At 72.7% G+C, this 56,619-nt stretch carries 48 protein-coding genes and 1 pseudogene (2 of these 49 only partly in view); 23 read left to right on the top strand and 26 right to left on the bottom strand.

The genetic code is table 11. From position 1 onward, the window contains the following. Positions 1–620: the 5' portion of a DMT family transporter gene (locus ACZ597_RS16470; RefSeq protein WP_471329934.1), read on the bottom strand. The gene continues 295 nt to the left of window position 1, outside the view; only the first 620 of its 915 coding nucleotides appear in the window; it begins with the start codon at positions 618–620; its stop codon lies beyond the left edge, outside the window. A gap of 132 nt (positions 621–752) precedes the next feature. Continuing rightward, entirely contained in the window at positions 753–1,370 is a 618-nt protein-coding gene (locus ACZ597_RS16475) for a dihydrofolate reductase family protein (protein WP_471329936.1), read from the bottom strand. Between the two features lie 183 nt (positions 1,371–1,553). On the opposite strand from ACZ597_RS16475, the gene ACZ597_RS16480 reads away from it, so the two are divergent. After that, complete coding sequence (locus tag ACZ597_RS16480; RefSeq protein WP_471329939.1) at positions 1,554–2,288, top strand: SDR family NAD(P)-dependent oxidoreductase; 735 nt, start codon at positions 1,554–1,556, stop codon at positions 2,286–2,288. Positions 2,289–2,455: 167 nt separating this feature from the next. On the opposite strand, the gene alc is transcribed toward ACZ597_RS16480, so the two are convergent. Together alc and allB are read right to left on the bottom strand one after the other, a co-directional pair. Then, positions 2,456–3,583 (bottom strand): allantoicase, encoded by a 1,128-nt coding sequence (gene alc / locus ACZ597_RS16485; protein WP_471329942.1) that lies wholly within the window; start codon positions 3,581–3,583, stop codon positions 2,456–2,458. A gap of 2 nt (positions 3,584–3,585) precedes the next feature. After that, positions 3,586–4,920, bottom strand: a complete 1,335-nt coding sequence (gene allB, locus ACZ597_RS16490; RefSeq protein ID WP_471330139.1) for an allantoinase AllB — start codon at positions 4,918–4,920, stop codon at positions 3,586–3,588. A 336-nt stretch (positions 4,921–5,256) separates the two neighbouring features. Between allB and ACZ597_RS16495 the strand changes: the two genes are divergently transcribed. Beyond that, positions 5,257–6,060 (top strand): IclR family transcriptional regulator, encoded by an 804-nt coding sequence (locus tag ACZ597_RS16495; protein WP_007267406.1) that lies wholly within the window; start codon positions 5,257–5,259, stop codon positions 6,058–6,060. 103 nt (positions 6,061–6,163) lie between these two features. Here the strand turns inward: ACZ597_RS16495 and ACZ597_RS16500 are convergent, their stop codons facing one another. Further along, the gene (locus tag ACZ597_RS16500; protein WP_471329945.1) at positions 6,164–6,892 is read right to left on the bottom strand and encodes an ABC transporter ATP-binding protein; all 729 of its coding nucleotides are present in this window, start codon (positions 6,890–6,892) and stop codon (positions 6,164–6,166) included. Next, positions 6,889–7,977 (bottom strand): ABC transporter permease, encoded by a 1,089-nt coding sequence (locus ACZ597_RS16505; RefSeq protein WP_471329948.1) that lies wholly within the window; start codon positions 7,975–7,977, stop codon positions 6,889–6,891. The genes ACZ597_RS16500 and ACZ597_RS16505 overlap by 4 nt, the downstream gene beginning before the upstream one ends. 134 nt (positions 7,978–8,111) lie before the next feature. On the opposite strand from ACZ597_RS16505, the gene ACZ597_RS16510 reads away from it, so the two are divergent. The 3 genes from ACZ597_RS16510 to ACZ597_RS16520 all read left to right on the top strand — a co-directional run bounded on the left by ACZ597_RS16510 (position 8,112) and on the right by ACZ597_RS16520 (position 10,650). Further along, complete coding sequence (locus tag ACZ597_RS16510; protein ID WP_471329951.1) at positions 8,112–9,359, top strand: sensor histidine kinase; 1,248 nt, start codon at positions 8,112–8,114, stop codon at positions 9,357–9,359. Positions 9,360–9,361: 2 nt separating this feature from the next. Further along, positions 9,362–9,991 carry a response regulator gene (locus ACZ597_RS16515; RefSeq protein WP_471329953.1) on the top strand — a complete coding sequence of 210 codons (630 nt, stop codon included), beginning with the start codon at positions 9,362–9,364 and terminating at the stop codon, positions 9,989–9,991. 119 nt (positions 9,992–10,110) lie between these two features. Then, positions 10,111–10,650, top strand: coding sequence for a hypothetical protein (locus tag ACZ597_RS16520; RefSeq protein ID WP_471329956.1), 540 nt, complete (start codon positions 10,111–10,113; stop codon positions 10,648–10,650). Positions 10,651–10,664: 14 nt separating this feature from the next. Here ACZ597_RS16520 and yczR read toward each other — a convergent pair whose 3' ends face one another. Next, on the bottom strand, positions 10,665–12,152 hold the full coding sequence (gene yczR / locus ACZ597_RS16525; RefSeq protein ID WP_471329958.1) for a MocR-like transcription factor YczR: 1,488 nt from the start codon (positions 12,150–12,152) through the stop codon (positions 10,665–10,667). A 382-nt stretch (positions 12,153–12,534) separates the two neighbouring features. Here yczR and ACZ597_RS16530 point away from each other — a divergent pair, with 382 nt between their 5' ends. From ACZ597_RS16530 to ACZ597_RS16545, 4 genes are all read left to right on the top strand, one after another. After that, positions 12,535–13,116 carry a nucleotidyltransferase family protein gene (locus ACZ597_RS16530; RefSeq protein WP_471330141.1) on the top strand — a complete coding sequence of 194 codons (582 nt, stop codon included), beginning with the start codon at positions 12,535–12,537 and terminating at the stop codon, positions 13,114–13,116. Between the two features lie 250 nt (positions 13,117–13,366). Continuing rightward, entirely contained in the window at positions 13,367–14,986 is a 1,620-nt protein-coding gene (gene aceB / locus ACZ597_RS16535; RefSeq protein ID WP_471329961.1) for a malate synthase A, read from the top strand. A 349-nt stretch (positions 14,987–15,335) separates the two neighbouring features. Next, positions 15,336–16,526: a GDSL-type esterase/lipase family protein gene (locus ACZ597_RS16540; protein WP_471329964.1), complete on the top strand. Its 1,191-nt coding sequence runs from the start codon at positions 15,336–15,338 to the stop codon at positions 16,524–16,526. 40 nt (positions 16,527–16,566) lie between these two features. Beyond that, the gene (locus ACZ597_RS16545) at positions 16,567–17,178 is read left to right on the top strand and encodes a 3'-5' exonuclease (protein ID WP_471329966.1); all 612 of its coding nucleotides are present in this window, start codon (positions 16,567–16,569) and stop codon (positions 17,176–17,178) included. Here ACZ597_RS16545 and ACZ597_RS16550 read toward each other — a convergent pair. After that, a complete protein-coding gene (locus ACZ597_RS16550; RefSeq protein ID WP_471329969.1) occupies positions 17,175–18,245 on the bottom strand; it encodes a saccharopine dehydrogenase in 1,071 nt (356 codons plus the stop codon). The genes ACZ597_RS16545 and ACZ597_RS16550 overlap by 4 nt on opposite strands. 132 nt (positions 18,246–18,377) lie before the next feature. Then, a complete protein-coding gene (locus ACZ597_RS16555) occupies positions 18,378–20,414 on the bottom strand; it encodes an ATP-binding protein (protein WP_471329972.1) in 2,037 nt (678 codons plus the stop codon). 128 nt (positions 20,415–20,542) lie between these two features. Here ACZ597_RS16555 and ACZ597_RS16560 point away from each other — a divergent pair, with 128 nt between their 5' ends. After that, positions 20,543–21,640, top strand: a complete 1,098-nt coding sequence (locus ACZ597_RS16560; protein WP_471329975.1) for an Lrp/AsnC family transcriptional regulator — start codon at positions 20,543–20,545, stop codon at positions 21,638–21,640. Positions 21,641–21,779: 139 nt separating this feature from the next. Here ACZ597_RS16560 and ACZ597_RS16565 read toward each other — a convergent pair whose 3' ends face one another. The 7 genes from ACZ597_RS16565 to ACZ597_RS16595 all read right to left on the bottom strand — a co-directional run bounded on the left by ACZ597_RS16565 (position 21,780) and on the right by ACZ597_RS16595 (position 27,738). After that, positions 21,780–23,171 carry a nucleobase:cation symporter-2 family protein gene (locus ACZ597_RS16565; protein ID WP_471329978.1) on the bottom strand — a complete coding sequence of 464 codons (1,392 nt, stop codon included), beginning with the start codon at positions 23,169–23,171 and terminating at the stop codon, positions 21,780–21,782. A gap of 346 nt (positions 23,172–23,517) precedes the next feature. Next, positions 23,518–24,921: an 8-oxoguanine deaminase gene (locus ACZ597_RS16570; RefSeq protein ID WP_401247900.1), complete on the bottom strand. Its 1,404-nt coding sequence runs from the start codon at positions 24,919–24,921 to the stop codon at positions 23,518–23,520. Positions 24,922–25,108: 187 nt separating this feature from the next. Continuing rightward, a complete protein-coding gene (gene pucL / locus ACZ597_RS16575; protein WP_385770578.1) occupies positions 25,109–26,032 on the bottom strand; it encodes a factor-independent urate hydroxylase in 924 nt (307 codons plus the stop codon). Position 26,033: 1 nt separating this feature from the next. Further along, entirely contained in the window at positions 26,034–26,423 is a 390-nt protein-coding gene (uraH, locus tag ACZ597_RS16580) for a hydroxyisourate hydrolase (RefSeq protein ID WP_007267387.1), read from the bottom strand. Between the two features lie 2 nt (positions 26,424–26,425). Further along, on the bottom strand, positions 26,426–26,941 hold the full coding sequence (gene uraD / locus ACZ597_RS16585) for a 2-oxo-4-hydroxy-4-carboxy-5-ureidoimidazoline decarboxylase (RefSeq protein ID WP_471329982.1): 516 nt from the start codon (positions 26,939–26,941) through the stop codon (positions 26,426–26,428). Positions 26,942–27,088: 147 nt separating this feature from the next. Next, complete coding sequence (locus ACZ597_RS16590) at positions 27,089–27,490, bottom strand: helix-turn-helix domain-containing protein (protein ID WP_471329985.1); 402 nt, start codon at positions 27,488–27,490, stop codon at positions 27,089–27,091. After that, on the bottom strand, positions 27,487–27,738 hold the full coding sequence (locus tag ACZ597_RS16595; protein WP_471329988.1) for a thiamine-binding protein: 252 nt from the start codon (positions 27,736–27,738) through the stop codon (positions 27,487–27,489). Before ACZ597_RS16595 ends, ACZ597_RS16590 begins: the two co-directional genes overlap by 4 nt. A 125-nt stretch (positions 27,739–27,863) precedes the next feature. On the opposite strand from ACZ597_RS16595, the gene ACZ597_RS16600 reads away from it, so the two are divergent. From ACZ597_RS16600 to ACZ597_RS16610, 3 genes are all read left to right on the top strand, one after another. Beyond that, positions 27,864–28,697, top strand: coding sequence for a TIM barrel protein (locus ACZ597_RS16600; protein WP_471329991.1), 834 nt, complete (start codon positions 27,864–27,866; stop codon positions 28,695–28,697). Between the two features lie 75 nt (positions 28,698–28,772). After that, a complete protein-coding gene (locus tag ACZ597_RS16605; protein WP_471329993.1) occupies positions 28,773–29,663 on the top strand; it encodes a 2-hydroxy-3-oxopropionate reductase in 891 nt (296 codons plus the stop codon). Between the two features lie 239 nt (positions 29,664–29,902). Further along, positions 29,903–31,360, top strand: a complete 1,458-nt coding sequence (locus ACZ597_RS16610; protein WP_401248197.1) for a catalase — start codon at positions 29,903–29,905, stop codon at positions 31,358–31,360. 425 nt (positions 31,361–31,785) lie between these two features. On the opposite strand, the pseudogene ACZ597_RS16615 reads toward ACZ597_RS16610, so the two are convergent. Next, positions 31,786–31,977: pseudogene (locus ACZ597_RS16615) on the bottom strand (hypothetical protein); the annotation flags it as partial. 606 nt (positions 31,978–32,583) lie between these two features. Continuing rightward, a complete protein-coding gene (gene gcl, locus ACZ597_RS16620; RefSeq protein WP_471329996.1) occupies positions 32,584–34,371 on the bottom strand; it encodes a glyoxylate carboligase in 1,788 nt (595 codons plus the stop codon). A gap of 267 nt (positions 34,372–34,638) precedes the next feature. Between gcl and ACZ597_RS16625 the strand changes: the two genes are divergently transcribed. Beyond that, the gene (locus ACZ597_RS16625; protein ID WP_471329999.1) at positions 34,639–35,490 is read left to right on the top strand and encodes a hypothetical protein; all 852 of its coding nucleotides are present in this window, start codon (positions 34,639–34,641) and stop codon (positions 35,488–35,490) included. A gap of 65 nt (positions 35,491–35,555) precedes the next feature. Further along, positions 35,556–36,044, top strand: a complete 489-nt coding sequence (locus ACZ597_RS16630; RefSeq protein WP_471330002.1) for a glutathione peroxidase — start codon at positions 35,556–35,558, stop codon at positions 36,042–36,044. Between the two features lie 16 nt (positions 36,045–36,060). Here the strand turns inward: ACZ597_RS16630 and ACZ597_RS16635 are convergent, their stop codons facing one another. Then, a complete protein-coding gene (locus ACZ597_RS16635; RefSeq protein ID WP_471330005.1) occupies positions 36,061–37,740 on the bottom strand; it encodes an AMP-binding protein in 1,680 nt (559 codons plus the stop codon). 45 nt (positions 37,741–37,785) lie between these two features. Further along, positions 37,786–38,898, bottom strand: coding sequence for a winged helix DNA-binding domain-containing protein (locus tag ACZ597_RS16640; protein ID WP_471330008.1), 1,113 nt, complete (start codon positions 38,896–38,898; stop codon positions 37,786–37,788). A 77-nt stretch (positions 38,899–38,975) separates the two neighbouring features. On the opposite strand from ACZ597_RS16640, the gene ACZ597_RS16645 reads away from it, so the two are divergent. From ACZ597_RS16645 to ACZ597_RS16655, 3 genes are all read left to right on the top strand, one after another. Further along, a complete protein-coding gene (locus ACZ597_RS16645) occupies positions 38,976–40,115 on the top strand; it encodes a magnesium and cobalt transport protein CorA (RefSeq protein WP_471330010.1) in 1,140 nt (379 codons plus the stop codon). Between the two features lie 778 nt (positions 40,116–40,893). Continuing rightward, positions 40,894–41,121, top strand: coding sequence for a hypothetical protein (locus tag ACZ597_RS16650; RefSeq protein WP_471330013.1), 228 nt, complete (start codon positions 40,894–40,896; stop codon positions 41,119–41,121). A gap of 246 nt (positions 41,122–41,367) precedes the next feature. Then, complete coding sequence (locus ACZ597_RS16655) at positions 41,368–41,583, top strand: DUF6243 family protein (RefSeq protein WP_471330014.1); 216 nt, start codon at positions 41,368–41,370, stop codon at positions 41,581–41,583. A 317-nt stretch (positions 41,584–41,900) separates the two neighbouring features. Here the strand turns inward: ACZ597_RS16655 and ACZ597_RS16660 are convergent, their stop codons facing one another. Next, a complete protein-coding gene (locus ACZ597_RS16660) occupies positions 41,901–43,166 on the bottom strand; it encodes an alpha/beta fold hydrolase (protein ID WP_471330017.1) in 1,266 nt (421 codons plus the stop codon). 222 nt (positions 43,167–43,388) lie between these two features. Between ACZ597_RS16660 and ACZ597_RS16665 the strand changes: the two genes are divergently transcribed. Beyond that, on the top strand, positions 43,389–45,143 hold the full coding sequence (locus ACZ597_RS16665; RefSeq protein WP_471330020.1) for an ABC transporter substrate-binding protein: 1,755 nt from the start codon (positions 43,389–43,391) through the stop codon (positions 45,141–45,143). 66 nt (positions 45,144–45,209) lie between these two features. Here the strand turns inward: ACZ597_RS16665 and ACZ597_RS16670 are convergent, their stop codons facing one another. Further along, a complete protein-coding gene (locus ACZ597_RS16670) occupies positions 45,210–46,397 on the bottom strand; it encodes a M6 family metalloprotease domain-containing protein (RefSeq protein ID WP_471330022.1) in 1,188 nt (395 codons plus the stop codon). A 99-nt stretch (positions 46,398–46,496) separates the two neighbouring features. On the opposite strand from ACZ597_RS16670, the gene ACZ597_RS16675 reads away from it, so the two are divergent. Continuing rightward, a complete protein-coding gene (locus tag ACZ597_RS16675; protein ID WP_471330025.1) occupies positions 46,497–47,531 on the top strand; it encodes a LysR family transcriptional regulator in 1,035 nt (344 codons plus the stop codon). 16 nt (positions 47,532–47,547) lie between these two features. Here ACZ597_RS16675 and ACZ597_RS16680 read toward each other — a convergent pair whose 3' ends face one another. Genes ACZ597_RS16680 through ACZ597_RS16690 form a run of 3 tightly spaced genes read right to left on the bottom strand, consistent with a single transcriptional unit; the run spans position 47,548 to position 51,625 of the window. Continuing rightward, positions 47,548–48,792, bottom strand: a complete 1,245-nt coding sequence (locus tag ACZ597_RS16680) for an NAD(P)/FAD-dependent oxidoreductase (protein ID WP_471330028.1) — start codon at positions 48,790–48,792, stop codon at positions 47,548–47,550. Next, positions 48,789–50,192, bottom strand: coding sequence for an FAD-dependent oxidoreductase (locus tag ACZ597_RS16685; protein ID WP_471330031.1), 1,404 nt, complete (start codon positions 50,190–50,192; stop codon positions 48,789–48,791). Before ACZ597_RS16685 ends, ACZ597_RS16680 begins: the two co-directional genes overlap by 4 nt. Then, entirely contained in the window at positions 50,189–51,625 is a 1,437-nt protein-coding gene (locus tag ACZ597_RS16690; protein ID WP_471330033.1) for an FGGY family carbohydrate kinase, read from the bottom strand. Before ACZ597_RS16690 ends, ACZ597_RS16685 begins: the two co-directional genes overlap by 4 nt. A gap of 456 nt (positions 51,626–52,081) precedes the next feature. Here ACZ597_RS16690 and ACZ597_RS16695 point away from each other — a divergent pair, with 456 nt between their 5' ends. Beyond that, on the top strand, positions 52,082–53,068 hold the full coding sequence (locus ACZ597_RS16695) for a hypothetical protein (protein WP_471330034.1): 987 nt from the start codon (positions 52,082–52,084) through the stop codon (positions 53,066–53,068). 174 nt (positions 53,069–53,242) lie between these two features. Further along, positions 53,243–54,667, top strand: coding sequence for an amino acid permease (locus ACZ597_RS16700; protein WP_471330145.1), 1,425 nt, complete (start codon positions 53,243–53,245; stop codon positions 54,665–54,667). Positions 54,668–54,708: 41 nt separating this feature from the next. Here ACZ597_RS16700 and ACZ597_RS16705 read toward each other — a convergent pair whose 3' ends face one another. After that, entirely contained in the window at positions 54,709–55,995 is a 1,287-nt protein-coding gene (locus tag ACZ597_RS16705) for an NAD(P)/FAD-dependent oxidoreductase (RefSeq protein WP_471330036.1), read from the bottom strand. A gap of 164 nt (positions 55,996–56,159) precedes the next feature. Between ACZ597_RS16705 and ACZ597_RS16710 the strand changes: the two genes are divergently transcribed. After that, positions 56,160–56,619, top strand: partial view of an alpha/beta hydrolase gene (locus ACZ597_RS16710; protein ID WP_471330039.1) — the 5' portion only. It continues 566 nt past the right edge of the window; only the first 460 of its 1,026 coding nucleotides appear in the window; its start codon is at positions 56,160–56,162; the stop codon falls past the right edge of the window.

Consider the following 56,619-nt stretch of genomic DNA (forward strand, 5'->3'; position numbering starts at 1 on the left):
GCCAGCACGGCGAAGACCAGTACGGCGCTGCCGAGCTGGACCGTGGTCAGCGAGAGCGAGTCGGCGTCCTGGACGGCCTTGATCCGCGCCATCAGCAGCACGTGCAGGGTGCGGGCCAGGGCGGCGCCGAGGATCAGCAGGTCCCCCGGACCGGGCACGGTGAACCCGGCGCCCTGCGTCAGGAGCACCACCCCGGCGACGGAGACGGCGGCGGCCCCGAGGAAGGCGGCCGACGGCCGCCTGCGGCGCACGGCGGACTCGGCGAGCGGCGTGAAGATCATGGTCAGGCTGATGATCAGACCGGCGTTGGTGGCGGAGGTGTGCACCACCCCGTAGGTCTCCAGCAGGAAGATCCCGCCGAGTACGAGCCCCAGCGCCGCGGCGCCCCGCAGCTGGGCGGGGCTCAGGGCGCGCAGCCGCCGCCGTCCGGCGAGGACGAGCACGGGGAGCACGAGCGCGAAGCGCAGTACGAGGACCGCGATCACGGTGTGCGTGGCGGTGATCCCCTTGGCCGCGAGGTAGCTGCCGCCCCAGACGACGGCGACGAGCAGCACGGGCAGGTCGGCGAGCCAGGCACGGCGGGGGGCGAGGGCGGGGGCGGGGGCGGCGAGGGTGGACACCGGGCGGCTCCGACGGCGGGAAGGGTGTGGAGACGGCGGCGGCTCGCACGGGTGCGGGGCCACCGTAGCCGAGTGGATCTTCCCGGTCGACCGGTTATCCCGCGCCGTCCCGCCCCCGCGGAGCCCGCGGCCTCAGTCCTCGAAGGTGCCGAAGGAGGCGCGGCCGGTGGGGCGGTAGGTGTGGATGGCGGTCCCGCTGCCGGTGGTGCGGGAGGCGGTCAGCTCGAAGGCCGTGGGCAGGCCGCCGGTGGGGAACAGCCGCCGGCCCCCGCCGAGGAAGACGGGGAAGACCAGGAGGTTCAGCTCCTCGACGAGGTCGCGCGCCAGCAGCCACTGGGCCAGCTGTCCGCTGCCGTGCACCTGGAGCTCGCCGTCCATGGCGTCCTTGATCCGGACGATCTCCGACTGGAGCTGCTCCCCGTCCACGACGGTGGCCGGGCCCCAGGCGGGGTCCTCGAGGGTGGTGGAGGCGACGTACTTCGGCAGCCGGTTGAGCTTGTTCGGGACCGGGTCGGCCGGGTCGTCGTGCTGCGGCCAGTAGGAGGCGAAGATCTCGTACGTCCGGCGTCCGAGGAGGAAGGCCCCGGCCCGGCCGAAGAGCTCGTTCACGAACTCCCCCATGCCCTCGTCGGCGAAGGGCACGAGCCAGCCGCCGTACTCGAACCCGCCGCTGCGGTCCTCGTCGGGGCCGCCGGGGGCCTGCATCACTCCGTCGAGGGTCAGGAAGGTGGTGAGGGTCAGCTTGCCCATGGCGCGGCGCTCCTTGTGTCGTGTCCTGCCGGTCTCTTCTCCTCCTCAGACTCCCGTCGGCGCCGGAACTCATCGGTGCGGCGCGCGTGAGCGCGAGGTCGGATTCCCGCCAGCGCCGTCCGCCTCCCGAAGATTTCATTGAACTCGCAACCAAATGGACGGTACGGATCGGGGAGGAACGACATGAACGGCAACACGGTGGCCCTGGTGACGGGCGGCAGCCGGGGCATCGGAGCGGCCACCGCGCTGCGGCTGGCCGAGGACGGCTTCGACGTGGCGCTCACCTACGTCAACGGCGCCGGCGCAGCGGCGGAGGTCGTGGGCAAGATCGAGGCCCTGGGCCGCAGGGGCCTGGCGGTACGGGCCGACGCCGCCAGCGCGGACGGCCCCCGGACGGCGGTGGAGGAGACCGTACGGGCGCTGGGGCGGCTCGACGTCCTGGTCAACAACGCCGGCGCGGGGGTGATCGGGCCGATCGGCACGCTCGGCATCGCCGAGGTGGACCTGGTCCTCGGCGTCAACGTCCGGGGCGCCTTCCTGGCCGCACAGGCCGCGGCCGGGCACATGGGTCCCGGCGGACGGATCGTCACCGTCGGCAGCTGCATGGTGGGCCGGGTCCCCGGCCCCGGCGGCACGCTGTACGCGATGAGCAAGGCGGCCATGACGGGCCTGACGAAGTCCCTCGCCCGGGAGCTCGGCGGCCGCGGCATCACCGCCAACCTGGTCCACCCGGGCCCCACGGACACGGACATGAACCCGGCCGACGGACCGTACGCGGACCCGCAGCGCTCGATGACGGCGCTCGGGCGCTACGGCACCCCCGAGGAGGTGGCGGCGATGGTGTCCTTCCTCGCCGGGCCGGACTCCGCGTACGTCACCGGGGCGGAGTTCTCGGTGGACGGCGGCCACGCCGCGTAGCCCTCGGGGCCGGGCGCGCGGCGGGACCAGGAGCCCGGCGCGGGGCCCGGCCCCCGTGCGGCCCGGGCCGGCGAGCGCGACGGGGCGCACCACGGAAGTGGTGCGCCCCGTCGGTGCGTTCCCGGCCCCGGGGGTGTCGGCCCCCGGGGCGGGTCATGAAGAGCGGATCAGCCGCCCAGCTCCTGGTGACGGGCGGCGTGCGCGGCCGCGCCGCCCTCCGTCAGCGAACCGAACAGGCGCAGGCGGGAGAAGCCGCCGTCCGGGAAGATGTCGATCCGTACGTGGGTGCCGACCGCCGGGGCGTCCAGCACGAAGCGGTGGTTGGTGTCGGGCTGCAGGCGGGTGCGCGGCAGGAACTCCGTCCACTCGCCCTCCTCGCCGGTCTTGATCGACAGCGAGGCCCAGCCGGCCGAGTTGCCCTTGAGGTAGGCGGTGTCGATCTCCACGGCGCGGATCTCGGACTCGGCGACGAGCTGGTAGCGGATCCAGTCGTTGCCGTTGTCGCGGCGGCGGGCGGTCTCCCAGCCGTCGTCCATCTTGCGGGAGCGGCCCGGGTTGATGGTGTTGGTCGGCGGGGAGTAGAAGCGGTTGGAGGCGTCCTCGACGGAGCCGCCGTTCTCCAGGGCGACGACGTCGAAGGTGCCCAGCACGGCGAGCCACTTCGGGTCGGGGCGGACCTCGCCGTAGACGCGCAGGCGGGCGATGCCGCCGTCCGGGTGCTGGTTCAGGCGCAGGTGCGTGAAGCGCTGCTCGACGTTGACCTCGAAGCCGTTGGCCGCGTGGCCGCCGACCGGGGTGCGCTCGACGAGGGTCGTCCACTTGACGTCGTCGGAGAGCAGCTCCGCCTCGGTCGGGGAGCCCTCGACGGAGGCGCCCTGGATGGACACGGCCTGCGGCATGTTGCCGCGGAAGTGGGCGGTGTCGACGACGATGCCCCGGATGACGCCGGGGGCGCCGAGGCGGATCAGGGCGTAGTCGTGGTCCTCGGCGGTCGGCCAGGGCTGCTCGGCGGACACGCCGCGGCGGCGGCGGGTCTCCCAGCCGTCCATGACCTTGCCCTTGTGCCCGAAGTGCTCGGGGTCGAAGTGGCCGGCCTCGGCGATCAGCAGGTTCTCGCGCTGGGCGAAGAACTCGTCGTTGGCGGCGATGACACCGGCGCCCAGCTCCCGGGCGGCGAGGTTCGCGTACTGGGTGAAGGGGAACTCCGCGGTGCGGTAGTCCGCGTACGGGTCGCCGCCCCCGTACGGGTTCGCGTTACCGGTGAAGGAAGCCGATCCAGTCGAACGCTGTGCCACTGTCAGTTCTGCCTTTCAAGGAGGAGGCCCGTGGGCTCGGTCGGGGTGCCGTGGTCGGCGATCTGCGTGCCGCGCAGCCAGGTGGACTTCACGACGCCGTGCAGGGTCTTGCCCGCGTACGCCGTGACCTGGTTGCGGTGGTGCAGCTCGGCCGGGTCCACGGTGAAGGTCTCTTCGGGTGCCAGGACGGCGAAGTCGGCGTCACGGCCGGCCTCGATGGCGCCCTTCTGCGCCAGGCCGGCCAGCGCGGCCGGGGCGGTGGACATCCAGCGCGCGACCTCTTCGAGGGTGCGGCCGCGCCTGCGCGCCTCGGTCCAGATCGCGGGCAGGCCCAGCTGGAGGGAGGAGATGCCGCCCCACGCGGTGGCGAAGTCGCCGGTCTTCAGGTCCGCGGTGGAGGGCGAGTGGTCGGAGACGATGCAGTCGATGGTGCCGTCGGCGAGGGCGTCCCACAGGACGTCCTGGTTCGCGGCCTCGCGGATCGGCGGGCAGCACTTGAACTCGGTGGCGCCGTCCGGGACTTCCTCGGCGGTGAGGGTGAGGAAGTGCGGGCAGGACTCGACAGTGATCTGCACGCCCTCGGCCTTGGCCGCGGCGATCAGCGGCAGCGCGGAGGCGGAGGACAGGTGCAGGACGTGCACGCGGGCGTTGAGCCGCTTCGCCTGGGCGATCAGGTTCTGGATCGCGGTGTTCTCGGCGTCCTGGGGGCGGGAGGCGAGGAAGTCGGCGTACTTGGGGCCCGGGTTCTGCGGGGCGGACTCCAGGTGGTGCGGGTCCTCGGCGTGCACGATGAGCAGGCCGCCGAAGCCGGTGATCTCGGCGAGGGACGTGGCCAGCTGCTCCTGGTCCAGCAGCGGGAACTCGTCCACGCCGGAGGGCGACAGGAAGCACTTGAAGCCGTAGACGCCGGCGTCGTGCAGCGGGCGCAGGTCCTTGACGTTGTCCGGCAGGGCGCCGCCCCAGAAGCCGACGTCCACGTGCGCCTTGGTCCGGGCGACCTCCTGCTTGACGCGGAGGTTGTCGACCGTGGTGGTCGGCGGCAGGGAGTTGAGCGGCATGTCGAGGATGGTGGTGATGCCGCCGGCCGCGGCGGCGCGGGTGGCCGTCCAGAAGCCCTCCCACTCCGTGCGGCCCGGGTCGTTCACGTGGACGTGGGTGTCCACCAGGCCGGGAAGCAGGACGTCGTCGCCGAAGTCCTCCAGCCGGGCTCCGGCCGGCACCTCGGCGTCGTGCGCCAGCACGGCCGTGATCTTCCCGCCGGCGACGGCGACCGAAGCGGCGCGCGTCCCCTCGGGGGTGATGACGCGCGTCGAGCGCAGTACCAGTTCCACCGCCACGTCGGCCACCGGAACCTCCCCATCTACTTCCACAGAGCGAAATTCAACGTTCTGTTGACGGAGTCTTCACCCCGATCCGGGGCCAGTCAAGAGCGCCCGGACGGACTGCTGACGCGCTGACACCGCAATTGGATGTTTCCACAGGATGGAATTAAGATTTCACTATCCAGAATGTAGCTACCACCACCGGGGATCGGGCGGGTAACTTCCCGAGGACGTCCACCACCAGGACAAACCACCTCTGACCGGCGAGGACGGCGAGGGCCCGGCTCTAGGGCCGACGCCGACCGACCGGTAGGCTGCTTCCTTGCCTGCCAGCACCGAAAGGACCGCGCCGTGCCGACGTCCAGCGCCAGCACCACCGACGCTTCCGCCAAGCCCACCGCCGGCGGCGGTGGCGTCCAGTCCCTTGAGCGCGCCTTCGATCTGCTCGAACGCATGGCCGATGCCGGTGGCGAGGTCGGCCTCAGCGAGCTCTCGGCCGCCAGCGGCCTGCCGCTCCCGACCATCCACCGCCTGATGCGCACCCTCGTCGCGTGCGGGTACGTCCGGCAGCAGCCCAACCGACGGTACTCCCTCGGCCCCCGCCTCATCCGCCTGGGCGAGTCCGCGTCGCGGCTGCTGGGCACCTGGGCCCGCCCCTACCTGGCCCGCCTGGTCGAGGAGACCGGGGAGACGGCGAACATGGCCCTGCTCGACGGCGACGAGATCGTCTACGTCGCCCAGGTGCCGTCCAAGCACTCCATGCGCATGTTCACCGAGGTCGGCCGCCGCGTCCTGCCGCACTCCACCGGCGTGGGCAAGGCGCTGCTCGCGCACACCCCGGCCGACGAGGTCCGCGCCCTGCTGGCGCGCACCGGGATGCCCGCAGCGACCGAGAAGACCATCACCACCCCCGAGGGCTTCCTGGAGGCCCTGGAGCAGGTCCGCAGGGTCGGCTACGCGGTCGACGACAACGAGCAGGAAATAGGAGTCCGCTGCCTGGCCGTGTCGGTGCCCGACTCGCCGACCGCCGCCGCGATCTCCATCTCCGGTCCGGCCGGCCGCGTGACGCAGGCGGTGGCCGAGTCCTTCGTGCCGATCCTCCAGGGCGTCGCCGCGGAGCTGTCCGTGGCCCTGCAGAGCCAGACCCCCGCGTAGGACCGCGTACGACGAGAGCCCCGGCACCCTCCCCCTGTGGGGGTGCCGGGGCTCTCGCGTGTGCGGGCCCGCGCGCCGGCCGCGTACGGCCTCGTACGCGTGCTCAGGCCGCCGGGACGGACGCGGACCGCGGTCCGTCGGGCGCGGCGGGGGCGGCGGGGGCGGCGGAGGTGAGGCGGCCGTCGGCCATGGTCGCCGTACGGTCCATCCGGTCCAGGTGGGCGCGGTCGTGCGTGACCAGCACCGTGGCCGTGGCGCGCTCCCGGGTGAGGGCGACCAGCAGGTCCAGGACCGCCGCGCCGCGCTCGTGGTCGAGGGCGCTGGTCGGCTCGTCCACCAGCAGCACGGCCGGCTCGTTCATCAGGGCCCGGGCGATGTTCACGCGCTGGCGCTGGCCCCCGGACAGCTGGTGCGGGCGCTTGCCGGCCTTGTCGGCCAGGCCCACCGCGTCCAGCAGCTCCAGGGCGCGGCGGCGCAGCTGCCCGGAGGGGCGGCCCGAGACGTGGGCCATCACCTGGAGCTGCTCGGCGGCCGTCAGCGAGGCCAGCAGGTTCGGCTGCTGGAAGACGATGCCGATGTGCTCCCGGCGCAGCGCCGACTTCTCGGCGGGCCCGAGCCGGGTGGTGTCCCGGCCCGCGACGACGACCCGGCCGGAGTCCGGGGTGACCAGGGTGGCCGCCACGGCCAGCAGGCTGGACTTGCCGGAGCCGGAGGGCCCCACGATCGCGGTCAGGGAGCCCGCGGGCACCTCCAGGGAGACGGCGTCGAGCGCGGTGAGGCGGCCGTCCCCGTCCGGGTAGGTGAGCGTGACGTCGTCAACGAGCAGGGTCATCGGGCGCTCCCCAGGGCGGTCAGCGGGTCGACGGAGGTGATCCGCCGGATGGACAGGGCCGCGCCCAGCGCGCCGAGCACGATCATGATCGCGGCGGGGGCCAGCACGGTGGCGGCGTCCAGGACGAAGGGCACGTCGCCGCCGCTGATCAGGGCGCCGATGCCGGCCGCGAGCGCGGTCCCGGCGCCGGTGCCGATCGCGAGCATCACCACGGCCTGGCCGAGGGCGTCCTTGAGCAGGTACGGGGTGGAGGCGCCCAGCGCCTTCAGCACCGCGACGTCACCGCTGCGCTGGATCGTCCAGACGGTGAAGAAGGCCCCTATGACCAGGGCGGAGATGGCGAAGAGGAAGCCGCGCATCAGCTGGAGCGAGCCGTTCTCGGCCTGGTAGGACCCTATGGCTCCGAGGGCCTCGTCGACCGTCTGCGTCTTCGTGCCCGCCGCCTGGTCGCCTGCGGCCCAGTCCGCGTCAGCGGAGCCCCGGAGGGCGATGACGGTGGCGACGGTGTCCGGGGAGGCGCCGGGGTTGCCGACGCGCTGCCAGTCGTCCAGGTCCATCCAGACGACCGGCGTGTGGCTGTAGGCCGCCGTGCCGGAGACGGCGGCGACGGTCAGCTCGAGCGTCCCGATCCTGACCCGGCCCCCGGCGGTGAGCCCGCCGAGCTCCTTCGCCGCCTTCTCGGTGAGGACCACCCGGCCCTGGCCGAGCCCCGCCCCGGCGGGTGCGAGCCGGCCGGCCGGCTCGACGCCGAAGACGGAGACGGCGGCGGTGCGCCCGCCCGCGACGGCGTTGGTGGTGCGGATGCCGAGCGGCTGGGCGGCCTCGACCCCGGGCCGCCCCCGCCAGGCCTTCCAGGCGCCCTCGGGCAGCTGGGACTGGGTGAAGGAGACCTTCTGGTCCCCGGCGGGCGCCGCGAAGGCCAGGTGCGAGGCGGGCAGCCCGGTGACGGCCGAGATGTTCTCCCGGGCCAGTCCGGAGGTGAGCCCCGACAGCAGGCCGACCAGCAGCGTGATCAGCAGTACGACCGAGCCCATGAGGGCGAAGCGGCCCTTGGCGAACCGTAGATCTCTCCATGCGACGAACATGTCCCCCACCTTGGTCGCGCACGCGGGCCCCGGGCATCGCGCCACGGTCGGCATCCTGCTATCGAAGGTGGCATCCGGACATCAAACTTTCGGTTGACCGGCGCCCCGGACCGCCCGCTTACGCTGGTCGGACGATGTCTGCCGCACCGCCCTCCCGCCCCCTGACCCCCGTCACCCGCGTACTGCGGCTGTGCCTGCACGCGCTCCTCCTCGGGCTGCTCGCGCTGGCCTCCGCGCGGGCCGTCGCCGACTCCGCGCCGCGCGCCGGGTGGGTGACCGGCGTCTGCGTGCTGCTGGCCGCCGTCTACGCGGCGGGCGTACGGGCCCGCGCCGTGCACCGCTCGGCACGGGCCGCCGGACTGTGGCTGGCCGGGGTGGGCGCGGTGTGGGGCGCCCTGCTGGTCCTCTCCCCCGACGGGGTGTGGATCGCCTTCCCGCTGTACTTCCTGGAGCTGCACCTGCTGCGGCTGCGCTGGGCCCTGGCGGCCGTCGGCACCACCGCCTGCGCCGCCATCGGCGGCTTCGTGGCGCACACCGGCTCCGTCAACCCCGGGGCCTTCCTCGGGCCGCTGCTGGGCGGGGCGGTCGCCGTCGCCACGGTGCTGGGCTACCAGGCCCTGTACCGCGAGAGCGAACGCCGCCGCGAGCTGATCGAGGAGCTCATCGCCACCCGGGCCGAGCTGGCGGCCGCCGAGCGGGGCGCGGGGATCCTCGCGGAGCGCGAACGGCTCGCGCGGGAGATCCACGACACCCTGGCCCAGGGCCTGTCGTCCATCCAGCTGCTGCTGCGGGCCGCCGAGCGGGCGCTGTCGGAGGACCTGGCGGCCCCGGACGCTCCGGCCGGCCGGGGGGCTCCGGGGGCCGGCGTCTGCGTCACCCCCGCAGCGGCCGCGCTCGCGCACATCGCCCGGGCCCGCGAGGCCGCGCAGGACAACCTCGCCGAGGCGCGCCGCTTCGTACGGGCCCTGACTCCCCCGGACCTGGAGCACGGCTCGCTGGCGGCGGCGCTGGAGCGGCTGTGCTCGGGGGCACCGGGCCCGCGCGTGCGCTTCTCCGTCAGCGGCACCCCCCGGGCGCTGCCCACCCCGTACGAGGTGGCCCTGCTCCGGATCGCCCAGTCGGCGCTGGCCAACGTGGTGCGGCACGCGGGGGCCGGCCGGGCGGAGATCACCCTGACCTTCATGGACAGCTCGGTCACCCTGGACGTGGTCGACGACGGCCGGGGCTTCGACCCCGCAGGGGCCGCCTCCGGCGACGGCGGCTTCGGCCTGCCCGCGATGCGGGCGCGGGCCGAGTCGCTGGGCGGGCTGTTCACCGTCGAGTCCGACCCGGGCCAGGGCACCGCCGTGGCCGTCACCCTGCCGCTGCCCGTGGAGGCCTGACCATGACCATCCGGCTCCTGCTCGCCGACGACCACCCCGTGGTCCGCGCCGGACTGCGCGCGGTGCTGGACACCGAGCCGGACTTCGCGGTGGTCGCGGAGGCGGCGACGGCGGAGCGGGCGGTGGAACTGGCCGCCTCCGAGCCGGTGGACGTCGTCCTGATGGACCTCCAGTTCGGGTCCGGGATGCACGGCTCGGCGGCCACGGCGGCGATCACGGCGCGGCCCGGCGCGCCCCGGGTGCTGGTGCTGACCACCTACGACACGGACGCCGACATCCTCGCGGCGGTGGAGGCCGGCGCCTCGGGCTACCTGCTGAAGGACGCCCCGCCCGAGGAGCTGGCCGCGGCGGTCCGCACGGCGGCGGCCGGCCAGTCGGCGCTGGCGCCGGCGGTGGCGCTGCGGCTGATGGACCGGATGCGGACCCCGGCGGAGGCGCTGACGAAGCGGGAGCTGGAGGTGCTCCAGCTGGTCGCGGACGGGCTGTCGAACCAGCAGATCTCGAAGCGGCTCTTCCTCAGCCAGGCCACGGTCAAGTCCCACCTGGTGCACGTCTACGCCAAGCTCGGCGTCGACTCGCGCACCTCCGCCGTCGCGGCGGCCGCCACCCGCCGGCTGATCCGGACGCCATAGGAGCCTCGGGCCTTACGGGGGTTGTCCCCCGGGCGGACAGGCCGGGAGGCAGGCGGGCGGCGGGGGCCGCCGGCCGGAAGCATTCGGGGGACGATCCCCGTCCACGAGAGCGAGCCCCGATGTCCGCGATCCCGAGCACGACCGCGCAGCACCGCCGTCCGGCCCCCGCCGCTCCCCCGCCGCCCGTCCGCGCCGCGTACGTCCTGTGGCTGGCGGCCGTCGCCGCCGGGGCCTTCGAGACCGTGCTCGCGGTCGGCCGGATGGCCGGCGACGGCACCGGCTCCGCCGGGGAGATCGGCACGGGCCTCGCCGTCCGGCTCACGGTCTTCACCCTCGCCGTGCTCGTCGCCCGGCGGATGCGGGACGGGGCCCCGTGGGCGCGCGTCACGCTGGCGCTGGGCCTGGGGGTGCTGGGCACCGCCTCGATGGTGCTCCAGCCCCTCGGCCACCTCGCCGGCGGAGGCTCGGCCGCCGACGCCCTGTCCCGGGCGGGCGCCCTGGACCTCGTCTTCGGGGCGAGCCGGGCCGTGCACGTCGCGGCCCTGCTGGGGGCCGTGGCGCTGATGTTCCGGCCGGCGGCGAACGCGTACTTCGGGCGGGCCCGGCAGGGGTCCGGGCCCGGCGCCCCCGCCGCGGATCCGGCGGCCGGGCAGGCCTGACCGGCCCGGCCGGCTCAGGCCACCCAGTACGGCCGCTCGACCCCCGGAGCCAGCGGGACGCCGTCGTGGAAGGCCGCCGCGAGACGGCGTACGCCCTCCTCCAGGCGCTCGGCCGGCAGGGTGTACGGGATGCGCAGGCGGTGCTCGAAGGTGCCCGGGTCGACACCGAAGCGGGCCCCGCGCCCGATGTGCACCCCGGCGGCCGCGGCGCGTTCCGAGAGGGCGGAGCCGACCGGCTCGCCGAGGTCCACCCAGAGCGAGAGGCCGCCCGGCGGCAGCTGCCAGGACCACTCGGGGGTGTGCCGCTGGAGCGCGGAGACCAGGGCCGCCCGCCGGGAGCGCAGCTGCGCCAGCCGGTCGGGCAGGGACCGGTCCAGGCCCTCCAGCAGCGGCAGCGCCACGGCCTGGTCGAGCACGGAGCCGGTCATGTCCGCGGAGACCCGTACGGCGGTCAGCTCGGCGATCATCTTCGCGGTGGCCCGGACCCAGCCCACCCGCAGGCCGCCCCAGTGCGTCTTGCTCAGCGAGCCGATGGTGATCACGTGGTCGGCGCCCGAGCGGGGGGCGAGCGAGGCCAGCGGCGCGGGGGCGGGCACGTCGAGGGCGATGTCGGCGATGGTCTCGTCGACCACCAGCCAGGTACCGGTGGCCCGGGTCGCCGCCAGCAGCCGCAGCCGCTGCTCCTGCGGCATCAGGGCGCCCGTCGGGTTGTGGAAGTCCGGGATCACGTACGCCAGCCGGGGCACGGTCTGGCGCAGCGTGGACTCGGCGATCTCCATGTCCCAGCCGGTGTCGGAGACGGCGATGGACCCGGTGCGCAGGCGGGCGTGGCGCAGGGCGTCGAGGGCGTTGGCGTAGGTGGGGTTCTCGGTGACGACCCGGTCCCCCGGCCGGCAGAGCAGGCTGACCACGAGGGCGAAGGCCTGCTGGGCCCCGGCGGTGACCAGGATCTGCTCGGGGCGGGTGGGCAGCCCGCGGCGGGTGAAGCGGTCCGCGACGGCGGCGCGCAGGTCGGGCAGCCCGAAGGGGTGGTAGCCGGGGGTGCGGGTGAGTCCGGGCAGCATCGGGGCGACCCGGGCGAGGGCATCGGCGAGGCTGCCGTCCGGGGCCCCCATCGCGGCGATGGCGAGGTCGATCCCGGGGTCCCCGTCGGCGCTGTAGCCGCCGGCGCCGAGGAGGTTGTGGGCGCCGACGGGCCCGTGGCCGTCGGGGAGCTCGGTCCAGGTGCCGGAGCCGCGCCGGCTGCGTACGTAGCCGCTCTCGCGGAGCAGGTCGTAGGCGCCGGTGACGGTGGCGCGGCTGGCGCCGACCGCCTCGGCGAGCTCGCGCTCGGCGGGCAGCCGGACGTGCAGGGCGATCCGGCCGTCGAGGATCAGGGTGCGGACGGCGTCGGCGAGGGCCCGGTACCCGGGGCGGGCCAGTACCTCGGGCGGGAGCAGTGCCGCGAGCTGGCGGCTCCCGATCGTCCTGTCCGCCGTATGGACCACTCGCCCGTTTGCCATGCCAACCTCCCCTGATTGGCTCTGCCGGCCAGGCCAATCCGGGTCCAGACTCGCGGTATTGGCCCTCGATTGGCAAGGAGTGCTCCACGATGCCGTACGAAGTCTTCACCGGCGGATCCACCGGCGGACTCACCGATCGTGACGAACGGGCCCTGGCGGCCGCCGTCGGGAACCGGATCTCCGAACCGCTGCGGGTCGGGGCCGCGCTCGCCTCCGTACGGCGGCTGCTGGCGGGGCTCCCACCCGTTCGGGGGAAGGGGCGGCGAGAATCGCCGGCATGTCAGCAGTCGAACACTCCCGCGAAGCCGTCACCGGCCGGCCCCCTGCCCCTGTGACCTCCCCGTCCGGGTCCGCGTCCGGCGCCGGGGCCCCGCCCCCGCCCCTGATCGCCGGCCTGCTCCTGGCCGCCGGCGGCGGGCGCCGGCTGGGCGGGCGCCCCAAGGCCCTGCTCCCCTACCGCGGGCGCCCGCTGGTCGAGAACGCCGTGCGCGTGCTGCGCGAGGCCGGCTGCGGCCCGGTGCACGTGGTGCTCGGGGCCTCGGCCGCGGAGGTGCGCGAACGCGCCGACCTGGCGGGCTGCGTGGTCGTGGACAACCCGGACTGGGCCGAGGGGATGGGCTCCTCGCTGCGGGTCGGCCTCGCCTCCCTGGCCGGCACGGGGGCCCGCGCGGCCCTGGTGTCGCTGGTGGACCAGCCGGGCATCGGGCCGGCGGCGGTGGCCCGGGTGCGGGAGGCGTACCGCTCGCCGTCGAGCCTGGTGGCGGCGGCGTACGACGGGGAGCGCGGGCATCCCGTGCTGTTCGGGGCGGACCGCTGGGCGGACATCGCGGCGACCGCGACCGGGGACCAGGGTGCGCGTGTCCACCTGAAGAACCACGCCGCCGAGGTCATGCTGGTGGAGTGCGGGGACGTCGCGGCCGCTTTCGACATCGACACCCCGGCCGACCTGGCACATCTGGACTGAGCGGGGCGTGACCGCGATGGCACTGAGGGCCACCGGCAACCGGAATCTGTCGACTCAGAGAATCTCGACATCAACAAACCATTGAACTTCCACCATGAGGAAATTACTATCCACTGGTCAGAAGCGCCCTGAACCCCAGACGGCGCCCGCGACCGTTACCCGGAACTCTCCACACCCGACGGCACTGCGTGCCGTCTCGCGCGAGCATTCCCCGCGGCCGCCAGGCACCGCCGCTGAAGGAGTGACAGTTATGTCCGCACCAGCGCCGTCCCCGCTGGCCATCGTCGACGCCGAGCCCCTGCCCCGGCAGGACGAAGTCCTCACCGAAGCGGCTCTCGCCTTCGTGGCCGAGCTCCACCGGCGGTTCGCCCCCCGCCGCGCCGAGCTCCTCGCCCGACGCGGCGAGCGGCGCGCCGAGATCGCCCGCACCTCCACGCTCGACTTCCTCCCGGACACCGCACAGGTCCGCGAGGGCGACTGGAAGGTCGCGCCGGCCCCGGCCGCCCTGAACGACCGCCGCGTGGAGATCACCGGTCCGACCGACCGCAAGATGACCATCAACGCCCTGAACTCGGGCGCCAAGGTCTGGCTCGCCGACTTCGAGGACGCCTCGGCTCCCACCTGGGAGAACGTGGTCCTCGGCCAGCTCAACCTCATCGACGCCTACGAGCGCCGCATCGACTTCACCGACGCGCGCACCGGCAAGGCGTACGCCCTCAAGCCCGCCGACCAGCTCGCGACCGTGGTCATGCGCCCGCGCGGCTGGCACCTGGAGGAGCGCCACCTCAGCTTCGAGGGCGGCCCGGCCTCCGGCTCCCTCGTGGACTTCGGCCTCTACTTCTTCCACAACGCCCAGCGCCTGATCGGCCTCGGCAAGGGCCCGTACTTCTACCTCCCGAAGACGGAGTCGCACCTGGAGGCCCGCCTCTGGAACGACATCTTCGTCTTCGCCCAGGACTACGTGGGCATCCCGCAGGGCACCGTCCGCGCGACCGTCCTCATCGAGACCATCACCGCGGCCTACGAGATGGAAGAGATCCTCTTCGAGCTCAAGGACCACGCGGCGGGCCTGAACGCGGGCCGCTGGGACTACCTGTTCTCCATCGTCAAGAACTTCCGGGACGGCGGCGAGAAGTTCGTCCTCCCGGACCGCAACGCGGTGACGATGACGGCCCCCTTCATGCGCGCCTACACCGAACTGCTCGTCCGCACCTGCCACAAGCGCGGCGCGCACGCGATCGGCGGCATGGCCGCCTTCATCCCGTCCCGCAAGGACGCCGAGGTCAACCGGATCGCGTTCGAGAAGGTCCGGGCCGACAAGGACCGCGAGGCCGCCGACGGCTTCGACGGCTCCTGGGTCGCCCACCCCGACCTGGTCCCGATCGCCATGGCCTCCTTCGACGCCGTCCTCGGCGAGAAGCCCAACCAGAAGGACCGCCTCCGCGAGGACGTCTCGGTGGCCCCCGGCGACCTGATCGCGATCGACTCCCTGGACGCCCGGCCCACCTACGAGGGTCTGCGCAACGCGGTCCAGGTCGGCACCCGCTACATCGAGGCCTGGCTGCGCGGCCTCGGCGCCGTCGGCATCTTCGGCCTCATGGAGGACGCCGCCACCGCCGAGATCTCGCGCTCCCAGATCTGGCAGTGGATCAACGCCGGAGTCGTGTTCGAGAACGGCGAGCTCGCCACCGCCGAACTGACCCGCAAGATCGCCGCCGAGGAGCTCGACGCGATCCGCGCCGAGATCGGCGACGAGGCCTTCGCGGCCGGGAAGTGGCAGCAGGCCCACGACCTCCTGCTCCAGGTCTCCCTGGACGCCGACTACGCGGACTTCCTGACCCTCCCCGCGTACGACCAGCTGGTCGGCTGACCGGCCGTCACGACCCGCACCACCCACTTCGGCTGAATCGCACAGCAGTCGAGCACATCTCCGCCCCCGCCGCCCCCGAGGCGCCGGGGGCGGAGCCGTTTCCGCACGCGGTCTGCGCATCCGCGAATCCGGACGGCGGCCTTCACCCCCCGCCGCAACGGCCCCACACGGCCTCGACGCCCGACCGACCGGTCGGACGTTACTGCATCGTAACGTGACTGTACCTAGCGGTAACAAGTGGGCGCGTGCCACCTTTCCGATGCCACCGGCGCCGGCGGTACCCCCACTTTCCAAGCCACGCACCGAAGTTGTCGGCAACTTCGGCGTGGCCGACCGCAGGAGTTCCGCAGTGATCGGATTCCGAAAGTCCGGCGAGGGCCGGGCGGCCCCGCGTCGCGTGCGACGGCTGGCCGGCGCAGGGATGGTACTGCCGCTCGCGGCCGCGCTGCTCGCCGGCGGGGCCGGGACGGCCGTGGCCGGCCCCGGGACGGGACCCACCGCCGTGGTGTCCATGGGCGACAGCTACATCTCCGGCGAGGCCGGACGCTGGAAGGGCAACAGCCTGACCAACAGCGGGAGCAGGAACGGCACCGACCGGGCGTGGGTCAGTGGCAGTTCCTACGATCCCGCGAAGGTATACGGCGCCACCGCGGGCGGGTGCCACCGCTCCGACTCGGCCGAGGTGCTGAGCGCCGGCGCGATCGCCGAGACGGCGGTGAACCTGGCCTGCTCCGGGGCGGTTTCGCAGAACGTCTTCCGCGCCTCCAACGGCGGCGTGGCCTACAAGGGCGAGGCCCCGCAGGCCGACCAGCTCGCGGCGGTGGCCGCGAGCCGCAACGTGAAGGTCATCGCGCTGTCCATCGGCGGGAACGACCTCGGCTTCGCCGACATCATCAAGGACTGCGCGCTCGACTTCGTCCTGTGGGGCTCGTACTGCTACGACGACCAGCAGGCCGGGGTCGACCAGAAGATCGACGGCGTGATGGAGAACGTCGGCAAGTCGGTCGACGAGATCCGGGCCGTGATGCGCCAGGCCGGGTACGCGGACTCCTCGTACCGGATCGTGCTGCAGTCCTACCCGTCCCCGATCCCGCGGGGCGCGGAGAACCGGTACACCCAGAGCGACTGGAGCCGGCTCAACACCGGCGGCTGCCCGTTCTGGAACCGGGACTCCGACTGGGCCCGGGACTCGCTCGTGCCGCAGATCGCCAACCGCATCAAGGGGGTCGCGGCGGCCAAGGGCGTGCAGTTCCTGGACCTGCGGGACATGCTCCAGGGCCGTGAGGTCTGCGCGAAGGCCAGCAAGCAGGTCAGCTCCACCGTCCCCGCCTCGGGGAAGACGAGCGAATGGGCGCGCTGGATCGACAACAACGAGTCGCAGGGCCTGATCCAGGAGTCCATGCACCCGAACTACTACGGGCAGCTGGCCGTCGGCCGCTGCCTGGCCCTGGCCGTGGCCCAGTCCGCGGGCTCGGCGTCCAGCTGCAAGAACACCGCCGGGGGCGACCACACCGGCATGTTCCTGACGGCCGCTCCGTAATTCGGAGGAGGACCGCGGGACGGGCTGTCATGATCAGGCCATGGCAGTCCGTCCCGCGCGTCCCAGTCTCTACATCTCCGTCGACATCGAGGCCGACGGCCCGATCCCCGGCCCCTATTCGATGATCAGCTTCGGCGCGGCCGTCGCCGGCCGCCAGGACGGGGCCGTGTACACGGCCGCCGACCCGGAGCGCCAGACCTTCTACCGGGAGCTGCGCCCCATCAGCGACCGGTACGTGGACGCCGCCCTCGCCGTCAGCGGCCTGGACCGCGAACGCCTGCTCCGCGAGGGCACCGACCCGGCCGCGGCGATGGCGGAGTTCCGGGCGTGGGTGCGGGAGGTCTCCGCCGGGGCGCAGCCGGTCATGTGCGGCTACCCGGCCTCCTTCGACTGGACCTTCCTGTACTGGTACCTGATCGAGTTCGGCGACGACAGCCCCTTCGGCCACTCCGGCTGCCTGGACATGAAGACCCTGTACGCGGCCAAGGCCCGCGTCCCGCTGCGCGCCGCCGTGAAGGGCCGGATGCCCCGCGAACTGCGCTCTCAGCGCCGGCACACCCACCACGCCCTGGACGACGCGGTCGAGCAGGCCGAGCTGATGAGCAACCTGATGCTCTGGCAGCCGGACGCGGACCTCCCCCGGCAGGCCTAGGCGGCGCGGTCCGGGCCCGTCAGGGCCGCCAGGGCCGAGGTGAAGGCCGCGCGGCAGCGGAGCCAGTCCGGGTCCGGGGACGGCGCGTGCAGGGCGAGGAGCTTGGGGAGGAGGTCCGCCGAGAAGGCGCGGGCCGCCTCCGCCGGGAGCAGGGACGGGAGGTTGTCGATGGCGATCACGTCCACCGGCGGACCCCCGGCCGGCAGCCGCCGCGCCGGGGCCGTCCAGTCGGTCAGCCGGTCGTAGACCGGGAGCAGGTGCAGCTCCGATCCGGTGTCACAGGTGATGTCGGCGATCACCGAGAGCCGCCGGGCACCGCCGGTCTCCAGGTCGGCCGGGGTCAGGAAGGGCGGTACCGGACGGGTGGTCAGCACCGCGTTGACCAGGATGTCGTGGCCGAGCAGCGCGGCACGGTCCAGGCTGCGGGTCGCGGTGCGGTCCCAGCGGGTGACCGGGATCCCGGCGGCGGCGAGGGCGTCGCAGGCGCCGCGCCCGCTGCGGCCGCCCGCACCGATGACCAGCGCCCGCAGCCCGTCGGGGGCCCCGGCGCGCAGTCGGGCGTCCAGCTCGGGCCGGGGCAGCGGGACCAGCGGGGCCCTGAGGGCGCCGCGGGCGTGCAGCGCCGCCAGGGCGGCGCCCGCGTACCCCGCCCAGTAGCCGAAGGCGGCCAGCCTGCGGCCCTGCGCGTCGGCGAGGTACTCCAGGTCGAGCAGGGTCCCGCCGCCCGCCGCGAACCGGCGCAGCAGGCCGGGGGCCTGCGCCTGGCCCTTGTAGGCGTGCCCGAAGTAGACGTGCCGGTGGTGCAGGAGCTCGGGCGTCGGCGGGAGCTCCTTGAGGCCGAGGACGTACGCGGACCCGGGCGCGGCCCGCGACCAGGAGCCGGCCGGCGCGGTACGGCAGCCGGCGGCCTCGTAGGCGTCGAGCGGGAAGACCCGGTGCCCGGACTCCTCCACCGTGATCCGTAAGCCCTGCCCGACGAGCCGCGCGGCGTCCTCGGGGGTCAGGGGGGCGCGCCGTTCGGTGGGCCGGGTCTCGCTGCGCATCCAGAGCTGCGGGGTTTCGGGCATCGCTGTACCACCTGTCCGGTCGGAAGGGGTGGGCTCATGCGATGTCTTTCCGCGTCCTTGACGCGGTACGCCGGACCGGCGCCGGAACTCCGGGCCCGGGAGCACCTCGCGCACCAGCCGGTGACCTGCGGCTCAGAGTTCCGGCAGCAGGTCCCTCAGCGTGCGGCGGGAGCCCTCCGCCCGCGCCGCCCTGAAGGCCTCCGGGGTCATGCGGGCCCGCAGGGTCCGCTCGGCGCGCGGGGGGCAGGCTGCGGCCGGGCGGTTGCCGGAGACCGCGCCGAGCAGCTTCGCGGACTCCTCGTAGTGGCCGAGGCCGGCCTCCAGTTCCGCCAGCAGCTCCGCCGAGAAGGCCTGCCCGAGCCGGTCCCCGAGGGACAGCTGTACCTCCAGGGCGGCCACCAGCCGGGTCCGGGCCAGCGCGGGGCGGCCCTCGCGCCGCTGCACGATCGCGTGGGCGTAGTCGGACCAGGACCGCGCCCACAGGTCCGCGGGCGAGCCGGGTCCGTCGTCCCCGACGGGTACGGCCTCCGGCCCGGTGTGCGCGAGCGCCATCGCGAGGGCGGCCCGCAGCACCTCCCGGCCCGGTCCGAACTCCGGCTCCTGCGGCAGCTGTTCCAGGGCGTCCCGGAACTCGTCGGCGGCCTCGCCGGGCCGGTCCTGCCACAGGGCCGCGGTGCCCCGGGCGTGTGCCAGGTAGGCCAGCGCGGCGTCCTCCCCCTCCAGTACGGCCGCGCTCCAGGCCTCCGCCAGCAGCGGATCGGCGGCACCCGCCCGGCCGAAGGCGGCGGCCAGCCAGGCCGCCAGGCACAGCGCGCGGGCCGGCCGGGGCTCCGGGTGCAGGGCGAGGGCCCGCTCCAGGTGCCGGCGCCCCTCCGCCTCCAGCCCGCAGGCCGACCAGAGGAACCAGAGCGACCCGGCGACCTCCAGTGCCCCCGCCGGTCCGGCCTCGGACAGCGGGTCCATCGCGCGGCGCAGCTCGGGCAGCTCCCGCAGGGCCAGGGCGCGCGCCTGCGGCTGCGCCCCCGACCGCCACAGCCAGGCCGCCCGTTCGGCGATGACCCGGCACCGCTCGTGGTGGCGGCGCTCGGCCAGGGCCGCGTCGGCGCCGGGGGCGTGCGCGAGCCGCCGGGCCTCGTAGGCCCGTACGGGCAGGGGCAGTCGGTAGCGTCCCGGTTCCCCGGGCTCCGCGAGCAGCGCGGGCGCGAGCCGCCGCAGGGTCTCGGCGGCGTCCTCGGGGCCGAGCTCGCCGAAGCCGCACACCTGCGCGACGGCGGCCTCGTCGAAGGAGCCCGCGAAGACGGACAGCCGCGTCCACAGCAGCCGCTCCCCCGGCGAGGACAGCCGGTGCGTGCGCAGGACGTCGGCCCCGCCCGCCCGGCCCGCTCCCTCGGCGAGGAAGCCGAGCGGGTCGGCGGTCAGCCGGCGCAGCGCCTCGGCCGGGCTGTGGCGGCCGGCGCGCCCGGCGGCCAGCTCCAGCGCGCCGGGGATCCCGTCGAGGGCGCGGCACAGGGCGGCGACGGCGGCGGCGTTGCGGTCGGTGAGCTCGAAGGAGGGGTCGGCCCCGCGCGCCCGCTGCGCGTAGAGGCGTACGGAGGCGTAGCCGGAGACCTCGGTTGCGTCGCCGCCCGCGTCACCGCCCCCGTCGGCGGCGTCCGCACCGGCGCCGTCGGCGATGTCACCCGCAGGCTCCCGACTGGCCGGATCCTGCGGTTCCGGCGGCACCGGAAGCGGGCCCACAACGACCTGCGCCCCTTTCCGGAACCCAAGAATCCGCTGTGAAGTGGCCAGAATTCGCACCCGGGGCAATCGCGCCAGCAACCGGTCGGCCAGGGCCCCCGCATACTCCCCGAACTGCTCGCAGCCGTCGAGCACCAGCAGCGCCTCGCGGCCTTCGAGCCGCCGCTCCAGCTCCTGCGCCAGGGTGCCCCGCAGGCGTCCGGGCAGGCTCGCGAGATCGGCCCACACCACGTCCGCGCCCTCGGTGCGGCCCAGGGCCCGGACGGTCCGCACGGCCAGCCGCGTCTTGCCTATTCCCGCTGGTCCGACCAGGATGACCAGACGTTCCGTACCGAGCAGGGCAGCAGTCCGCGCGAGCTCGCGCTCCCGCCCCACGAAGCTCGACAGTTCGGCCGGCACCGCGTGGCGCAGGCTCGCCCCGAGGTCCCCCACACGTCCTCCTCCTGCTCTCCTCAAGGCCCACTAGACAGCCTGGTGGCATGCCCGGGCCCACGAAGAGAGATGATCAGCCGAAAGCAGGGTTGACCGGCCGATGGCCGGGAGAACCACCAGGGGAAGGTATGAACTCGGCCATTTCCGCCATCGACGACACCGACCGGGCGCTCGTCCACGCGCTCCAGCTCGCCCCGCGCGCCAGCTGGGAGCGCCTGGCGCAGGTCCTCGGCGCGCGTCCCGAGACCCTCGCGCGACGCTGGGAGCGGCTGACCTCCGCCGGCGACGCCTGGGTCTCCGGCATCGGGCTGCGCACGGGCAATCGGGCGCCCTGTATGGCGTGGGTCGAGGTGACGTGCGCGGCGGGCGCCGCTCGGGCGGTGGGCGCGGCCCTGACCGGCGACGCCCACACCATGGGCGTGGAGCACACCACGGGCGGCCGCGACCTGCTGGTATTCGTCGCCGTACCGGACCTGCACATGATGTACCAGTACCTCTCCTTCCGGGTGGAGCGGATTCCGGGGGTGGTCGGCACCCGCTCCTCCGTGGTCACGGCGGTGCACGCCTCCCCCGACCGCTGGCGCCTGGACCAGCTGACGCCCGCCCAGGCCGACCGGCTGACCGGGCGCGGCAGCCGCAAGGGAGCCCCGGCGTCCCCCGCGCCGGTCGCCGCGATGCCCGAGGAGGACCGGCCGCTGGTGCTGGCGCTGGCCTCGGACGCGCGGCGCAGCGTGGCCTCGCTGGCCCGGGAGTCGGGGATGAGCGAGTCGACCGTACGGCGCCGCCTGGGCCGGCTGGAGACGGGGCAGAGCCTGCGCTACAGCTGCGCGATGGCCTCGGGGCTGACCGGCTGGCCGGTGTCCGCGACGGTCTGGGCGGAGGTGCCCGAGCACGAGGTGGCCGACTGCGCGGCGGTGGCCGCGGGGCTCCGCGAGACCCGGACCTGCATGTCCGTCAGCGGCCGCTGGAACTTCATGATCGGCGCCCGGCTGCGCACCGTGGAGGAGCTGTCCCGCTACACCGCCGACCTGACGCGCAGGATGCCGGGGCTGCGCGTGACGGACACGTCGGTGGCCCTGCACGTGCGCAAGTCGGAGGCGCAGGAGCTGGACCGGACGGGCCGTCGGGTACGGACGGTCCGGCCGGACATCTGGACGGACACGGCACCGGTGGCCTGGGACGAGGCCCTGCCGTACGGGACGGGCCGGCCGTTCGGGGCCGCGTAGGGGCGACGGGCCGGCGCGCGGGGGCCTGCGGCGGGGGGCACGCCGACGCGCGGCGGCGCGCACGCCACACCCGCAGTGGGTGACGTACGCGCCGCCGGGCGCGGCGCCCGGTGCCGGCCCGGCGGCCGGGGCGCCGGGGTCAGTGGACGAAGGCGGGTTCCGCCGCGGCCTCCGCCGCCGCGTTCCGCTTCGCGCCGAGGTGGTTGAAGGCCAGGTTGAGCAGGATCGCCACCACGCACCCGGTGCTGATGCCGGAGTCGAGGACGACCAGCAGGTCCTTGGGGAAGGCGTGGTAGAACTCCGGCGCGGCGATCGGGATCAGGCCGATGCCCACCGAGGCGGCGACGATCAGGGCGTTCTCCCCCTTCTCCATGGCCGCGCCCGCCAGGGTCTGGATGCCGCTGGCCGCGACCGAGCCGAAGAGGACCACGCCGGCGCCGCCGAGGACGGGCAGCGGGACGACCCCGATCACGGAGGCGGCCATCGGACACAGGCCGAGCAGGATCAGGATGCCGCCGCCGGCCGCGACCACGAAGCGGCTGCGCACCTTGGTCATCGCGACGAGCCCGATGTTCTGGGCGAAGGCGCTGCACATGAAGCCGTTGAACAGCGGGCTGAGCGCGCTGCCGAGGGTGTCGGCGCGCAGGCCTCCCTCGATGGTCCTCGCGTCCGCGGGCCGGCCGACGATCTTGCCGAGGGCCAGGATGTCGGCGGTGGACTCGGTCATGCAGACCAGCATCACGATGCACATCGAGACGATGGCGGCGACCTGGAACTGCGGGGCGCCGAAGTGGAAGGGGGTCGGGAAGCCGACGACCGAGGCGTTCTTGACGGCGTCGAAGCTGGTCATGCCGAGCGGGAGGGCGATGAGCGTGCCCGCGACCAGGCCCAGCAGGATGGAGATCTGCTGGAGGAAGCCGCGCAGGAACTTCCGCATCACCAGGACGATCGCCAGGGTGAGGGCCGCCATGCCGATGTTCTCCATCGAGCCGTAGTCGGCGGCGGCGCGGTTGCCGCCCTGTGACCAGTTGAAGGCCACCGGGAGCAGCGACACGCCGATCAGGGTGATGACGGTGCCGGTGACGACGGGCGGGAAGAAGCGGACGAGCTTGCCGAAGTAGGGGGCGGCTATGAAGCCGACCAGTCCGGCGACGATGATCGCGCCGAAGATGATGGGGATGGCGTTGTCCCCCTCCCCCTTGCCGATGGCGATCATCGGGGTCACGCCGGCGAAGGAGACACCGTTGACGAAGGGGAGCTTGGCGCCGATCTTCCAGAACCCGAGGGTCTGGAGGAGGGTGGCGAGCCCTGCGGTGAAGAGCGAGGCGCCCATCAGGAAGGCGGTCTCGGTGGCGGAGAGGCCGACCGCCGGACCGACGATCATGGGCGGGGCTACGACACCCGCGTACATGGCGGCCACGTGCTGGAGACCGCTCGTGAACATCTTCAGCGGGGGCAAGGTCTCGTCGACCGGGTGCTTCTCCTCCGGTACTGCGACTGCATCTTTGCGAAACCTGGGCGTTGCGGCCACGGCTTCCTCCGGTCGGTTAAACACGTCGGCAGGGACGTGGGTGTCTTGGAGGTGGTGCGAAAGCGTGCTGGTCCAGCCTTTATGGAGTTGTGGGTACTGCTACTTCTTGTCCCAAGGGGTGCGGAATCGATTCGCCCAAAATCTGCTCCGCGCGGTGGCTCCACCCCCGTACGGGGCCGGTGGTGCCGTGGCGAGCGGTGACCGCTCCCGGGGGCGCCCTCGGATCTCTCCTCGGGCGCTTCCCGGGAACGGCTGCCGCGGACCCCGCTCGGGTCCGCGGCCGCCGGCCGGGGGCCGTCCCCCCCTGCCGGACTTCTGGGGTTCCCCCCAGCGGTCGCTGGGGAGATCAGCCCTGGGCGGAGATCCGCGCCAGGCGCTGGGCCTCCTCGCGGGTGGACACCGCGATGGCGTCCTCGTCCGCGAAGAGCAGCCGGTTGTTCTCGACGATCTGCTTGCCGTTGACGAACGAGGCGGTGACCGGGGCGGCAGCGCCGAAGACGAGCGCGGTGACCGGGTCGGCGATCGAGGAGTGCAGGAAGGTGTTCAGGTTCCACAGGACCAGGTCGGCGTTCTTGCCGACCTCCAGCGAACCGATGTTGTCGGCGCGGCCGAGGACCTGGGCGCCGCCGTAGGTGCCGAGGCGCAGCGACTGGCGGGCGTTGAGCGCGGCCTCGCGGTGCACCGGGTTCAGGCGGTTGATCAGCAGCGCGTTGCGCAGCTCGGTGTGCAGCTCACCGGACTCGTTGGAGGCGGTGCCGTCCACGCCGAGGCCGACCGGGACGCCGGCGGCCAGCATGTCCGGGACGCGGGCGATGCCGGCGGCCAGACGGGCGTTGGAGGACGGGCAGTGCGCGACACCGGTCTTGGTGCGGGCGAACGCGGCGATGTCGGAGTCGTTCATGTGGACGCTGTGCGCCATCCACACGTCCTCGCCGAGCCAGCCGGTCGACTCGAAGTAGTCGGTCGGGCCCATGCCGAAGAGCTCGTGGCAGAACTTCTCCTCCTCGACCGTCTCCGAGCCGTGCGTGTGCATGCGCACACCCAGGCGGCGGGCCAGCTCGGCACCCTGCTTCAGCAGCTCGGTGGAGACCGAGAAGGGGGAGCACGGGGCGACCGCGACCTGCGTCATCGAGTCGGCGGAGGCGTCGTGGAACTTCTTGATGGTCGCCTCGGTGTCGGCCAGGGCGCCCTCAAGGGTCTCGACGGCGTGGTCCGGCGGCAGGCCGCCGTCCTTCTCGCTGCGGTCCATCGAGCCGCGGGCGAGGGTGAAGCGGACGCCCATCTCGGACGCGGCGCGGATGATCGCGCCGGAGAGGTCGCCGGAGTTCTTGGGGTAGACGTAGTGGTGGTCCATCGCGGTGGTGACACCGCCGCGGGCCATCGCGGCCAGCGAGCCCTGGGCCGCCGTGTACGCCATCTGCTCGTCGATGCGCGCCCAGGTCGGGTACAGGGCGACGAGCCAGTTGAAGAGGTTGTGGTCGGTGGCCAGGCCACGCGTGATCCACTGGTAGAAGTGGTGGTGCGTGTTGACCAGACCGGGAGTCACGAGGTGCCCGGTGCCGTCGATGCGGCGGACGACGTTGTCGAGGTTCTCGGGGGCTTTGCCCGCGCCGATGGACTCGATCTTGTTGCCGGCGATGACGATGTGACCCGAGGCGTACTCGGTGTCGTTCGCGTCGACGGTCGCGATCGCACAGTTTTCGATGACGATGCGCTCTACGGCGCTGTCATGGGCTGCCGATGCTGCCATGGGACTTCCTCGTGCTTTCAGTGGCGGTGCGGGCACGGCAAAACCCAGGGGATTTGAGTGCCGGAGCCGGGGGCCTGACAGCTGACAGTACTGCCGCCCCGTGTGCTGGTCCGGGTGCCGATTCAGGAAGTTGTGGGGGTGTCGCGCCCCGGGGCCACTGCGGAGCCCCGGGACGCGCGCGCCGTGCTCAGAGGTTGGTCATGTCCACGGGAATACGGGCGTCAGCGCCGTCGCGGAGGACCGTCGCCTCGATGAGACCGTACGGGCGGTCCGCGGCGAAGTAGACCTCGTTGTCGTTCTTGAGGCCGAACGGCTCGAGGTCGACGAGGAAGTGGTGCTTGTTCGGGAGCGAGAAGCGGACCTCGTCGATCTCCGAACGGTGGTTGATGATGCGCGAGCCCATCTGGTACAGGGTCTGCTGCAGCGACAGGGAGTAGGTCTCCGCGAAGGCCTGGAGCATGTGCTTCCTGGTCTCGGCGTAGGACTTCTCCCAGTTGGGCATCCGCTGCTCGTCGTCGGTCCAGTTGAAGCGCCAGCGACCCGACACCTGGGTGGCCAGGATGCGGTCGTACGCCTCCTGAAGGGTCGTGTACTTGTCCTTCACGTAACCCCAGAACTCCGAGTTCGTGGAGTTCATGACGATCAGGTCCTTGAGGCCGGAGACGACCTCCCAGTTCTGGCCGTCGTACGTGATCTGGGTGACGCGGGTCTCCATGCCCTTGCGGACGAAGGAGTGGTTCACCTCGTCGGCGCCGATGAACTTGGAGTTGGCGTCCGAGGTCGCGATGCGGTCCCAGGCGTACTCTTCGATCCGGATGCGCGCGCGCTGGATCGGCTCCTGGCTGTTGACGAACCAACGGGCCAGGTGGATGCCGAACTGCTCGGCGGACTCGATGCCGTACTCCTTGGCGAACGCGTACACCGTGTTCTTGGTGGTGTCCGTCGGGAGGACGTTGGCGTTCGAGCCGGAGTAGTGGACGTCGTCCATGTCGCCGGAGAGGGCGACCGAGACGTTCAGGTCCTTGATGTGGTGGGTGTCGCCGTCCCGCGTGATCTTGACGACGCGGTTCTCTGCCTTGCCGTACTGGTTCTGGCCCAGAATCGTGGCCATGCTAGCTCCCTCGGTAAACGGAGTAGCCGAACGGGTTGAGCAGCAGCGGTACGTGGTAGTGCTCGCCCGGGTTCACCGCGAAGGTGATGGTTACCTCGGGGAAGAACGCACCGCTGTCCCTTACGCGGGGGGCGTCCTGCTGCGCCTCGGCTTGCTTCTTCGAAAAGTACGTCTCGGTCTCGAAGTCGAGACGCACGTGTGTGGTGCCCTCCGGCAGGGCCGGCAGGTCCTTGCAGCGCCCGTCGGCGTCGGTGGCGCTGCCGCCCAGGGCCGCCCACTCGCCGTCGAGGCCCGCGCGGGCCGACAGGGAGATGGCGACGCCCTCGGCGGGGCGGCCGATGCTGGTGTCCAGGATGTGGGTGGACACCGACGCGGTGGTCTCGGTGCTCATGGTCACTCTCCTTCTGCGAGTTCGGCGAGGCGGGTCAGGCGGATCCGGTTGATCTTCACCAGCTCGCCGCGGGCGATCTCTCGCTCCTGCTCGGCGGAGTTGGCGATCCGGACCTTGACCGCGTCCCGCATGAACTCACCGGTCGCACCGGTGGCGCAGATGAGGAAGACGTGGCCGAACTTCTCCTGGTAGGCCAGGTTCAGTTCCAGGAGCTCGTTCTTGAGCTCCTCCGAGGCACCGGCCATGCCACGCTGCTCGCGGGCGGAGGTCGGGTCTCCCGGCTTCGGCCGGCCGATCGGCGCGTGGCCTCCCATCGCCTCGCCCAGGTCGTCCGCGGTGAGCTCCGCCATGGCGGACTCGTTGGCGGAGAACAGGGCGTCGACGGTGGCGAAGGGGCGCTGGGCGAGCATCTTGCTCCCCCACGCCGAACTGGCGCACACCTCGTGCAGCTCGGCCGTGGCCGCGCTGTCGTCCAAGGCGTTGAACCGGGTGAGACCCGGGGTCGGACTCGAAGTCACGGTAGGCCTCCGTGGCCTGTTGTTGCTTTGACGGGCTGCGCATAGCTAACGCCCTCGACAACACGGCGTCAACACTTTGTTGAAACTTCCCGTACACAAAAGCCGCCGCCCGGGTGAATTGGGCGGCGGCTCGTCACGATCGGTGAATCAGCCCTCACTCTTGGCCGTCTTATTCGGCTTTTGAGAGGCGGCATCCCGGTTCAAGTAGTTGTAGACCGTGAAGCGGCTTACGCCCAGGGCGCCGGCGACCGTTTCCACGCCGTGGCGTACCGAGAAGGCGCCCCGCGCCTCCAGTATGCGCACCACGTCCTGCTTGGCCTTGCGGTCCAGCCGCGCCAACGGTACGCCGTGCCGCCGCTCCAGCGCCGCAAGGATGTGGTCCAGCGAGTCGGACAGCTGGGGCAGCCGCACGGCCAGCAGCTCCTGACCCTCCCACGCGAGCACGACGTCGTCGGGCTCGGCCTGGGCGGGGTCCATCATCTCGCCGCCCATCGCGTCGACCAGCGGCTTGACCGCGGCGACGAAGGGGTGGTCGCGGGGCTCGGTCATGCGCCGCCCTCCCCGATCACATTCACCTGGAGGGAGACGCGCGTCGCGCCGGCCTCCAGGGAGTCGCGCAGCAGCGCGGCCACGGCGGTCAGCACCCGGTCGGACTCGCCCTCGGCCGTGTTGCCGAACGGGCCGACGTCGACCGCGTCCAGCTCGGCCTTCTGGATGACCTCGCGGGCGGCCACGGCGTGGGCGGGAGCCTCTTCGAGGTCGAAGGGCTCGGTCGTGAACTCAACTCTCAATCGCACGTCGCCAAGCTACCGGGCAGTCGTGAGATTCCGGGAGTCCGCACTTGACAAGTGCGAGCCTCGGCTTGCAGTCTTCCATCAAGCAGAAAATAACTTCCGCAATACGGAAGGAGCGCATACCCCTCATGGGATACACGGACCAGCGCTTCGATGTGAACCTGTCGATCCTCTTCACGGAACTCCCGCTCCTGGAGCGCCCCGCGGCCGCCGCCGCGGCGGGCTTCACCGCGGTCGAGCTGTGGTGGCCCTGGATCGAGACCCCCACCCCCGCTCAGGAGGAGCTGGACGCCCTCAAGAAGGCTCTTGAGGACGCCGGCACCCAGCTGGTGGGCCTGAACTTCTACGCCGGCCGGCTGCCGGGCCCGGACCGCGGTGCGGTATCGGTACCCGGCGAGGAGTCGGACCGCTTCAACGCCAACATCAACGTGGCGGCGGACTTCGCCGCCTCGGTCGGCTGCAAGGCGCTCAACGCCCTGTACGGCAACCGCGTCGAAGGCGTGGACCCGGCCGTCCAGGACGAGCTGGCCCTGAAGAACCTGGTCGTCGCGGCCCAGGCCGCGGACCGCGTGGGTGCGATCCTCCTGATCGAGACCCTCAACAAGCCCGAGTCGCCGCTCTACCCCCTGGTGAGCGCTCCGGCCGGCATCGAGGTAGTGGACAAGGTCAACGAGGCCACCGGCCTCGGGAACGCCAAGTTCCTGCTCGACCTGTACCACCTGGCGATGAACGATGAGGACCTCTCCGAGGTCATCGAAAAGTACGCCGCCAAGACCGGCCACGTCCAGATCGCGGACAAGCCGGGACGCGGTGCCCCCGGCACCGGCGAGCTGCCCCTCGAGGCACTCCTGGACCAGCTGAAGAAGGCCGGATACGAGGGCTACGTAGGCCTCGAGTACAAGGCGGCCGACGCCGCCGCGTCCTTCGAGTGGCTGCCGGCCGAGGCCCGCGCCGCCAAGTAGGCGGACAAAGTCCAGGCGATCAGCCAGGCACCTCACGCACTTTTCGTACGAAGCATTAAGAGAAGGACCCTCATCATGAGCAACCTCCCCAAGATCGCCTGGATCGGTCTCGGAATCATGGGCTCCCCCATGGCCGAGAACCTGCTGAAGGCCGGCTACTCGGTCACCGGCTTCACCCTGGAGCAGGACAAGCTGGAGCGCCTGGCCGCCGCCGGCGGTACGGCCGCCGGCTCGATCGCCGAGGCCGTCGCCGGCGCCGACGTCATCATCACGATGGTGCCCGCCTCCCCGCAGGTCGAGGCCATCTCCTACGGCGAGAACGGCATCCTGGAGAACGCCAAGTCCGGCGCGCTGATCATCGACATGTCGTCGATCACCCCGCAGACCTCCATCGACCTGGCGAAGAACGCCGCCGAGAAGGGCATCCGCGTCATCGACGCCCCGGTGTCCGGCGGCGAGGCCGGCGCCATCGAGGCCGTCCTGTCGATCATGGTGGGTGGCGAGCAGGCCGACTTCGACGAGGCCCTGCCGATCCTCGAGGCCCTCGGCAAGGTCATCGTCCTGTGCGGTCCGCACGGCTCCGGCCAGACGGTGAAGGCAGCCAACCAGCTCATCGTGGCGGTGAACATCCAGGCGTGCGCCGAGGCCGTCGTCTTCCTCGAGAAGTCCGGCGTGAACCTCCAGGCCGCCCTGGACGTCCTCAACGGCGGTCTGGCCGGCTCCACGGTCCTGACCCGCAAGAAGGACAACTTCCTGAACCGCGACTTCAAGCCCGGCTTCCGGATCGACCTGCACCACAAGGACATGGGCATCGTCACCGACGCCGCCCGCAACGTCGGTGCGGCCCTGCCGGTCGGCGCGGTCGTCGCCCAGCTGGTCGCCTCGCTGCGCGCCCAGGGTGACGGCGGCCTGGACCACTCCGCCCTGCTCCGCGCGGTCGAGCGCCTCTCCGGCGCCCAGATCTGATCCCGCCGGCGGCCCCATCCCCCGGGTCGCCCTCCCCCCGCCCTGACGGGGGCCTGAGTTTCCGGATGGTGCCGGTGCTGACACCTGTCCTGTCGCGCCCAAGCGCCGGCACCGTCCGGATCACCTCTCCTCTCTCTTTCTTTTAAACAAACTGTTGACGTCGCGTTCACGCCGAAATTAGGCTGTTCCGCATGACGGAAGATGCATTCCGTCAGCAGTTACCCGTACGGAAGGTCACCATGTCGAAGCGCACGCTGACGACCGAGTCCGGCGCCCCGGTCGCCGACAACCAGAACTCCGCCACCGCCGGCGTCGGTGGCCCGCTCCTGATCCAGGACCAGCAGCTCCTTGAGAAGCTCGCCCGCTTCAACCGCGAGCGCATCCCGGAGCGCGTGGTGCACGCCCGCGGCTCGGCCGCGTACGGCTACTTCGAGGTGACCGACGACGTCACCGCGTACACCAGCGCGGCGTTCCTGAACACGGTCGGCAAGAAGACCGAGACCTTCCTGCGCTTCTCCACCGTCGCCGACTCCCTCGGTGGCGCGGACGCCGTCCGCGACCCGCGCGGCTTCGCGCTGAAGTTCTACACCGAAGAGGGCAACTACGACCTCGTCGGCAACAACACCCCGGTGTTCTTCATCAAGGACCCGATCAAGTTCCCCGACTTCATCCACTCCCAGAAGCGCGACCCCTTCACGGGCAAGCAGGAGCCGGACAACGTCTGGGACTTCTGGGCGCACGCCCCCGAGGCCACGCACCAGATCACCTGGCTGATGGGTGACCGCGGCATCCCGGCGTCCTACCGCCACATGAACGGCTACGGCTCCCACACCTACCAGTGGACCAACGCCCAGGGCGAGGCCTTCTTCGTCAAGTACCACTTCAAGACGAACCAGGGCATCCGCTGCCTCTCGGGCGAGCAGGCCGCCGAGCTCGTCGGCCAGGACGCCAACTCGCACCAGACCGACCTGCTCCAGGCGATCGAGCGCGGCGTGAACCCGAGCTGGACCCTCTACGTCCAGATCATGCCGGCCGCCGAGGCCGCGGACTACCGATTCAACCCGTTCGACCTCACCAAGGTGTGGCCGCACAGCGACTACCCGCTGCAGCGCGTGGGCCGCCTGGTCCTCGACCGCAACCCGGACAACGTCTTCGCCGAGGTCGAGCAGTCCGCCTTCTCCCCGAACAACTTCGTCCCGGGCATCACCGCCTCGCCGGACAAGATGCTCCAGGGCCGCCTGTTCGCGTACGCCGACGCCCAGCGCTACCGCCTCGGTGTGAACCACACCGTTCTGCCGGTCAACGCCCCGAAGGCGACGAAGGCCGACAACTACGGCCGCGACGGCGTCATGGCGCTGCGCAACGGTTCGCGCACCGACAAGAACTACGAGCCCAACTCGTACCAGGGCCCCGCCGAGACCGGCATAGCCCTCGGTGCCCCGAAGGCCGTCTCCGGCTACACGGGCACCCACGAGGCCCCGGCCCACACCAAGGACGACGACTTCTTCCAGGCCGGTGAGCTCTACCGCCTGATGTCGGAGGCCGAGAAGCAGCGTCTGGTGGCGAACATCGCCGGCGGCCTGTCTCAGGTCACCCTCGAGGACGTCATCGAAAAGAACCTGGCTCACTTCCACGCCGCGGACGCCGACTACGGCAAGCGCGTCGAGGAGGCCGTCCGCGCCCTGCGCGACGCCTGAGCCGAAAAGCTGCACCGGGGGCCTGACGGGAGGTCAGGCTCCGGGTGCCGAGCCCGCACCGCGGACCCGGATGAGGGGTGGTACGCGGTGGGGGCAGGACGAGGACCGTGGCGGGCGAGCGAGCCAGTGCGGTGGTAATGGGTTCCGAGGCCCGTCTCTTGACCTGAGGGAGACGACGCCGAAGTTCTCGTCGCCCGACCGCCACGGTCCCAGCCACTCCTCTGTATAGAGGGGCCACGCACAGGGCCCCCTCTATACAGAGGAGAACCTTCCAACTCCGCCCGGCGGTGCGAACGTCCTGTCGCGCCAGCCTCGCTCCGTCGGGCGGTAACAACCAGAGAGCCGAGTCACGGACGGTCCCGTGACTCGGCTCTTTGTCGTTGCCGGTACACGGCTTGCGGCGCGGGGCGTGGGCGGGGCAAGAGTCACCTACCCGCCCACGGGGTGCGGGTCCGGGTGCCGGGGGTCCGTACCCCCTGGGGCGGACTCACAGCCGGTTTGGGGGTTTCCCGGCAGTCACGGCCGGAGGCGTTGCGGATGTAGGCGAGCTCCATCCAGCGCTCGATACCGGTGTCGGAGACGTTCTCGTTGATCACGGCCACCAGCACGCCCTCGACGAGCGCTTGCCGTGTCGTGTGTCAACGAGGCCGCTGGCGCGGATCTCCGGCCTCTCGTGCGGGTAGCCGCGCCCCTGGCCCGGGATCTCGGCTCTTGAGGGCCCGGGTGCCTGGCCGGCCAGGTCCCGGCCCCGTCGCCTCATCGCTGAGAGACCCGCCCCTTGCCCTTGGACCGTGCCGTTCTTTTGGGGGTTTCCCGGCAGTCTTTCGGCTTTCCGGGGCGGGACGGTCGGTCAAGGGTCGCCGAAGGCGATCACGAAGTGACGCGACCGAAGGGAGCGCCCTTGAGGGACCGGCACGACACGGAAGGACGATGGGACTGACGGGAAACCCCCAAACCCTCCCTGAACCGGTCCGGGCAGGACACCGCCCCCCACCCCCGCCCCCACAGCCGGATCCCGCCCCCGCTCAGGCCCGCAGGGCGTGCCCCCACCGTGGTGGCGCCAGGGGCCCACCCCCCGGCCCGCAGGCGGCTGGTGCCGCCCGGGGTTCACCCCGCCGGGGTGTCGACGACCGCGGCACGGAGCCGCGTACGCAGGGAAACGCGGAGCGGCCCCCGCCCCTCCCGGAGGAGGAACGGGGGCCGGTGCGTGCGTGCGGGGCCGATCAGACCTGGAGGGCCTTGATCGCGGTCGGGGCGTGGCCCGGCTCCGTCGCGAGCTCTTCGAACTCGGTGACGTCGCTCATGTCGACCGTCTTGCTCATCGCGATGTTGGTGACGCGCTCCAGGATGGCCTCGACGACGACCGGGACCTGGAACTCCTGCGCCAGCTTCTTGGCCTCCTCGAAGGCCTCGCCCAGCTTGTCCGGGTCGGTGACGCGGATGGCCTTGACGCCCAGGCCCTCGGCGACCTTGACGTGGTCGACGCCGTAGACGCCGAGCTCCGGGGTGTTGATGTTCTCGAACTCGAGGTTGACCTCGAAGTTGATGCCCAGGTTGCTCTGCGCCTGGCGGATCAGGCCCAGGTAGGCGTTGTTCACGAGGACGTGGACGTAGGGGACCTTGTGCTGCGCGGCGACGGCCAGCTCTTCGATCATGAACTGGAAGTCGTAGTCGCCGGAGAGGGCGACGACCGGGGTCTCGGGCTGCGCGGTGGCGGCACCGATGGCGGCCGGGATGGTCCAGCCGAGCGGGCCGGCCTGGCCGCAGTTGACCCAGTGGCGCGGCTTGTAGACGTGCAGGAACTGCGCGGCCGCGATCTGGGAGAGGCCGATGGTGGTGACGTAGCGGGTCTCCGGGCCGAAGGCCTTGTTCATCTCCTCGTAGACGCGCTGCGGCTTCAGGGGGATGTTGTCGAAGTGCGTACGGCGCTGCAGGGTGGCCTTGCGCTCCTGGGCGGAGGCGGTCCAGGCGGAGAAGTCGGGGAGCTTGCCCCCGGCCTTGAGCTCCTTGGCGACCTCGATGAAGAGCTCCAGGGCGACCTTGGCGTCGGAGGCGATGCCGAAGTCCGGGGCGAAGATCTTGCCGATCTGCGTGGGCTCGATGTCGACGTGGACGAACTTGCGGCCCTTGGTGTAGGCGTCCATGTTGTAACCGGTGTGACGGTTGGCCCAGCGGTTGCCGATGCCCAGGACGAAGTCCGACTCCAGGAACGTCGCGTTGCCGTAGCGGTGGGCGGTCTGGACGCCGACCATGCCCGCGGCCAGCTCGTGGTCGTCCGGGATGGTGCCCCAGCCCATCAGGGTGGAGATGACGGGGACGTTGATCAGCTCGGCGAACTCGACCAGCAGGTCGGAGGCGTCGGCGTTGATGATGCCGCCGCCGGCGACGATCAGCGGGCGCTCGGACTCCAGCAGGAACTGGATGGCCTTCTCGGCCTGGGCGCGGCTGGCCTGCGGCTTGTAGACCGGCAGCGGGGTGTAGGTCTCGGGGTCGAACTCGATCTCGGTCAGCTGGACGTCGATCGGCAGGTCGATCAGGACCGGGCCCGGACGGCCGGACCGCATCAGGTGGAAGGCCTGCTGGAAGACGCCGGGGACCTGCGCGGCCTCCAGGACCGTGGTGGCGGCCTTGGTGACGGGCTTGGCGATCGAGGCGATGTCGACGGCCTGGAAGTCCTCCTTGTGGAGCTTCGAGACCGGAGCCTGACCGGTGATGCACAGGATCGGGATCGAGTCCGCGATGGCGGAGTACAGGCCGGTGATCATGTCGGTGCCGGCCGGGCCCGAGGTACCGATGCAGACGCCGATGTTGCCCGCCTTGGCACGGGTGTAGCCCTCGGCCATGTGCGAGGCGCCCTCGACGTGGCGGGCCAGCGTGTGCGCGATGCCGCCCACGTTCTTGAGCTCGCGGTAGAACGGGTTGATCGCAGCACCGGGCACGCCGAACGCTTGTTCGACACCCTCGAGCTTGAGGATCTCAACTGCGGCAGCGGCGGCTGTCATACGAGGCATCAGGTTCTCCTGCGGGTCTGGCGGTCAGACTTTTCCGTCATCCGGAATTCTTGTTCTGCTATACGGAACAAGCTAAGGCGCGACTTCGCGCACGTCAAGGCGGTAAGGCACCCCGGAACCCACCAAAAGCCGCATGGGGTTCGGCGAGTTGTACAAATGACCAGGGCCCGGAGCCGGATCGGCGTGAATCGGCCGGTCCTCGTCGCCCGGCGGTCGCCGGTGGTGGAGCATGGACCCACGCACAGCGACGGAGGGGGTCCAGGTCTCATGGCGGAAGCGGTACCGGTGCGCTGTCCTTCGTGCCGGCGCGAGAACGGCTACAGCGTCCCGGTGTATCCCTGCGCATGCGGGAGCCCGGTCGCGCCGCCGCTGGACCTGGCCGCGCCTCCCGTCCCCCTCACGCACCGCAACTGGTCGGAGGCCTGGGTGACGGTGCGCTGCGGGGCCTGCGGGCGGGAGAGCGAGTGGCCGCACCCGGAGGTGGGCTGCGGTTCCTGCGGACTGGTCGTACGGGTGCCCGTGCACCCGGTGGAGCGGCCGGCCGGGCCGGCCGGGGACGCGGGCGCGCGGGACGGCGTACGGCAGGACCCGGCGCGGGCGGAACCCGGGCCGGCGGGGCCCGGCGGCGCTGCGGGCGGCACAGGCGGCACGGCGGCGGGCGGGGCCGCGGCGGGCGGGACGGGCGGGGCCGGGCCGCGTACGGGTCCGGCGGCCGGGCGGCCCGCGATGTCCCGGCCCGCGTTCCGGCCCGTGACCATCCGCACCGCCCGGGACGCCGTGGTCACGGCCGCGCTGTACCTGCGCTGGCTCGGCTTCCAGGACGTGCGCCAGCCCGACGCGGTGCCGATCCCGTCGGCGGTGGTGGACCTGCGGGCCCCGGGGGTGGTGGCGCAGGTGGACCCGACGACGGCCCCGGCCGGGCTGCGGGCGGTGGAGTGCGTGTGGCTGAACGGCCTGACGGCCTCGGCGACCAGCGTCTACTTCTCCCTGGCGGGATACACCGAGGAGGCCCGGGGCCGCGCGGACGACCTGGGGATACCGCTGTTCGTGATGGACCTGACGGGCATGCCGCAGCCGGTCAACGACCCGGCCGACCGGCTGGTGGGAATGGGGGCCTAGGCTCTGGGGCTGTTGTCATCCGTATGAGTAACGCCCCGACGCCCCTTCCTGCCGAGGAGAGCCCGATGAGTCTGTACGACATCCCGCTGACCACCCTGGACGACGAGCCCACCAGCCTGGCGGCCCACCGGGGCAAGGCCATCCTGCTGGTGAACACCGCCTCCCAGTGCGGGCTCACCCCCCAGTACTCGGGACTGGCCCGGCTGCAGTTCACGTACGAGGGGAAGGGCTTCACCGTCATCGGTGTCCCCTGCAACCAGTTCGGCGGCCAGGAGCCGGGCACCGCGGAGGACATCCAGACCTTCTGCGCGGCCGGCTTCGGCGTGACCTTCCCGATGCTGGAGAAGTCCGAGGTGAACGGCGAGAACCGGCACCCCCTGTACCAGGAGCTGGTGAAGACCCCGGACGCCGAGGGTGAGGCGGGGGACATCCAGTGGAACTTCGAGAAGTTCCTGATCTCCCCCGCCGGCGAGGTCGTGGCCCGCTTCCGGCCCCGCACCGAGCCCGAGGCCCCCGAGGTCATCGCCGCGATCGAGGCGCAGCTGCCGGGCTGACGCCCGTACGCCGTGCTCAGCCCAGGTCGGCCTCGTCGTACTCCCCGGTCGAGCCGGCCGCGGTGAGCTCCCTCAGCTCGACCCGGCGGATCTTGCCGGAGACGGTCTTGGGGAGCTCGGCGAACTCGATGCGCCGGATCCGCTTGTACGGGGAGAGGACCGCCCGGGAGTGCTCGAAGAGCGCCCGGGCGGTCTCCTTCCCGGGCTCCCAGCCGGCGGCGAGGGTGACGTACGCCTTCGGCACCGCCAGGCGCAGCTCGTCGGGGGCGGGGACGACGGCCGCCTCGGCCACCGCCTCGTGCTCCAGGAGGGCGCTCTCCAGCTCGAAGGGGCTGATCTTGTAGTCGGAGGCCTTGAAGACGTCGTCGGCCCGGCCCACGTAGGTGAGGTGTCCGTCGGCGTCGCGGGAGGCGATGTCCCCGGTGCGGTAGAGCCCGTCGGCCATGGCCTCGGCGGTGCGCTCGGGGTCGTCCCGGTAGCCGGTCATCACCCCGGCGGGGGCGTGGCGCAGGTCCACGCAGAGCTCGCCCTCGACGGGGGACTCCTTGCCGGTGACCGAGTCCAGCAGGACGATCTCGTACCCGGGCGCGGGGCGGCCCATGGACCCGGGCTTCACCTCGGCGCCGGGGAAATTGCCCACCTGGAGGGTGGTCTCGGTCTGGCCGAAGCCGTCGCGGATGGTGATGCCCCAGGCGTCCCGGACCCGCTCGATGACCTCCGGGTTCAGCGGCTCGCCGGCGGCGACGGCCTCGCGCGGAGGCTTGCGCAGCTTGGTGAGGTCGGACTGGATCAGCATCCGCCAGACGGTGGGCGGGGCGCAGAAGGTGGTGACGCCGCCGCGGTCCATCTCGGCCATGAGGCGCTCGGCGTCGAAGCGGGTGTAGTTGTGGACGAAGACGGTCGCGCCCGCGTTCCAGGGGGCGAAGATGTTGGACCAGGCGTGCTTGGCCCAGCCGGGCGAGGCGATGTTGAGGTGGACGTCGCCGGGGCGCAGCCCGAGCCAGTACATGGTGGAGAGGTGCCCGATCGGGTACGAGGCGTGCGTGTGCTCGACCAGCTTGGGGCTGGCGGTGGTGCCCGAGGTGAAGTAGAGCATCAGGGGGTCGGTGGCGAGGGTGACGCCGTCCGGGGTGAAATCGGACTCGGTCGCGTACATGTCCTCCAGCCGCCGCCAGCCGGTGGGGACCTCCGTCCCGGCGGCGATGCGGGTGTAGGTGCCGGGGACCTCGTCGAACTTGTGGGTGTCCTCGGCGCGGGCGATGACGTGGCGTACGTGTCCGCGGTCGACCCGGTCGCGCAGGTCGGCCGGGCCGAGCAGGGGGGTGGCGGGGATGACGACGGCGCGCAGCTTCATCGCGCCGAGCATCACCTCCCACAGCTCTCTCTGGTTGCCGAGCATGACGAGGATCCGGTCGCCGGCGGCGACGCCCTGGGCGCGGAGCCAGTTGGCGGCGGAGTCCGACCGTACGCTCATCTCGCCGAAGGAGACGGAGCGGCTGGTGCCGTCCTCCTCCACGATGCGCAGGGCGTCGGCGCCGTTCCCGTCAGCGATGTGGTCGAACCAGTCGAGGGCCCAGTTGAAGTGCTCGGGGCGGGGCCAGGTGAAGCCGGCGTGGGCGGCGTCGTACTGCCCGCGGTGTTCGAGCAGGAAGTCCCGTGCGGCCTGGAAGCTTTCGGTGGCGCTGTTCTCCGTCATGAGAGGCATCGTGCCGCGCCGGGAGGGGCCTCCACCAGGGCGGCGTCAGCCGTGGATTGACCCGAAGCGCACGGGTCCGGGCGCGCCGCCCATCCCGGCGAGCAGGGACTCGCCTTCGGCGGCGATCTCGTCGCGGCGCGCGGGGGTCTGCGTACCGAAGAGCTCGACGGTCAGCCGGGGGCGGCCGCTCGTGTCGTCGATGCGCCAGAGACCGGCGAGGAACCCGTCGACGAGCAGGGTGCAGTGGGCCTGGTTGCCGGTCCACGTGCGGCCCTTGATCTCCGGCGGGACCACGCGGGAGCGGTCGGCGTGCGAGAGCAGCAGGTTGTCGAACTCGGGGAGGAAGCGGGGCGGCGCCGGCGTGTCGGCGTCGGGGCGGGGCGCGTCGGGCAGGTCGAAGAGCTCGGTCCCGTTCTCGTCGCGGAAGGCGGCCAGCCGCGGGCGCAGCCGCTCGAACGCCTCCCGCAGGCGGGTGAGCCCGGCCCAGGTCTGCATGTCCTTGACGGAGGCGGGCCCGAAGGCACCCAGGTAGCGCAGCACGACGGCATCGATGCCCTGCTCCTCCTCCCCGTGGGCGGCATCGCCCACCCAGCACTCCAGGGTGGTCAGCCGCACCTGTCCGCTACGGCCCCACACCCCGCGCGGGGTGACCTGCACGAGCGGGAGCAGGCAGCGGGCGGCGACGGACAGCGACTGCGGGTCGGCGGAGGGCCACTCCCGTAGCAGCTCCTCGCGGATCTCCCCCATGGTGCGCGGCTCGGCCTCGACGAAGGCCCGCGCGCGCCGGGCGAGCCGGTCCAGGTCCACTCCGACGAGGCCCTTGCGGAAGTAGTTGACCTCCCGGTCCCGGGCCCCCTGCACGAGCGGCCTCAGCCCGAGGGCGTCCCGCACGGTGTGGGTGTGGATGGTGGACCGCATGGTCACCATCCGGACCACCCTGCGCTCCTCCATCAGCCGGGCCAGCTGCTCGGGGCGGAATCCGGCGAGCCGGGCGTGCAGCTGGAAGTACGGGGGCTTCACGTTCTGCGCCTGGAGTCCGAGCAGGTGCGCGACGGCGTCCTCAGGGGACATCTCGGCGCGGCTCAGCAGCAGCTGGCGGGCGAGCGTGGCACGGTTCAGAGCGCGGGTGTCGAGTACGGGGTTCGTCCTGGAGGCCATATCGGCAACCTATCCCCCGTTGCGGACACCCTCTGTCCGCAACCACACGCCGACGCACCCCCGGAGGCTGACCTGCGATGTCGGAGCGACCGAACCGCCGCCCCTCCTCGTCCCCGAGGCGTTCGGGCTGGCTCCGCCCGCCCGGCCCCGCCGCCACTCCCCCGTCGGCGGCCCCCAGCCCGGCGCCCCCGGACCGCGAGAGCGTGATCGACTCCGCCGTCTACCGCGACGGCCGCCGGGTCGCCTCCCCGACCACCCTCGCGGACACCTTCCGGCGGCTGCGCGAGCAGCCGGACGGCATGGCCTGGATCGGCCTGCACCGCCCCACGGAGTCCCAACTCCACTCCCTGGCAGCTGAGTTCAACCTCCACCCGCTCTCGGTCGAAGACGCCATGGAGGCCCACCAGCGCCCCAAACTGGAGCGCTACGGCGACACCCTCTTCGTGGTCCTGCGCGCGGCCCGCTACCTGGACGCCCTGGAGGAGGTCGACTTCGGCGAGCTCCACATCTTCGTCGGCCCGGACTTCCTGATCACGGTCCGCCACGGCGCCGCCCCGGACCTCACCGCCGTCCGCCGCCGCATGGAGGAGACCCCGGACCTCCTCGCCCTCGGCCCGGAGGCCGTCCTGTACGCGATCCTCGACGCGGTGGTGGACGGCTACGCCCCGGTCGTGGCGGGCGTCCAGACGGACATGGACGAGATCGAGACGGAGGTCTTCCGCGGCGACCCCGAGGTCTCCCGCCGCATCTACGAACTCTCCCGCGAAATGGTCGAGTTCCAACGCGCCACCCGCCCCCTGCTCGGCATGCTCCACGGCCTCATGGCGGGCTTCGCCAAGTACGGCACGGACGAGGAACTCCAGCGCTACCTCCGCGACGTGGCCGACCACGTGACGCACACGAGCGAACGCGTCGACGGCTTCCGCCAGGCCCTCACCGAAATCCTCACGGTGAACGCCACCCTGGTCTCCCAACAACAGAACGCCGAAATGCGCGCCTTGGCGGAGGCGGGCTTCGAACAGAACGAGGAGATCAAGAAGATCTCCTCGTGGGCCGCCATCCTCTTTGCACCCACACTCGTGGGAACCATCTACGGCATGAACTTCGAGGACATGCCGGAGCTGAAGTGGGCCGGCGGCTACCCCTTCGCAATCCTCCTGATGGCAGTGGTCTGCGTGAGCCTGTACGTCATCTTCAAGAAGCGCGACTGGCTGTAGCGGAGTCGCTGCTCCAGAGCGGGAGGGTACGCGGCACCGAGGAACGGGGCCATCGCTTCCTCGCCTGGTCTTCTGCCACGGCCGGACGGCGGTGTTCGCGTACGGTGGGACCGTGATCGGGACGCCCATGCCAGGGGCATCGCAGAGGTGCCGAGGGCGAGGTTGTCGGTGAGGCCCGACGCGCCCTTGTCGGCCCGGCCGTCAGGGAGTTCCAATCACGAGGCAGGGGACCGAGCGGCTGCCCTCCAGATCGCCCCGGCCGACGTCGTGGACGTGTCGATGTGGCGGCTGTGCGGACACATGAGGCCGACGGACCCGACGTCCCGGACTACGTGCTCGGAGTGCTGCGCGAGGAACAGTCGGGGACGGCGCCGACCCGGACCCTGGCCGACCTGCCCGAGCTGCTGGACCGTCTGCGGTCCGCGGGGCGGTGGTGGGGCCGGAGCTGTCGGGCGCTCTGGCGCAGGTCCAGGGGACGCTCTCCCGCGCGGCGTACCGGATACTCCGGGAGGCGCTGACGAACGCGCTGCGCCACGGGGCAGGCGGCCTGATCGAGGTCCGCGTGGCGGCCGGGCCGGACGGACTGGACTTCACGGTGGTCAACCCGGACCGGGGCACGGCCGGAGCCGGGCACGGACCCGGGAGCCTTCCCTACCTCCGGCCACGGCCTGCCCGGACTGGCCGAGCGCGTCCGGCTGCTGCACGGCGACTTCCAGGCCGGCCCGGACGGGGTGCAGCACTGGCGGCTGTCCTGCCGACTGCCGGCACGGGTGTCCGCGTGAGTGGGTCCGACGTGGACGACGGCGTAGCGCTGCCCGCCGTCACCGGCCCCACCGTCACCCTGCTGATCGCGGACGACGACGAGGGCACCCGCAGCGGCCTGCGCTTGCTGCTCGCCGCACAGCCGGGGATGACGGTGGTCGGCGAAGCTGCCGACGGGCGTCGAGGCGCTCGAGCGAGCATCGCGTACGAGTCCGGCCTGGTGGTCCCGGGCTTCGCCGACTGACCGGCTTCCGCTCCTTCTCACGGCCGTCCGGCAGCCGTGGCCGGGGAGAGTCCCGGGCGACGCCGGGGCGGCGAAGGGCTTGGTGTGCGGGGCCGCCGGAACCGGGTAACGTCCTTGTCATGTTCTTCCAGACACCGATTTGCGAGTGAGAGCGTGACGGGCCCCTGCTGACGTCCCTCGACGTCGCCGCGCCCGTCCCCCACCGATGAATCCGTAGATCACTTCACATCACCACCGGGAGAACCCGTGACCGACAGCAAGAACATCAACAACCCCGTGGGCCAGGGCGGCGGCCAGCGCAAGAAGCTGTCCCGCGCCGAACGGCAGAACAACGGTCCGCACCGCAACCTCGACCGCCAGGGTGCCGCCGACCAGAAGGCGGAGCTGGTGCGCAAGATGCGCGAGAAGGTTGCCGCAGCCGAGGGTGCCGGGCAGGCGGGCGACGACACCGCAGAGAGCTGACCTCACCGAGATCCCCGCCGTCCGGTCCGCGACCGGCACGCTCGCCGAAGGGGGGCAAACCCGGCCTCCGCGCCCTCTGGGCACCTTCTGCGACGAGGTCGCCGGCCACCCCCTGGGCAGGACCCGCACCCGCTTCGGCCCCTCTACCCGCCACCGGGGCGGGGTGGTGCATGACCGCCAACGAACCTCGCACGGACATTCGAATTGCGCAGGCCGAAACACCGACGGCAGGGCGCGGGGGCCGCGGTGGGGGCGGACAGCCGGGAGCCGATGCCTTCCCTCTCCCCCGTGGGGGGACGGGAGGAAGCTGCGGGGGGCTACGCGCGGCCCGATGCCAGGTCCATCAGGCGGGACAGCACGCGGCCGCCGGAGGCGGTGACACCGTCGTGCTCCCATTCGTTGGTGACCCATACCCGGGTGGCCCCGACCTCGCGCGCAGTGCGCAGGGAGAGCCCGGAGTCCACGTACATGTCGTCGTGGTAGACGAGCGCGGCGACCGGGACCCGGTTGGCGGCGAGGCGTTGAGGGTCGTACAGCGCCGGCCAGTCGGAGCGTTCGGCGAGCAGGTCGGCGGCGTCGGCGAAGGGGCGCAGGCCGTTGATCTCCCGGAACATCCAGGGGTAGATCATTTCTCCGGTGAGCAGGAGGGGGTCGGCGTCCTCGGCGAACTCGGGGAAGGCCGCCAAGGCCCTGGACGCGGCCCAGCCCGTCGGCCCGGCGCCCTGGCCGTACAGGGTCTCCTGCATGACGGCGAAGAGCGGGTTGTCGGTGAAGCCGGTCAGTGTCATCACCTGGTGCAGGAAGGTGTCGGTCGGCTTCGCTTGCTCGTCGAGGGATTCGTCGAGGAGCCAGTGGATCCGCTCGAAGCCGTCGCCCATGCCGAGGGCCAGGCCGAGCGTGCGCAGGCGGTGGGGGGTGAGCCGGTCTCCGTCGGGCAGGCGCACATCGGCGGCGGCCAGGAAGCGGGCGAGCTCGCGCAGCCGGACCGCGTCGTGGGGGTAGCGGGCGTAGAAGTCGAGGACGCGCTCCCGCACCCGGGGGTAGGTGCGGGCGTAGACGTCGTCGGCGGTGGCCGTGAGGCCGGGCAGGCCTCCGGTCACGTAGCACGCCCGCAGGCCTTCGGGGGCACGGGAGAGGTAGGTGAGGGTGATGAAGCCGCCGTAGCTCTGGCCGAGGGTCTCCCAGGGCTCGTCGCCGCACAGTTGCCGGCGGATCAGTTCGGCGTCCTTGACGATCGAGTCGGCGCGGAAGTGGCCGAGGTGGTCGGCCAGCCGGGCCGGTGAGACGAAGCGGGAGGCGGCCCGGGCGGTGAGGGGGGTGGAGCGGCCCGTGCCGCGTTGGTCGAGGAGGAGGACCCGGTGGGTCTTGAGGGCGTGGGGCAGCCAGCCGGGTGAACCGGCCGTCGGCCTGGGCGACTTGCCGCCCGGTCCGCCCTGCAGGTAGAGCAGCCAGGGCAGTCGCCTGTGTGCTTGGTGCGCTTCCGCGACCTCCCGGGCGAAGATCCGGATGGTCGGACCGTGCGGGGCCGCATGGTCCAGGGGGACGGTGAAGACGTGGTCGGCGGTCGCGTACGCGGGGTTCATGGGTCCCTTTCGCGGCCGCCCGGCTTCAGGGGCCACATGGTGACGTGTGACATTGCGCAACAGCATGGCGCAGGCAACGGTTCCTGCGGAGCCCCCCGGTTACCCATAACGCCGCGCTATGGAGGCGCGACAATTGCGAGTGCCATTTCACATAACTATGTTATCGGTCACATTCCAGCCTCCTCGTCTCAGGCTGCCCGACTGTGCACGGAGTGACCACTGATGGACAAGCGCACTCTCCACGCCCTCGCCACCGCCCTGGCGGCGACCGTAACGCTCGCCATGGCCGGCTGTTCCAACAGCGGCCATTCCGGCGGCAGTCGGCAGGGCAAGGACGCGAAGAACCCGGCACTCGCCAACGCGGGGGCCGCGGTCGGCGGCACTCCGCAGAAGGGCGGCACGCTGACCGTCCTGTCCAACCAGGACTTCACCCACCTCGACCCGGCCCGCAACTGGGTGATCGGCGACATGGACTTCGGCACCCGGCTGCTCTACCGCACGCTGGTGACGTACAAGGCGGAACCGGGCGCGAGGGGCGCAGAGCTGGTCCCCGACCTCGCCGAGGACCTCGGCGTCTCCTCCAACGACGCCAAGACCTGGACCTTCAAGCTCAAGAGGGGCCTCACGTACGAGGACGGCACCCCGATCACCGCCCAGGACGTCAAGTACAACGTGGAGCGGTCCTTCTCCCCCGACCTGCCCGGCGGCCCGGACTACGCCGCCCGCTACCTGGCCGGCGCCGAGGGCTACCGGGGCCCAGGCCAGGGGCAGCACCTCGACTCCGTCAAGACCCCCGACGACCACACGATCGTGTTCGAACTCCGCACGCCCTTCGCGGAGTTCCCCAACGCCACCGTCCTGCCCACCTTCGCCCCGGTGCCCCCGGCCCAGGACAAGGGCCCCCAGTACGACAGCCGCCCGTTCTCCTCGGGCCCCTACAAGATCGAGTCGTACGACCGGGACAAGCGGCTGGTGCTGGTCCGCAACCCCCACTGGGACCCGGCGACGGACACCGTACGCAAGGCGTACCCGGACAAGCTGGTCGTGGTGATGGGACTGAGGGCCAACCAGATCGACGACCGGCTCGTCGCCTCGGAGGCCCCGGACGCCTCCGCCGTCTCCTGGGGCAAGCTGCGCCCCGAGAGCACCCCCAAGGTGCTCACCAAGGCCGACGTCAGGGCGCGGCTGCTGGCCGAGTCCACCAACTGCACCGAGATGGTGCAGATGCACACGGGCCGCGCCCCCTTCGACGACGTCAAGGTCCGGCAGGCCGTGCAGTACGCCCTGGACCGGGAAGCGGTGCTGACCGCCTCGGGCGGCCCGGCCCTCAACGACACCGCCACCGCGCTCATGCCCGGCTCGCTCTTCGGCGGCACACAGCCGGACGCGCTGGGGATCCCGGCCACGGGTGACGTGGAGAAGGCGAAGCAGCTCCTGAAGGAGGCGGGCAGGCCTGACGGCTTCCCGACCACCCTCACCGTCTCCAACGGGGACAAGGGGGTTGCCGAGGCGGTCCAGCAGTCCCTGGGCCGGGCGGGGATCAAGGTCACGATCGACGCCGTCGATCCGTCGGCCTTCTACGACACCATCGGTGACACCAAGAACCGCACCGACCTCGTCTACACCGGATGGTGCCCCGACTACCCTTCCGGCTCCACCTTCCTGCCCTTCCTCTTCGACGGCCGCTACATCAAGGAGAAGGGGAACTCCGGGAACCACTCGCTCTTCCGCGACGAGGCGACGATGAAGCGGATGGACGAGATCGCGGGCATGACCGACGCCGCGCAGGCCAACGCGGCGTGGCGGCAGCTGGACGGGGAGATCCTGGCCAAGGCCCCGACGGCGCCCGCCGTCATCGAGCGCATGCCGCTGCTGGTCGGCACCAACATCGCCGGCGCCTTCGGCCACACGTCCTTCGGCGGCCAGCTCGACTACGCCACGATCGGGCTCAAGGACCCGGCGAAGAGCGGCAGCTGACCCACCCGGCGCGGCAGCCCCCGGCTCCTCGGTCTGGAGCCGGGGGCTGCCGCGTCCGTGCCGCTCCTACGACTTCGTGATGCGTACGGTCTCGCCGTGGCCGTCGGCGGCGAGCACGTCGATCCGCACTCCGGCCGCCGCGTCGGTGAACGACTCGCCGGCCCGGAACGGGGCGTCGTCCAGCGGGCGGCAGCCGTCGGCGGGAGCGGCGCCCGGCTTGGCGTCCATCACCCTGACCGGTCCCTCGCCGGTCCGCACGGAGGCGTCGACCCGGTAGACCAGGGCGCCGGTCGAACAGGAGCCCGCGTCCGCCTGGATCCCGCGCCTGGACTCGACGACGTACGCGGTCGTGGGGCCGGTGCGGATCACCGCCATCTTGGTGCCGCTGCCGTACTCGACCGCCGTGAGGTACACGGTGTCGCTGCCCTTCGCGGCCCGGCACACGACCTGGCCGTCCCCGGTCCAGCCGAGCTTCCAGGAGTGCCAGGCGAAGAACTGCGACGCCCGGCCGCCGATCAGGCCCATCACGTCCCAGCCGCCGACGAAGCGGTGGGCGTCGCCGCCCGCTTCGAAGGCGTACAGGTCGGGCAGCCCGAAGGTGTGCGCGGTCTCGTGGGCGACCAGCTTGGCACCCCAATGCCACATGTCCTGGCCGAAGGTCACCGCCCACTTGACGCGGCGGCCGTCGGCCACCACACCCCCCGTGCCAGGCTCGTACACGTACGTGGGTGTGAAGGAGATCGCCGCCGCGTTGCGCGTCGGCACGACGTACACCATGTCGTAGCCGGAGAAGTCCACGTACGGATCGGCGGCCGCCACCGCGTCCTTGACGTACGCCTCGTGCGTCTCGTGGGTCAGGCCGCGCGCGAACCCGTAGTCGGTGGAGGCGCGGGGCATGCGGACCCACCGCTGGTGCTGGTCGATCGCGAGCCAGGCCTTGCCGTACGAGGCGTACCACAGCCAGTCCGCTCCGGGCGTGAGCTGCGCCGAGTCCTCACCCGGGGCCTCGGTGGCCCGTGCATCCGGGAAGTCGACGAAGACCATGGCGGCCTTGACCGTGCCGGCGGGACGCTTGAACACCGAGTAGTCCGTGTCGTGCCCCTCGTCCGTCCAGCCGGTGGTGCCGCGCAGGGCGCAGGCCGACGGGCCGTCGGCGGCGCCGGCGGGCGGCGCCACCGGCAGGAGGAACAGCAGTACGGCGGCCAGGACGGCCGGCAGCCGGCACGAGGTCGCGAGGCGCTGGGCGGTTCTCATGGATGGACAACCTCCACTTATCGTGTGTGACATTTCACATAAGACTGACGGGAGTCGGCTCCTGTCCGAAAGCTGTCGCCGCTCCATAACATGCGCGGCATGGAACTGGAAGTACGGCACCTGCGGGTGGTGTGCGCGATCGCCGAGGCCGGCAGCCTCACCCGTGCAGCCGCTGCGCTGTCCATGACCCAGCCGGGCCTCAGCACCCAGTTGCGCCGGATCGAGTCGATGCTCGGCGGTGTCCTCTTCGACCGGCGGCGGGCTGGAGCCACCCCCACGGCCTTCGGTGAGCTGGTGCTGGCCCGCGCCCACGCCGTCCTGCCGGGCATCGACGCCCTCCTCGCCGACACCGCCCGAGCGGCCCGCCACCTGGCCTCCCCCGACCGGGTCCGCGTCGGGTCGGTCGGCGCTCCCCTCATCGGCCACCTCGTCCTCGCCATAGGGAAGCTGCTGCCCGATGCCGAGGTGACGTCCCGGTGCCACTACTCCCCCGTCGCCCTCCTGGACGACCTCGCCGCCGGCCGCCTGGAGGCGGCCGTCCTCGGCGACCACCCGGAGCAGGGCCTGCCTCCGCGCGACGGGGTGGCCCTCACCCCCCTGGTCACCGAACCCGTCTTCGCCCTGCTGCCCGCGACCCACCCGCTGGCCGGTCAGGCGGCCGTGTCCCTGACCGAACTCGCCGATCACCACTGGGCGATGCCCCGGCCCGACGGCGACCGCACCCGCGAGTACTGGTCCTCCGTGTGCGCCCTGACCGGTCGGCGTCCTTCCGCCCCGCACGAGGCGGAGGGACGCCAGTTGATCGAACTGGTCCGCGCGGGCCTGGCCGTCAGCCTCTGCCAGGCCACCTTCGCGCCGACCCCCGGCGTCGCCGTGCGCCCCCTCGCGGGAAACCCGCTCTGGTACCGCCACGTCCTGGCCTGGCACCGTGACGGCCCGCTGGCCTCCCACGGCGACGACATCCTGCGCGCGGTGGAAGCCGGTTACCTGGACACGTGTGCCGCCAGCCCGGTCTACGCGGACTGGCGCCGACGGCACCCCGGCATGGCCCGGCTCCCGCATGCCCGAAGCCCGAGCACCGCAGCGGCGGCAACGCGTGATGACCTCGTGACCCTGATCCCCCCTGGCACCTGATCACGATCGCAGGCCGTCACGGCCGTTCGGCGACCGACAGCACCACCGGGCCACCCGCCCGGTCGGCCCGGACCGTCCACCCCGACGGCAGGCGCAGGGAGCGGTGCGGGGTGAGGCGGGTCGGGGGGCGGTGGTGCCAGAGGAGGCGGCTGTCCTGGTGGGCCTGGAGGACGGGGGCCGTCAGCGGTTCGGCGGAGCGCAGGAGGAGGGGGCGGGTGGCGGGGGCCGTGAGGTGGTTCGGGGTGATCCAGGCGAGTGGGGGGCGGACCAGGAGGGACGGGCCGGGGCCGGGCCAGGGGGTGCCCGCGAGGTGGGAGAGGACGGCGGGGGCTGCGGCGGCGCCTTCGGCGGCGGCGGTGGCGGCGGGCTCGGCGCCGCGGAGGGCGTTGCCGACGGCGAAGACCCCCGGAGCCGAGGTGCGGAACGAGGGGTCCACGGAGGGGCCCCGGGTGCCCGGGTCCAGGGGGATGCCGCCGCGGCGGGCCAGTTCGTGGTCGGGGATCCAGTCGCCGGTGAAGACCACCGTGTCGCAGGCGATGAACCTCGGCCGGCCGTCCTGGTGGCGTACGGCGACGCCCGTGAGCCGGCCCCGGCCGTGGAGGGCGGTCACCGTGGTCCGGGTGAGGAGGGGGACTCCGGGGAGGGTGGTGCCGCGCGGGTGTTCCGTGAGCATCGCCGCCACCCGCGTGCCCGACCGGCGGAGCGTGCGCACGGCGTGGCGGGCTATCGGTCCGGCGCCGACCAGCACCGCCCGGCGGCCGACCGGGTGGGCGTACTGGTGGACCGACTGCTGGAGTTCGCCGGTGGTGAGGACGCCCGCCGGGCGGGTTCCCGGCACCAGGCGGGCGCTGCGGGGGCGTTCGCGGGCGCCCGTGGCGAGGACGACGGCCCGGGCGGTGATCCGTTCCAGCCCGGCGGGGCTCGTGGTCTCCAGGGTCAGCGGGCCCGCCCAGCCGGTGGCGGTGACGCCGGTGCGGAGCGCCGCTCCGGCGTCCAGTGCCGCCGCGGCCGCGCGCCGTGCGTACTCCGGGCCGTGCAGCCAGGGCAGCGGGGGGCTGCCGAAGCCGCCGTGGTGGCAGTGGCGGGGTACGCCGCCCGGCTGGTCGTCGCGTTCCAGGACCTCGACCCGGCCGGCGCCCGCGCGCGCGACGCGGGCGGCGAGGGCGAGTCCGGCGGGGCCCGCTCCGACGACCAGCACGTCGACGGTCCGGTCCGTCCGGTCCGTGAGGTCCGTGCGGTCCACGCGGTCCGTGCGGTTCACGGGCGGGGCTCCTTCGACTCGAACAGCGCGCGGACCGCGGCCCCGCAGTGGAAGCCCTGGCAGCGGCCGCCCCGGGCGCGGGTGCGCCGCCGCAGGCCGTCGAGCGAGCCCGGCGGGACCGTCGCGGCGAGCGCGTCGCGGATCTCGCCCCGGGTCACGCGTTCGCAGTGGCAGACGATCCGCCCGTACTCGGGGTCCGCGGCGATCAGCTCCGCGTCGCGGTACGGGCGGGGGAACGCCTCGCCCAGGTTCGGCATCCGGACCGGTTCGAGGTCCCGGGCCCCGGTCACGGGCAGGCCCCCGTCGGCGAGCAGCTCCACCACGTGGGCGGCGATCGCCATCGAGGCGGTCAGGCCCGTCGAGCGGATCCCGCCCACGGTGACGTACCGCTGCGCGGGACGGGCCCGGATCGCGTAGTCCTCGGACCCGGTGGCGGCGCGCAGTCCCGCGTACACGGCGGTGACCTCCTCGTCGAGGAGCGCGGGCAGGATGCGCCGGCCCTTCTCCCGGAGCAGGGCGAGTCCTTCGGCGGTCGAGCCGGTGGCCGTCTTGTCGTCCAGGTCCTCGGCGGTCGGGCCCAGCATGACCTTGCCGTGGACCGTCGGCGTCACCAGGACCCCCTTGCCGAGCGCACCCGGGACCGGCAGCAGGATGTGGCGTACGAGGCCCCGTGCGAGCTCGTCGAAGACGATCAGCTGGCCGCGCCGGGGGGTCACGGTGAAGTCGTGGTGGCCGAGCAGCCGGTCGATCTCGTCGGCGTACAGGCCGGCCGCGTTGACCAGGTGGCGGGTGCGCAGCGGCCCGCGGCCGGTGGTCAGCAGGTGCGGGTCTCCGGAAGTGACGGACCGGACCGGGCAGTTGAGGTGGAGGTCGACGCCCGCGCGCACGGCCTGCGTGGCGTACGCGAGCGTGGTCGTCCAGGGGCAGATGACGGACTCGCCGGGCACGTCGAGGGCTCCGAGCACCCCGGGGCCGAGGTGCGGCTCGCGGGCCCGGACCTCTTCGGCCGGTACGAGCCGGGCGTCGTGGTAGCCGTTGCGCACGGCTTTGCCGGCGAGGCCCGGCAGCGCGGCGTGCTGTTCCTCGTCCCAGGCCACGAGGAGCGCCCCGAGCGGCTCCACCGGGATGCCGCTCTCGGCGGCGTACGCGGCGAGGCGCCGGCCGCCGTCGCGGACCAGCCGGGATTCCAGGGATCCGGGCACGGCGTCGAAGCCGGTGTGCAGGATGGCGGTGTTGGCCTTGGAGGTGCCGTCCCCTACGTCGTCGGAGGCGTCGAGCAGGGCGATCCGCAGCGGGAGCCGGGCCAGTTCGCGGGCGATGGCCGAGCCGACCACGCCGGCGCCGATGACCGTGACGTCGTACTCCGCGCCGGGCAGGGCGCCGCGGGTGGTGACGCTCACGCGGGGCCGTCGAGCAGGGCGGCGACCGCCGTGCGGAAGCGGGCGCGGCGTTCGGCGGCTGCGCCGGCTCCGGCCCCGGGCTCGTAGACGGCGGACGGCTTCCACTCCGGGACGGCCTCGCGGACCGTGAGGGAGGGGTCGAGGCCGAGGCGGGCGACCGCGCCGACGCCGAGGGCGGTGGCGTCCGGCAGCGCCGACACCTCCACGGGGATCTGGAGCAGATCGGCCTGGGCCTGCATGAGCAGGGCGGATCGGGTGAGCCCGCCGTCGACGCGGAGGGCGGTGAGCGGGGTTCCCAGGTCGGCGGCGGCCGCGTCGGCGAGCTCGGCGACCTGGGCGGCGATGCCGTCGCACAGGGCGTGCACCAGGTGGCCGGCGGTGGTGCCGAGGCCGAGACCGGTGACCGAGCCCCGCAGGTCGCCCCGCCACCAGGGGGCGGCGAGTCCGGCGAGGGCGGGGACGAAGGTGACGCCGCCTGAGTCCGGGACGCCGGCGCCCACGGTGTCGATGTCCGCGGCGCCGGAGATCACGCCGAGATCGGTGAGCCAGCGCACGGCGGACGCGGCCGTGTACACCTGGCCGTCGAGGCAGTAGCTGGTCCGGCCGCCGATCCGCCAGGCCACGCAGCCGACGAGTCCGGTGGAGCTGCGGCGCGGGTGCGGCCCGGTCTGGGCGAGCAGGAACGCGCCGGTGCCGTAGGTGCACTTGGCGGTGCCGGGCGCGGTGACGCTCTGGGCGAGCAGGGCGGCCTGCTGGTCGACGAGCAGCCCGGTCAGCGGCAGTTCGGGGCCGAAGGCGGTGGTGGTGCCGACGCGGGCGTCCGCGTCGACGATGTCCGGCAGCGGCTCGCCGGCGAGGCCGAAGGCTTCGAGGGCTTCCTGGGACCAGTCGACGGTGTCGAGGTCGAGCAGCTGGGTGCGGCCGGCGGTGGCGGCGTCGGTGACGAACTCGCCGGTGAGGCGGTGCACCAGCCACGCGTCGCTGGTCGTCACCACGCCCCGCCGCGTGAGGTGGCGGCGTATCCAGGCCATCTTGGGCGCGGCGAAGTACGGGTCGAGCGGCAGCCCGGTGCGTTCCCGCAACATCTCGGCGTGCGGGGCCAGTTCGGCGCACAGGTCGGCGGCGCGCCGGTCCTGCCAGACGATCGCGTCGGTCAGCGGCTCGCCGCTCGCCGGGTCCCAGGCGAGTACGGTCTCGCCCTGGTTGGCCAGGCCCACGGCCGCCACCGGCTCGCCGGCCGCGGCCAGCGCGGCGCGCCCGGCGTCGACGACGGAGCCCAGCAGCTCGGCCGGGTCCACCTCCACCCGGCCGTCGGGCAGGTGGCGGGGGCGTACGGGGGCGGAGGCCGAGCCGATGATTCCGCGGTCCGGACACAGGACGAGGGCCTTGGTTCCCGAGGTGCCTTGGTCCACTGCGAGCACCGGGCCCGTCATCACCACTCCGTTCCGCCGGGTTCGCCGGTTCGCCGGTTCGCCGTTCCGCCGGTTCATCGTTCCGCCGGTGCATCGATTCGTCGGTCGGAAGCCTCCACCAGCGCAGGGCGCCCGTCAAGATCCTTCCGCGCCCTCCTCCGTCTCGACTGACGGACAATCACCTCCCTCCGGTGGCTTGAAACTTGCGCTCGAAAAAGTTTCCGGGTGAGATCCGCCGCACCCGCTCTATAGTGATCGCCGATCAACGGGCGGTAACGGCGCCGTCCGTGGCTCAACTGCGGGGGTCCGCCGAACAGTTCGCGCATGGTTCACGCATCCCTGGTGCTGGCCCGACCCCGCGGTGCGGCGATCGGGGGCCAGACGGACCGACCCGTCCCTCCATGCGATCCGAGGACCGATGACCACGATGACCGCAGTACGAGCCGGTTCCGGCCGCACGTCGCCCGGGACGAGGTGATGGCCGGCGGCGATTTCCGGCCCGTCTACCACCCCGCCGGCCTCGACAACGACCTGCGCGCCGCCGTACAGGACCTGCGCACCGGCCGCTGGCTGTCGATGGCGCGGCTGCTGGAGCGCACGGACGGCTGGGGGCTGTGGACCCAGCGCACCCAGGTCCTCGCCGCGGTCGCGGCCGGCTCCGACGTGGTCCAGGCCTGGCGGACCGAGCAGCCGACCAGCGTGGCGGCGACCGTGATGCACACCCGGGTCGCCGTGGAGCGCGCCGTCCGCGCCCACCGCGCGGGCCACACCCGTACGCACGAGCTGTGGCAGGAGGCCTGGCAGTCGTGCCGGACCACCGCCGGGATCAGCCCCGCCGACCCCGTGCCCTGGGTCTGCCTGCTCGCCCTGGCCCTCCTCGACGAGGACCGCCGGATGGACGAGCACCGGCTGCCGCCGCCCGGCCCGATGCTGCCCCCCGGGCCGTGGGGCATCCTCGCGCAGGCCGACGAGCGGGACCCGCACAACCGCGAGGCCTACCACCGGATGCTCCAGTTCGTGTACGCGGGCGCGCCCGGGCCCAGGCCGCGCTCCGAGGCCGTCAACTTCGCCCGCTGGGCCGTCGCCGCGGCTCCGCCCGGGTCCCCCGTCCACCTCCTGCCGCTCTACGTCCACGTCGAGCGCTACCGCCGCGAAGGCGGACAGGAACGCGCCCTCGACCTGCACTGGGTCGCCGAGGACGCCATCCGCGACGCCGTGCACGCCCTGGACGCCTGGTTCCCGTACGCCGACCCGGCGCACGCCTCCCCGCTCGACCTGAACCACCTCGCCCACGCCCTGTGGGGAGCGCACCGGTTCGACGCGGCGGCCCGGGTCTTCGACGCGATGGGCGGGTACTGGACCACCCTCCCCTGGGCCCAGCGGACCCTCGACCCCGCCGACCCGGTGCTCGCCGAGGAGGTCTTCCTGCGGGCCAGGGCCCGCAGCCTGGCCGACCGGGACTGACCTCCCTGGCCCACTCCCCGCTCCATCACCCCCGTCCCCACCCCACCCCCCTTCGGAGGTACCCCCGTGTCGCGCACCACGCCGGCAGCCCGCCCGGACCACAAGGCCCCGCCCCACCAGGACGAGGAGGAGCGGCTCAGAGAGCTCGGCTACCAGCCCGTCCTCGCCCGCCGGATGGGCGGGTTCGGCAACTTCGCCATCAGCTTCTCCGTCATATCCGTGCTGTCCGGCTGCATGACCCTGTACGGCTTCGGCCTCGGCACCGGCGGCCCGGCCGTGATGTTGTGGGGCTGGGCCGGCGTCGGCCTCTTCGTCCTCTGCGTGGGCATGGCCCTGGCCGAGGTGACCAGCGCCTACCCCACCTCCGGCGCGCTCTACTACATGGCGGACCGGCTCGGCGGACGCCGCTGGGGCTGGTACACGGGCTGGCTCAACCTGCTCGGCCTGCTCGGCGCCATCGCCGGCATCGACTACGGCGCCGCGCTGTTCACCGGCGCCTTCCTGAACCTCCAGTTCGGCTTCGTGCCCACCCCGGGCTCGACGTTCCTGATCTTCCTGGCGATCCTGCTGCTGCACGCCGTGCTCAACCTCTTCGGCGTCCGGCTCGTCAGCGTGCTCAACTCGATCAGCGTCTGGTGGCACCTGGCCGGCGTCGCCGCGATCGTCGGCGCCCTGGCCTTCGTACCCGACCGCCACCAGCCCGTCTCGTTCGTCTTCACCGAGTTCGTCAACGACACCGGCTGGGCCAACCCGTTCTACGTGGCGGCGGTCGGCCTGCTGCTCGCGCAGTACACCTTCTCCGGCTACGACGCCTCCGCGCACCTCTCGGAGGAGACCTCCAACGCCTCCGTCTCCGCGGCCAAGGGGATCGTCCGGGCCATCTGGGTCTCCTGGCTCGCCGGTTTCGCCCTGCTCGCCGGGCTCACCTTCGCCATCCAGGACTACGCGGCCGTCCAGGGCAGCGCCACCGGTGTGCCGCCCGCCCAGATCTTCCTCGACGCCCTCGGCTCCGGCGGCGCCACCGCCCTGCTGCTCGTCGTGATCGTCGCGCAGATCTTCTGCGGCAACGCCGAGGTCGCCGCCGCCAGCCGGATGGTCTTCGCGTTCAGCCGGGACAACGCGCTCCCCGGCTCCTCCCTGTGGCGCAAGGTGAGCGGCCGCACCCAGACCCCTGTTCCCGCCGTGTGGCTCTCGGTCGCGGCCGCCGGTGTCCTCGCGCTGCCGTCGCTCTGGTCCGCCACCGCCTACGGGGCCGTGACCGCCATCAACGTCATCGGCATCACCCCGGCCTACGCCATCCCGATCTACCTGCGGCTGCGGGCCGGGGACCGGTTCCGGCCCGGCCCGTGGAGCCTCGGCCGGTGGAGCAAGCCGGTCGGCTGGATCGCCGTGGCCTGGGTGGCCCTGGTCACCGTCCTGTTCTGCCTGCCGCAGAAGTCGCCGGTCACGATCGACTCGATGAACTACGCGGTGATCGCCCTGGCGGTCGTCCTGGTCCTGGCCAGCGTGTGGTGGTACGCCGCCCGGCGCTCGTACGGGACCCCGTCCGCCTACGGCAACGCGCGCGAGCAGGCGGACATCGCGGAGGGCATCGTCTGACCGTCCGGTCCCGCGGAGCGGCGGGCGGCGGTACGGGTGCCTCAGCGGCGCGCGCCCGGACCCCCGCCCGCGGCCGGCGCGGCCGTACCGCGGTACCTGGCGTTGACGACCGCCGCCCTGGCCAGTGCCGCGGGGTTCAGGAAGCGGCCCGGACCGATCAGGCGGGACGCGAAGCGGTACATGTGGCGCGCCATGGCCTCGTCGCGCGCCGCCGCGGCGAACATCAGCCGCTCCCCCGGGTTGAACGGGCGGGCCTTGGCGTAGTCCACGGCCAGCGACTGCTGGCCGCGCAGCCGGCGCCGGTGCGTGCGGGCGTACGCCGCGAGTGACCGGTCGAGGTCCCCGCGGCCCGCCGCGGCCGGGGCGACCGCCGCCGCCAGCCACCGGGCGGACTCCAGGGCCCAGCCGCACCCCACGCCCCACAGGGGGTCGCCGGTCAGGGCGGCGTCACCGATGAGCGCGAGGCCCGGGGCGGTCGGCTCGCGGGTGACGAGCGGGTAGTCGACGGTGCCGATGATCTTGCCGACCCGCTCGGCGGCGTCGATGGGCGGCGCCTCGGGCAGGGCCCGTACGAAGGAGAGGAAGCTGCCCTCCAGGTCCTCGCGGAAGGCCGGCAGCCGCTTCTTGTCCGGGAGCACCGCGAGGACCGTCACCCCGTCGTCGTTGGGGAACGCGTACGCCATGTCCGGCTCCAGGAACCAGGTCTGCCCGATCCCCCCGTGCAGCGGGAGGCCGCGGAAGTGCGCGAGGTACCCGAACCGCGAGTTCTCGTACTGGCGGGTGGGCACCCCGGCGAGCTTCGCCACGGCCGAGTCCTTGCCGTCGGCGCCGACCACCAGCCGGGCCCGGATCTCGCGCTCGCCCCGGGGCGTCTTCGCCCGCACGCCCACGGTCCGCCCGGCTTCCGTGACCAGCCCGGTCACCTGGTGGCCGAGGAGCAGGTCGACGCCGGCGGTCTCCCCCGCACGGGCCCTGATCAGCGGGTCGAGGGTGCTGCGCCGGACGTTGTACGCGTACGGCAGCGCGGGTCCCGCGGGCGCGGCCCTCGGCTCGATCCATCCCCAACGGGTGTACCAGCGGGCCTCGTTGCGGACGGCTCCGGCCTTCTCCAGGGCGGGGAGGAGGCCGAGCTCGTCCAGCACCGGGTAGGCGTTGGCCGTTATGGAGTGGGTGCACAGCACCTTGTACGCCTCGGGGTCCGAGCGGCGTTCCAGCAGTGCGACGCGGACCCCGCGCCGCGCGAGCAGGATCGCCGCGGCGCTGCCGGCGAGGCTGGCTCCGCTGATGACGACGTCGTAGCCGTCTCCCGCGCTCTCAGGCTCGGTCATGCGCTGATCGCCCCCTTCGGGGTGTGGTGCGGTCGTGGGAGTGGTGCGGTGCCAACTGCAGTCGTGAGCCCGCCCAGTTGTCAATGCTTCCGCTCGGAGGGCGATCGTCCGGCGGGCCGGTACCGGTGCGTCCCGGCCGTCCCCGCGGCTAGCCTGGGCGCGTGATGTCCGCCGATGACCGACAGCCGGCCGCCCCGTCGGACCCCGCGCCGGTCGGGGTGCCGCCCCTCGATCCCGAACTGGGCGTCGTGCTCGCCGGATTGGGTGCGGGGGCGCGGAAGCCCGTCACGCCGGAGACGCTGGCCGAGTGGCAGGCGCGGGACGCCTCGGCCCGGCCGCGGCCGACGGTGCGGGACCTGTGTGCGGGCGGGCTGTTCGAGGTGGCCGAGCATTCCGTGCCGGGGCCGGAGGGCGGGCCGGAGGTCACGCTCGTCAGCGCGCGGCCGGCCGGGGTCGCCGGGCCGCTGCCGTTGCTGTACTACCTGCACGGCGGCGGGATGGTCGCGGGCAACGCGTGGTCCGTGCTGCCGCGGGTGCTGCGCGAGTGGGCGCTCCCGCTGGGGCTGGCCGTCGTGTCGGCCGAGTACCGGCTGGCGCCCCGGGTGCGGTACCCGGAGCCGCTGG

This window comes from Streptomyces sp. NPDC040718 (genome assembly GCF_055593565.1).

Bases quoted from the DNA above. Each gene is read 5' to 3' on its own strand.
- ACZ597_RS16475 (WP_471329936.1), bottom strand. From the start codon at position 1,370: ATGGGCAAGCTGACCCTCACCACCTTCCTGACCCTCGACGGAGTGATG.
- ACZ597_RS16480 (WP_471329939.1), top strand. From the start codon at position 1,554: ATGAACGGCAACACGGTGGCCCTGGTGACGGGCGGCAGCCGGGGCATC.
- ACZ597_RS16500 (WP_471329945.1), bottom strand. From the start codon at position 6,892: ATGACCCTGCTCGTTGACGACGTCACGCTCACCTACCCGGACGGGGAC.
- ACZ597_RS16505 (WP_471329948.1), bottom strand. From the start codon at position 7,977: ATGTTCGTCGCATGGAGAGATCTACGGTTCGCCAAGGGCCGCTTCGCC.
- ACZ597_RS16510 (WP_471329951.1), top strand. From the start codon at position 8,112: ATGTCTGCCGCACCGCCCTCCCGCCCCCTGACCCCCGTCACCCGCGTA.
- ACZ597_RS16515 (WP_471329953.1), top strand. From the start codon at position 9,362: ATGACCATCCGGCTCCTGCTCGCCGACGACCACCCCGTGGTCCGCGCC.
- ACZ597_RS16520 (WP_471329956.1), top strand. From the start codon at position 10,111: ATGTCCGCGATCCCGAGCACGACCGCGCAGCACCGCCGTCCGGCCCCC.
- yczR (WP_471329958.1), bottom strand. From the start codon at position 12,152: ATGGCAAACGGGCGAGTGGTCCATACGGCGGACAGGACGATCGGGAGC.
- aceB (WP_471329961.1), top strand. From the start codon at position 13,367: ATGTCCGCACCAGCGCCGTCCCCGCTGGCCATCGTCGACGCCGAGCCC.
- ACZ597_RS16545 (WP_471329966.1), top strand. From the start codon at position 16,567: ATGGCAGTCCGTCCCGCGCGTCCCAGTCTCTACATCTCCGTCGACATC.
- ACZ597_RS16550 (WP_471329969.1), bottom strand. From the start codon at position 18,245: ATGCCCGAAACCCCGCAGCTCTGGATGCGCAGCGAGACCCGGCCCACC.
- ACZ597_RS16560 (WP_471329975.1), top strand. From the start codon at position 20,543: ATGAACTCGGCCATTTCCGCCATCGACGACACCGACCGGGCGCTCGTC.
- ACZ597_RS16570 (WP_401247900.1), bottom strand. From the start codon at position 24,921: ATGGCAGCATCGGCAGCCCATGACAGCGCCGTAGAGCGCATCGTCATC.
- pucL (WP_385770578.1), bottom strand. From the start codon at position 26,032: ATGGCCACGATTCTGGGCCAGAACCAGTACGGCAAGGCAGAGAACCGC.
- uraH (WP_007267387.1), bottom strand. From the start codon at position 26,423: ATGAGCACCGAGACCACCGCGTCGGTGTCCACCCACATCCTGGACACC.
- ACZ597_RS16590 (WP_471329985.1), bottom strand. From the start codon at position 27,490: ATGACCGAGCCCCGCGACCACCCCTTCGTCGCCGCGGTCAAGCCGCTG.
- ACZ597_RS16600 (WP_471329991.1), top strand. From the start codon at position 27,864: ATGGGATACACGGACCAGCGCTTCGATGTGAACCTGTCGATCCTCTTC.
- ACZ597_RS16605 (WP_471329993.1), top strand. From the start codon at position 28,773: ATGAGCAACCTCCCCAAGATCGCCTGGATCGGTCTCGGAATCATGGGC.
- ACZ597_RS16610 (WP_401248197.1), top strand. From the start codon at position 29,903: ATGTCGAAGCGCACGCTGACGACCGAGTCCGGCGCCCCGGTCGCCGAC.
- gcl (WP_471329996.1), bottom strand. From the start codon at position 34,371: ATGCCTCGTATGACAGCCGCCGCTGCCGCAGTTGAGATCCTCAAGCTC.
- ACZ597_RS16625 (WP_471329999.1), top strand. From the start codon at position 34,639: ATGGCGGAAGCGGTACCGGTGCGCTGTCCTTCGTGCCGGCGCGAGAAC.
- ACZ597_RS16630 (WP_471330002.1), top strand. From the start codon at position 35,556: ATGAGTCTGTACGACATCCCGCTGACCACCCTGGACGACGAGCCCACC.
- ACZ597_RS16635 (WP_471330005.1), bottom strand. From the start codon at position 37,740: ATGACGGAGAACAGCGCCACCGAAAGCTTCCAGGCCGCACGGGACTTC.
- ACZ597_RS16640 (WP_471330008.1), bottom strand. From the start codon at position 38,898: ATGGCCTCCAGGACGAACCCCGTACTCGACACCCGCGCTCTGAACCGT.
- ACZ597_RS16645 (WP_471330010.1), top strand. From the start codon at position 38,976: ATGTCGGAGCGACCGAACCGCCGCCCCTCCTCGTCCCCGAGGCGTTCG.
- ACZ597_RS16660 (WP_471330017.1), bottom strand. From the start codon at position 43,166: ATGAACCCCGCGTACGCGACCGCCGACCACGTCTTCACCGTCCCCCTG.
- ACZ597_RS16665 (WP_471330020.1), top strand. From the start codon at position 43,389: ATGGACAAGCGCACTCTCCACGCCCTCGCCACCGCCCTGGCGGCGACC.
- ACZ597_RS16670 (WP_471330022.1), bottom strand. From the start codon at position 46,397: ATGAGAACCGCCCAGCGCCTCGCGACCTCGTGCCGGCTGCCGGCCGTC.
- ACZ597_RS16675 (WP_471330025.1), top strand. From the start codon at position 46,497: ATGGAACTGGAAGTACGGCACCTGCGGGTGGTGTGCGCGATCGCCGAG.
- ACZ597_RS16690 (WP_471330033.1), bottom strand. From the start codon at position 51,625: ATGACGGGCCCGGTGCTCGCAGTGGACCAAGGCACCTCGGGAACCAAG.
- ACZ597_RS16695 (WP_471330034.1), top strand. From the start codon at position 52,082: ATGGCCGGCGGCGATTTCCGGCCCGTCTACCACCCCGCCGGCCTCGAC.
- ACZ597_RS16700 (WP_471330145.1), top strand. From the start codon at position 53,243: ATGGGCGGGTTCGGCAACTTCGCCATCAGCTTCTCCGTCATATCCGTG.
- ACZ597_RS16705 (WP_471330036.1), bottom strand. From the start codon at position 55,995: ATGACCGAGCCTGAGAGCGCGGGAGACGGCTACGACGTCGTCATCAGC.